Origin of the sequence: Nonomuraea basaltis (assembly GCF_005893125.1) — a bacterium.
Lineage (GTDB): Bacteria > Actinomycetota > Actinomycetes > Streptosporangiales > Streptosporangiaceae > Nonomuraea > Nonomuraea basaltis.
This window is the reverse complement of record NZ_VCJS01000074.1, coordinates 1-56,607: the sequence shown is the minus strand read 5'-3', so window position 1 is coordinate 56,607 and position 56,607 is coordinate 1. Positions and strand designations below refer to the sequence as shown.

52 protein-coding genes are annotated in these 56,607 nt (G+C 72.1%); 24 read left to right on the top strand and 28 right to left on the bottom strand.

What is annotated here, in order from left to right:
* Positions 1-697 (bottom strand): IclR family transcriptional regulator (locus EJK15_RS31185; protein ID WP_171074632.1); only part of this gene is annotated, 697 nt, incomplete at its 3' end.
* Positions 698-796: 99 nt separating this feature from the next.
* On the opposite strand from EJK15_RS31185, the gene EJK15_RS31180 reads away from it, so the two are divergent.
* The 7 genes from EJK15_RS31180 to pcaDC all read left to right on the top strand — a co-directional run bounded on the left by EJK15_RS31180 (position 797) and on the right by pcaDC (position 7,017).
* Positions 797-1,576 (top strand): CoA transferase subunit A, encoded by a 780-nt coding sequence (locus EJK15_RS31180; protein ID WP_138714056.1) that lies wholly within the window; start codon positions 797-799, stop codon positions 1,574-1,576.
* Positions 1,573-2,202, top strand: coding sequence for a CoA transferase subunit B (locus tag EJK15_RS31175; RefSeq protein WP_138714055.1), 630 nt, complete (start codon positions 1,573-1,575; stop codon positions 2,200-2,202). Before EJK15_RS31180 ends, EJK15_RS31175 begins: the two co-directional genes overlap by 4 nt.
* On the top strand, positions 2,199-3,344 hold the full coding sequence (locus EJK15_RS31170) for a thiolase family protein (RefSeq protein ID WP_138714054.1): 1,146 nt from the start codon (positions 2,199-2,201) through the stop codon (positions 3,342-3,344). The genes EJK15_RS31175 and EJK15_RS31170 overlap by 4 nt, the downstream gene beginning before the upstream one ends.
* A 5-nt stretch (positions 3,345-3,349) precedes the next feature.
* Positions 3,350-4,102, top strand: coding sequence for a protocatechuate 3,4-dioxygenase subunit beta (pcaH, locus tag EJK15_RS31165; RefSeq protein ID WP_138714053.1), 753 nt, complete (start codon positions 3,350-3,352; stop codon positions 4,100-4,102).
* Positions 4,099-4,623: a protocatechuate 3,4-dioxygenase subunit alpha gene (pcaG, locus tag EJK15_RS31160; RefSeq protein WP_138714052.1), complete on the top strand. Its 525-nt coding sequence runs from the start codon at positions 4,099-4,101 to the stop codon at positions 4,621-4,623. The genes pcaH and pcaG overlap by 4 nt, the downstream gene beginning before the upstream one ends.
* Before the next feature lie 73 nt (positions 4,624-4,696).
* The gene (locus EJK15_RS31155) at positions 4,697-5,902 is read left to right on the top strand and encodes a lyase family protein (RefSeq protein ID WP_138714066.1); all 1,206 of its coding nucleotides are present in this window, start codon (positions 4,697-4,699) and stop codon (positions 5,900-5,902) included.
* A 2-nt stretch (positions 5,903-5,904) separates the two neighbouring features.
* Positions 5,905-7,017 (top strand): bifunctional 3-oxoadipate enol-lactonase/4-carboxymuconolactone decarboxylase PcaDC, encoded by a 1,113-nt coding sequence (pcaDC, locus tag EJK15_RS31150; RefSeq protein ID WP_138714051.1) that lies wholly within the window; start codon positions 5,905-5,907, stop codon positions 7,015-7,017.
* 89 nt (positions 7,018-7,106) lie between these two features.
* On the opposite strand, the gene EJK15_RS31145 is transcribed toward pcaDC, so the two are convergent.
* Together EJK15_RS31145 and EJK15_RS31140 are read right to left on the bottom strand one after the other, a co-directional pair.
* Positions 7,107-7,955: a cytochrome c biogenesis CcdA family protein gene (locus EJK15_RS31145; protein WP_240777330.1), complete on the bottom strand. Its 849-nt coding sequence runs from the start codon at positions 7,953-7,955 to the stop codon at positions 7,107-7,109.
* 57 nt (positions 7,956-8,012) lie between these two features.
* Positions 8,013-8,615, bottom strand: coding sequence for a TlpA family protein disulfide reductase (locus tag EJK15_RS31140; RefSeq protein WP_138714050.1), 603 nt, complete (start codon positions 8,613-8,615; stop codon positions 8,013-8,015).
* Between the two features lie 292 nt (positions 8,616-8,907).
* On the opposite strand from EJK15_RS31140, the gene EJK15_RS31135 reads away from it, so the two are divergent.
* Both EJK15_RS31135 and EJK15_RS31130 read left to right on the top strand, forming a co-directional pair.
* A complete protein-coding gene (locus EJK15_RS31135; RefSeq protein ID WP_206061191.1) occupies positions 8,908-10,245 on the top strand; it encodes an alkaline phosphatase PhoX in 1,338 nt (445 codons plus the stop codon).
* 175 nt (positions 10,246-10,420) lie between these two features.
* On the top strand, positions 10,421-12,538 hold the full coding sequence (locus tag EJK15_RS31130; protein WP_138714048.1) for a SpoIIE family protein phosphatase: 2,118 nt from the start codon (positions 10,421-10,423) through the stop codon (positions 12,536-12,538).
* A 10-nt stretch (positions 12,539-12,548) separates the two neighbouring features.
* On the opposite strand, the gene EJK15_RS31125 is transcribed toward EJK15_RS31130, so the two are convergent.
* Complete coding sequence (locus tag EJK15_RS31125) at positions 12,549-12,929, bottom strand: hypothetical protein (protein WP_138714047.1); 381 nt, start codon at positions 12,927-12,929, stop codon at positions 12,549-12,551.
* A gap of 160 nt (positions 12,930-13,089) precedes the next feature.
* On the opposite strand from EJK15_RS31125, the gene EJK15_RS31120 reads away from it, so the two are divergent.
* Together EJK15_RS31120 and EJK15_RS31115 are read left to right on the top strand one after the other, a co-directional pair.
* Positions 13,090-13,542, top strand: coding sequence for a GbsR/MarR family transcriptional regulator (locus EJK15_RS31120; protein WP_138714046.1), 453 nt, complete (start codon positions 13,090-13,092; stop codon positions 13,540-13,542).
* Positions 13,539-14,759 (top strand): glycosyltransferase, encoded by a 1,221-nt coding sequence (locus EJK15_RS31115; RefSeq protein WP_138714045.1) that lies wholly within the window; start codon positions 13,539-13,541, stop codon positions 14,757-14,759. The genes EJK15_RS31120 and EJK15_RS31115 overlap by 4 nt, the downstream gene beginning before the upstream one ends.
* Before the next feature lie 41 nt (positions 14,760-14,800).
* On the opposite strand, the gene EJK15_RS31110 is transcribed toward EJK15_RS31115, so the two are convergent.
* From EJK15_RS31110 to EJK15_RS31090, 5 genes are all read right to left on the bottom strand, one after another.
* Complete coding sequence (locus EJK15_RS31110) at positions 14,801-15,997, bottom strand: MFS transporter (protein WP_240777329.1); 1,197 nt, start codon at positions 15,995-15,997, stop codon at positions 14,801-14,803.
* 13 nt (positions 15,998-16,010) lie between these two features.
* Positions 16,011-16,574, bottom strand: coding sequence for a Chromate resistance protein ChrB (locus EJK15_RS31105; RefSeq protein ID WP_138714044.1), 564 nt, complete (start codon positions 16,572-16,574; stop codon positions 16,011-16,013).
* Between the two features lie 66 nt (positions 16,575-16,640).
* Positions 16,641-18,425, bottom strand: coding sequence for a 3-oxosteroid 1-dehydrogenase (gene kstD / locus EJK15_RS31100; RefSeq protein ID WP_138714043.1), 1,785 nt, complete (start codon positions 18,423-18,425; stop codon positions 16,641-16,643).
* 266 nt (positions 18,426-18,691) lie between these two features.
* A complete protein-coding gene (locus tag EJK15_RS31095) occupies positions 18,692-19,189 on the bottom strand; it encodes an HPP family protein (protein ID WP_138714042.1) in 498 nt (165 codons plus the stop codon).
* A gap of 16 nt (positions 19,190-19,205) precedes the next feature.
* Positions 19,206-20,066, bottom strand: a complete 861-nt coding sequence (locus EJK15_RS31090; protein ID WP_138714041.1) for an alpha/beta fold hydrolase — start codon at positions 20,064-20,066, stop codon at positions 19,206-19,208.
* Between the two features lie 89 nt (positions 20,067-20,155).
* Between EJK15_RS31090 and EJK15_RS31085 the strand changes: the two genes are divergently transcribed.
* Positions 20,156-20,677 (top strand): CGNR zinc finger domain-containing protein, encoded by a 522-nt coding sequence (locus EJK15_RS31085; protein ID WP_240777328.1) that lies wholly within the window; start codon positions 20,156-20,158, stop codon positions 20,675-20,677.
* A 58-nt stretch (positions 20,678-20,735) separates the two neighbouring features.
* Here EJK15_RS31085 and EJK15_RS31080 read toward each other — a convergent pair whose 3' ends face one another.
* Entirely contained in the window at positions 20,736-21,635 is a 900-nt protein-coding gene (locus tag EJK15_RS31080; RefSeq protein ID WP_138714040.1) for a cation diffusion facilitator family transporter, read from the bottom strand.
* Positions 21,635-22,030 carry an ArsR/SmtB family transcription factor gene (locus EJK15_RS31075; RefSeq protein ID WP_138714039.1) on the bottom strand — a complete coding sequence of 132 codons (396 nt, stop codon included), beginning with the start codon at positions 22,028-22,030 and terminating at the stop codon, positions 21,635-21,637. Before EJK15_RS31075 ends, EJK15_RS31080 begins: the two co-directional genes overlap by 1 nt.
* 168 nt (positions 22,031-22,198) lie before the next feature.
* Between EJK15_RS31075 and EJK15_RS31070 the strand changes: the two genes are divergently transcribed.
* Positions 22,199-23,593 carry an MFS transporter gene (locus tag EJK15_RS31070; RefSeq protein ID WP_171074631.1) on the top strand — a complete coding sequence of 465 codons (1,395 nt, stop codon included), beginning with the start codon at positions 22,199-22,201 and terminating at the stop codon, positions 23,591-23,593.
* Between the two features lie 50 nt (positions 23,594-23,643).
* Here the strand turns inward: EJK15_RS31070 and EJK15_RS31065 are convergent, their stop codons facing one another.
* Together EJK15_RS31065 and EJK15_RS31060 are read right to left on the bottom strand one after the other, a co-directional pair.
* A complete protein-coding gene (locus EJK15_RS31065; protein WP_138714037.1) occupies positions 23,644-25,257 on the bottom strand; it encodes an FAD-binding oxidoreductase in 1,614 nt (537 codons plus the stop codon).
* Between the two features lie 268 nt (positions 25,258-25,525).
* Entirely contained in the window at positions 25,526-26,236 is a 711-nt protein-coding gene (locus tag EJK15_RS31060; protein ID WP_138714036.1) for a TetR/AcrR family transcriptional regulator, read from the bottom strand.
* Between the two features lie 158 nt (positions 26,237-26,394).
* On the opposite strand from EJK15_RS31060, the gene EJK15_RS31055 reads away from it, so the two are divergent.
* Positions 26,395-26,916, top strand: a complete 522-nt coding sequence (locus EJK15_RS31055; protein WP_138714035.1) for a nitroreductase/quinone reductase family protein — start codon at positions 26,395-26,397, stop codon at positions 26,914-26,916.
* Here EJK15_RS31055 and EJK15_RS31050 read toward each other — a convergent pair.
* The 3 genes from EJK15_RS31050 to EJK15_RS31040 all read right to left on the bottom strand — a co-directional run bounded on the left by EJK15_RS31050 (position 26,913) and on the right by EJK15_RS31040 (position 30,508).
* The gene (locus tag EJK15_RS31050; protein WP_138714034.1) at positions 26,913-27,299 is read right to left on the bottom strand and encodes a VOC family protein; all 387 of its coding nucleotides are present in this window, start codon (positions 27,297-27,299) and stop codon (positions 26,913-26,915) included. The genes EJK15_RS31055 and EJK15_RS31050 overlap by 4 nt on opposite strands.
* A gap of 61 nt (positions 27,300-27,360) precedes the next feature.
* The gene (locus tag EJK15_RS31045; protein WP_138714033.1) at positions 27,361-28,992 is read right to left on the bottom strand and encodes a (2,3-dihydroxybenzoyl)adenylate synthase; all 1,632 of its coding nucleotides are present in this window, start codon (positions 28,990-28,992) and stop codon (positions 27,361-27,363) included.
* Positions 28,973-30,508: an FAD-dependent monooxygenase gene (locus EJK15_RS31040; RefSeq protein ID WP_240777327.1), complete on the bottom strand. Its 1,536-nt coding sequence runs from the start codon at positions 30,506-30,508 to the stop codon at positions 28,973-28,975. The genes EJK15_RS31045 and EJK15_RS31040 overlap by 20 nt, the downstream gene beginning before the upstream one ends.
* Positions 30,509-30,643: 135 nt before the next feature.
* Here EJK15_RS31040 and EJK15_RS31035 point away from each other — a divergent pair, with 135 nt between their 5' ends.
* A complete protein-coding gene (locus EJK15_RS31035) occupies positions 30,644-31,468 on the top strand; it encodes a PaaX family transcriptional regulator (RefSeq protein ID WP_206061190.1) in 825 nt (274 codons plus the stop codon).
* A 37-nt stretch (positions 31,469-31,505) separates the two neighbouring features.
* Here the strand turns inward: EJK15_RS31035 and EJK15_RS74925 are convergent, their stop codons facing one another.
* Together EJK15_RS74925 and EJK15_RS31025 are read right to left on the bottom strand one after the other, a co-directional pair.
* The gene (locus EJK15_RS74925; protein ID WP_240777326.1) at positions 31,506-31,643 is read right to left on the bottom strand and encodes a hypothetical protein; all 138 of its coding nucleotides are present in this window, start codon (positions 31,641-31,643) and stop codon (positions 31,506-31,508) included.
* Positions 31,644-31,925: 282 nt separating this feature from the next.
* Positions 31,926-32,753 (bottom strand): class I SAM-dependent methyltransferase, encoded by an 828-nt coding sequence (locus EJK15_RS31025; RefSeq protein ID WP_138714030.1) that lies wholly within the window; start codon positions 32,751-32,753, stop codon positions 31,926-31,928.
* A 255-nt stretch (positions 32,754-33,008) separates the two neighbouring features.
* Here EJK15_RS31025 and EJK15_RS31020 point away from each other — a divergent pair, with 255 nt between their 5' ends.
* Together EJK15_RS31020 and EJK15_RS31015 are read left to right on the top strand one after the other, a co-directional pair.
* Positions 33,009-34,229: an alpha/beta hydrolase family protein gene (locus EJK15_RS31020; RefSeq protein WP_240777325.1), complete on the top strand. Its 1,221-nt coding sequence runs from the start codon at positions 33,009-33,011 to the stop codon at positions 34,227-34,229.
* Between the two features lie 72 nt (positions 34,230-34,301).
* Positions 34,302-34,955, top strand: a complete 654-nt coding sequence (locus EJK15_RS31015) for an HNH endonuclease family protein (RefSeq protein ID WP_138714029.1) — start codon at positions 34,302-34,304, stop codon at positions 34,953-34,955.
* Positions 34,956-34,994: 39 nt separating this feature from the next.
* Here EJK15_RS31015 and EJK15_RS76480 read toward each other — a convergent pair whose 3' ends face one another.
* From EJK15_RS76480 to EJK15_RS30985, 7 genes are all read right to left on the bottom strand, one after another.
* Positions 34,995-35,120, bottom strand: coding sequence for a hypothetical protein (locus EJK15_RS76480; RefSeq protein ID WP_276615443.1), 126 nt, complete (start codon positions 35,118-35,120; stop codon positions 34,995-34,997).
* 101 nt (positions 35,121-35,221) lie between these two features.
* Positions 35,222-39,574 carry a cation-translocating P-type ATPase gene (locus EJK15_RS31010; RefSeq protein WP_138714028.1) on the bottom strand — a complete coding sequence of 1,451 codons (4,353 nt, stop codon included), beginning with the start codon at positions 39,572-39,574 and terminating at the stop codon, positions 35,222-35,224.
* 32 nt (positions 39,575-39,606) lie between these two features.
* Complete coding sequence (locus EJK15_RS31005) at positions 39,607-40,128, bottom strand: hypothetical protein (protein ID WP_138714027.1); 522 nt, start codon at positions 40,126-40,128, stop codon at positions 39,607-39,609.
* A 197-nt stretch (positions 40,129-40,325) separates the two neighbouring features.
* Positions 40,326-40,943: a protein-L-isoaspartate(D-aspartate) O-methyltransferase gene (locus tag EJK15_RS31000; RefSeq protein ID WP_138714026.1), complete on the bottom strand. Its 618-nt coding sequence runs from the start codon at positions 40,941-40,943 to the stop codon at positions 40,326-40,328.
* A 37-nt stretch (positions 40,944-40,980) separates the two neighbouring features.
* Positions 40,981-41,958: a ribose-phosphate diphosphokinase gene (locus EJK15_RS30995; protein WP_138714025.1), complete on the bottom strand. Its 978-nt coding sequence runs from the start codon at positions 41,956-41,958 to the stop codon at positions 40,981-40,983.
* A 107-nt stretch (positions 41,959-42,065) separates the two neighbouring features.
* The gene (locus EJK15_RS30990) at positions 42,066-42,257 is read right to left on the bottom strand and encodes a hypothetical protein (protein ID WP_138714024.1); all 192 of its coding nucleotides are present in this window, start codon (positions 42,255-42,257) and stop codon (positions 42,066-42,068) included.
* Positions 42,258-42,357: 100 nt separating this feature from the next.
* On the bottom strand, positions 42,358-43,476 hold the full coding sequence (locus EJK15_RS30985) for an SRPBCC family protein (RefSeq protein ID WP_171074629.1): 1,119 nt from the start codon (positions 43,474-43,476) through the stop codon (positions 42,358-42,360).
* A gap of 922 nt (positions 43,477-44,398) precedes the next feature.
* Here EJK15_RS30985 and EJK15_RS30980 point away from each other — a divergent pair.
* Positions 44,399-44,740: a histone-like nucleoid-structuring protein Lsr2 gene (locus EJK15_RS30980; RefSeq protein WP_138714022.1), complete on the top strand. Its 342-nt coding sequence runs from the start codon at positions 44,399-44,401 to the stop codon at positions 44,738-44,740.
* A gap of 159 nt (positions 44,741-44,899) precedes the next feature.
* Here EJK15_RS30980 and EJK15_RS30975 read toward each other — a convergent pair whose 3' ends face one another.
* Positions 44,900-46,189 carry an ROK family protein gene (locus tag EJK15_RS30975; RefSeq protein WP_138714021.1) on the bottom strand — a complete coding sequence of 430 codons (1,290 nt, stop codon included), beginning with the start codon at positions 46,187-46,189 and terminating at the stop codon, positions 44,900-44,902.
* A gap of 160 nt (positions 46,190-46,349) precedes the next feature.
* Between EJK15_RS30975 and EJK15_RS30970 the strand changes: the two genes are divergently transcribed.
* The 4 genes from EJK15_RS30970 (at position 46,350) to EJK15_RS30955 (ending at position 51,016) form a co-directional block, all read left to right on the top strand.
* Entirely contained in the window at positions 46,350-47,747 is a 1,398-nt protein-coding gene (locus EJK15_RS30970) for a Gfo/Idh/MocA family protein (protein WP_240777324.1), read from the top strand.
* 76 nt (positions 47,748-47,823) lie between these two features.
* A complete protein-coding gene (locus EJK15_RS30965) occupies positions 47,824-49,185 on the top strand; it encodes an ABC transporter substrate-binding protein (RefSeq protein ID WP_138714020.1) in 1,362 nt (453 codons plus the stop codon).
* A gap of 89 nt (positions 49,186-49,274) precedes the next feature.
* Positions 49,275-50,138 (top strand): carbohydrate ABC transporter permease, encoded by an 864-nt coding sequence (locus EJK15_RS30960; protein ID WP_240777323.1) that lies wholly within the window; start codon positions 49,275-49,277, stop codon positions 50,136-50,138.
* Positions 50,135-51,016: a carbohydrate ABC transporter permease gene (locus EJK15_RS30955; RefSeq protein ID WP_240777322.1), complete on the top strand. Its 882-nt coding sequence runs from the start codon at positions 50,135-50,137 to the stop codon at positions 51,014-51,016. The genes EJK15_RS30960 and EJK15_RS30955 overlap by 4 nt, the downstream gene beginning before the upstream one ends.
* A 13-nt stretch (positions 51,017-51,029) precedes the next feature.
* On the opposite strand, the gene EJK15_RS30950 is transcribed toward EJK15_RS30955, so the two are convergent.
* Positions 51,030-53,120, bottom strand: a complete 2,091-nt coding sequence (locus EJK15_RS30950) for a beta-galactosidase (RefSeq protein ID WP_240777321.1) — start codon at positions 53,118-53,120, stop codon at positions 51,030-51,032.
* An 85-nt stretch (positions 53,121-53,205) separates the two neighbouring features.
* Entirely contained in the window at positions 53,206-54,192 is a 987-nt protein-coding gene (locus tag EJK15_RS30945; protein ID WP_138714018.1) for a LacI family DNA-binding transcriptional regulator, read from the bottom strand.
* A gap of 421 nt (positions 54,193-54,613) precedes the next feature.
* On the opposite strand from EJK15_RS30945, the gene EJK15_RS30940 reads away from it, so the two are divergent.
* Both EJK15_RS30940 and EJK15_RS30935 read left to right on the top strand, forming a co-directional pair.
* Positions 54,614-55,525 carry a carbohydrate ABC transporter permease gene (locus tag EJK15_RS30940; RefSeq protein ID WP_138714017.1) on the top strand — a complete coding sequence of 304 codons (912 nt, stop codon included), beginning with the start codon at positions 54,614-54,616 and terminating at the stop codon, positions 55,523-55,525.
* Positions 55,522-56,442, top strand: a complete 921-nt coding sequence (locus EJK15_RS30935) for a carbohydrate ABC transporter permease (RefSeq protein ID WP_240777320.1) — start codon at positions 55,522-55,524, stop codon at positions 56,440-56,442. Before EJK15_RS30940 ends, EJK15_RS30935 begins: the two co-directional genes overlap by 4 nt.
* Positions 56,443-56,607 lie beyond the last annotated feature (165 nt).

The window sequence follows — 56,607 nt, the reverse complement described above, 5'->3', positions numbered from 1 at the left end:
CTCCCCCACCTGGCCCGGGCGCCAACACCGCCACGTCCCCGCGCGGCCCGGGCGGCGTTCCCGCCAGCGCCGCCTCCATCTCCGCGACGGTCTTGATGAGCTGGGCAAGGGCGTGCTCGCGCAGACCGGCGGCGGTGTGCCGGCTGGTGTGGCTGACCACGCTGACCGCGCAGACCGGCGTGCCCTCCCGGCCCCGTACGGGCACCGCGACAGCCACCAGCCCCGGCTCCACGAGCTGATCGTCCACGGCATAGGGCGAGGACGGATCGAACAACGCCAGCCCCGCCGCGCACCGGTCGGCAGGCAGCAGGTCACCGACCCGGAAGGCGATCGACATGGTGCGCCGCCGGGTGAACTGACCGATGAAACGGACCCCGTCCCCGTCCGGCACCGCCAGCGACACCGACTCGTCCAGCGCTTCCGCCAGCCGCTCCGCGAGAGGCGCCAGCACGTCGCGCAGGCCGCCGCAGGCGAGGTACGCCTCGCCGAGCTCCATCAGACGCGGAGCCGGCACCACGTCGCGGCCCTCGGCCCGGACGTAGCCGAGATGGGCGAACGTGGCCAGCACGCGGTCCACCGTGGACCTGGCCAGCCCGGTCGCGCGGACCAGGTCCGTCGCGCCCATGCGGCGGCGCGGCTCGCCCGCCAGCACGCGCAGCACGGCCAGGCCGCGTTCCAGGGTTCCGGCAGGTTCCATCGGCTCGTCCTTTGACAGGAGCGCTGCTCATTACAGATACTCGCTAACACGATAGTGGACAAAAGTTCACTATGCGAACACTCCGGTGAATGGAGCGTTGTGCGGAGAGACAAGGTGGTCGCGACCGCCGAGGAGGCGCTGGCCGGCGTGCGTGACGGCGCGTCGTTCGCGGTCGGCGGCTTCGGCCTGAGCGGCATTCCGAACGTCCTGATCCAGGCCCTCTACAACACCGGGGTGACCGGCATCGCCGTCGTGTCGAACAACTGCGGCGTGGACGGCGGCGGCCTCGGCGTCCTGCTGGCGGCCGGGCGCATCGCCCGCGTGACCGCCTCGTACATCGGCGACAACAAGGAGTTCGCCCGGCAGTACCTCGGCGGCGAGCTGGAGGTGGAGCTGACCCCGCAGGGCAGCCTGGCCGAGCGGCTGCGCGCGGGCGGCAGCGGCATCCCCGCCTTCTACACCCCGGCCGGGGTCGGCACACCGGTGGCCGACGGCGGCCTGCCGCTGCGCCACAACCCCGACGGCTCGATCGCGCTCGCCTCGCCGCCGAAGGAGGTGCGCGAGTTCGACGGCCGGCAGTACGTGCTGGAGTACGGCATCAGGACGGACTTCGCGCTGGTCCGGGCGGCGAAGGGCGACCGGCACGGCAACCTGGTCTTCAACAAGGCCGCCAGGAACTTCAACCCCCTGGCCGCGATGGCCGGGCGGGTCACGATCGCCGAGGTGGAGGAGCTGACCGACGAGCTGGATCCGGATGAGGTGCATCTGCCCGGCGTGTTCGTCCACCGGGTCGTGGTGCTGACCCCCGAGCAGGCGGCCGACAAGAGCATCGAGCGGCGTACGGTTTCCACGCCTTCGGCAGGAGGGACCACCCGATGAGCTGGACGCGTGACGAGATGGTGGCCCGCGCGGCGGCCGAGCTGCGCGACGGCGACTACGTCAACCTCGGCATCGGGCTGCCCACCCGCATCCCCTCCTTCCTGCCCCCCGACGTGGACGTGATCCTGCACTCCGAGAACGGCCTTCTCGGCGTCGGCCCCTACCCGGCCGAGCACGAGGTCGACCCCGACCTGATCAACGCGGGCAAGGAGACGGTGACCGTGCGGGACGGGGCGTCGTTCTTCGACTCCTCGCTGTCGTTCGGCATGATCCGCGGCGGGCACATCGACGTGGCGGTGCTGGGCGCGATGCAGGTCTCGGCCCGCGGCGACCTGGCCAACTGGATGGTTCCAGGGAAGCTGGTCAAGGGCATGGGAGGGGCGATGGACCTGATCCACGGTGCCCGCAAGGTCATCGTGATCATGGACCACACCGCCAAGGACGGCTCACCGAAGATCGTCAAGGAGTGCTCGCTGCCGCTCACCGGCAAGGCGTGCGTCCACCGGATCATCACCGGACTCGGCGTGCTCGACGTCGCCGAGGACGGGCTGCGCCTGGTGGAGACGGCGCCGGGAGTGAGCGTGGAAGAGCTGCGTGATCGTACGGAAGCCGAGGTGCTTGCATGAACACCGTGTATGTCGTGGACGCCGTCCGCACACCCTTCGGCCGGTACGGCGGGGCGCTGTCCGGCATCCGCCCCGACGACCTGGCCGCGCACGTCATCGCGGCGATCGCCGAGCGCAACGGCGTGGAGGCGCCCGACGAGGTGATCTTCGGTAACGCCAACGGCGCGGGCGAGGAGAACCGCAACGTCGCCCGTATGGCCGCGCTGCTGGCCGGCCTGCCGGTCACCACGCCGGGCGCGACCGTGAACCGGCTGTGCGGCTCCGGCATGGAGGCCGTGATCCAGGCGTACCGGATGATCGCTCTCGGCGACGCGTCCACCGTGATCGCGGGCGGCGTGGAGTCGATGACCCGCGCTCCGTGGGTGCTGCCCAAGCCGGAGCGGGCCTTCCCCGCGGGCGGGCAGGAGCTGGTCTCCACCACGCTCGGCTGGCGACTGGTCAACCCGAAGATGCCGGCCGAGCACACCGTCCCGCTCGGCGAGGGCGCGGAGCTGATCGCCGGCAAGCACCGGATCTCGCGGGAAGAGCAGGACGCGTACGCGCTGGCCAGCCACCAGAAGGCGGCCAAGGCGTCCTTCGACCGCGAGATCGTCCCGATCGGCGGCCTGACGAGGGACGAGGGCATTCGCGAGGACACCTCTCTGGAGGCACTGGCCCGCCTCAAGCCGGTCTTCCGCAAGGACGGCACGGTCACCGCGGGCAACTCCTCCCCTCTCAACGACGGCGCGGCGGCGCTGCTGCTCACCGACGAGGCCGGCCTGCGCGGCCGCGAGCCCCTGGCGCGGATCACCGCCGGCGCCGCGAGCGCTCTCGAGCCCCGCTACTTCGGCCTCGGCCCCGTCGAGGCCGCGAACCGGGCCCTGGCCAAGGCGGGCAGGACGTTCGGCGACCTGGCGACCGCCGAGCTGAACGAGGCCTTCGCCGCCCAGGTCCTCGGCTGCCTGGCCGAACTGCCCGATCTCGACCCCGCCCTCGTCAACCCGAACGGCGGGGCGATCGCCCTCGGCCACCCCCTCGGCGCCTCCGGCGCCCGCGTCACCGGCACCGTGGCGCACCGCCTGGCGGCGGCCGGCTCCGGCACCGGCCTGGCTTGTCTCTGCATCGGCGTCGGCCAGGGCTTGGCCGTCGTCCTCGAAAGGTAGGCGCAATGACCCCACCCCTCACCCAAGCCGACATCGACGGCGAGATCGCCGAGCTGCACAAGGTCCACGACGGCGAGGAGGCGAACCAGCCCCTGCGCGACTTCGCCCCCTACCGCAGCAGCCTGCTGCGCCACCCGAAGCAGCCGCTGGTCGCGCTGGAGGACCCGGAGGCGGCCGAGCTGTCCGGCCCGGTCTTCGGCGTCACCGACGTCACCGCGCTGGACGCGGACCTGACCAGGCAGCACCTGGGCGAGCCCCTGGGCGAGCGGATCACCGTGCAGGGGCGGGTGCTCGACCGCACCGGGCGGCCGGTACGCGGCCAGCTCGTGGAGATCTGGCAGGCCAACGCCTCCGGCCGCTACCTGCACCAGCGCGACGACCATCCCGCGCCGCTCGACCCCAACTTCTCCGGCGTGGGCCGCTGCCTGACCGACGACGAGGGCCGCTACTCGTTCACCACGATCAAGCCCGGCGCCTACCCGTGGCGCAACCACGTCAACGCGTGGCGGCCGGCGCACATCCACTTCTCGGTGTTCGGCGTGGCCTTCACGCAGCGGCTGATCACCCAGATGTACTTCCCGAACGATCCGCTGTTCCGGTACGACCCGGTGCTGCAGTCGGTGACGGACGAGCGGGCCAGGCAGCGGCTGGTGGCCGCGTACGACCACGACCTGTCCCAGCCCGAGTGGTCCCTGGGCTACCGGTGGGACATCGTGCTCGACGGTCCGGCCGCGACCTGGATGGAGGAAGGCCGATGAACCCGACGCCCTCGCAGACCGTGGGCCCGTTCTACGGTTACGCGCTGCCGTTCCCCGGCGGCGGCGACCTCGCCGCCGGCGGGATCACCGTCCAGGGGTACGTCTACGACGGCGCCGGGGATCCGGTGCCCGACGCGCTCCTGGAGTTCTGGCAGGCCGACCCTTCCGGCGACCTTACGGGCGCACCAGGGACGCTGCGGCGCGATCCGGTGACGGGGGCCGTCATCGGGCGGCACGGGCTGGACTTCACCGGGTTCGGCCGGGTGCCGACGGACGCCGACGGCCGGTACGCGCTGCGCACGCTCGTGCCGGGAAACGGGTACATCAGCGTCTGCGTGTTCGCCCGCGGCCTGCTCCACCACCTGTACACCCGCATCTACTTCGGCCAGGACGCCTTCCTGGACGCGCTGCCGCCGCACCGGAGGGAGACGCTGCTGGCGGTGCGGGAGGGCGAAGGCGTCTACCGGTTCGACATCCACCTGCAGGGCGAGAAGGAGACGGTCTTCCTTGATTTCGGGTGACAAACCCGGCACCAGGGGCGACGCGGCCGGGACGTGGGGTGGCGCGGGCGCGGATCTCGGGCTGCTGTCGCCCATGCGGGGCGCGGCCGTGGAGACCGGTGACGTCGCCTTTCTCCAGGCCATGCTGGACGCCGAGGTCGCGCTGACCCGCGCGCAGGCGGCGCTCGGGCTGGTGCCGAGGGAGGCGGCCGAGGCTGTGGCCGCCGCCGCGCGGGTCGAGGCGTTCGACCTGCCGGGCCTGGTCAGCCGGGCCCGCTCCGGGGGCAATCCGGTCATCCCGCTGGTGGAAGACCTCCGTAGGGCCGCGCGACCGCACGGCGCGTCCGTCCATCGGGGGGCGACCAGCCAGGACATCGTCGACACCGCGCTCATGCTGGTCGCGTACCGCACCCTGGGCCCGGTCCTGGCGGACGTCGAGCGGGTCGTCGCGGGGCTCACCCGGCTGGCCGCCGAGCACCGCGACACCCCGATGGCCGCGCGGACGCTCACCCAGCAGGCGGTGCCGACCACGTTCGGACTCAAGGCGGCGGGGTGGCGCAAGCTGGCCATCGACGCCGCCGCCCGCCTGAGCGCGGCCCGCCAGGCGCTCCCCGCCCAGCTCGGCGGCGCCGCCGGCACCCTGGCGGCCTTCCACCCCGAACCCGCGAACACGCCCGAGCACCCGAAACCCAGCGGCTCGGGCACGCCCGCAGGCGACACCCCCGGCACGCCCACGGCGGACGACCCCAGCACACTGGCGGGCGGGCAAGCCGGCGGTGACGTCGGGTTGCGGCTCGCGGCTCGGTTCGCCGTTGAGACCGGGCTGGCCGAGCCCGGGTTGCCGTGGCACGTGCTGCGCACGCCCGTCGCCGATCTGGCCGGGGCGCTGGCGTTCACGGCCGGGGCGCTGGGCAAGCTGGCGGCCGACGTGCTCGTGCTGTCGCGTACCGAGATCGGCGAGGTGTCCGAGGGCGTCGGCGGCGGCTCGTCGTCCATGCCGCACAAGCACAACCCGGTCAGATCCACGATGATCGCCGCCGCCGCCCGCCAGGTGCCCGCGCTGGCCGCGATCCTGTACGGCTCGCTCTGCGCCGAGGACGAGCGCCCCGCCGGCGCCTGGCACGCCGAATGGCAGCCGCTGCGCGAAGCGCTCCGCCTGGTGGCCGGGGCCTCCCGCGACGCCGCCGAGCTGGTCGCGGACCTGCGAGTACACCCCGAGCGCATGTGCGCCAACCTGACCGTGCCCGGATCGACGGGCTCGGCAGGCGCCCTCGTCGACCGGGCGCTGGAGGAGGAGTGACGATGTTGCAGCACCGGCTGGACGGTCCGGAGAGCGGGGAGCCGCTCGTACTCGGACCGTCGCTCGGCACCTCCCTGCGAATATGGGAACCGCAGCTGGCCGCGCTCGCCCGGACCTTCCGGGTGCTCAGATTCGACCTGCCCGGCCACGGCGGCTCACCCGCGCCCGGCATCGCCTCCCCCGGCTCGGCGGCGTCGAACGCGCTCACCGTCGAGGACCTGGCGCGCATGGTGCTGGAGGTGGCCGACGCGCAGGGGTTCGACGGGTTCCACTACGCGGGCGTCTCCATCGGCGGCGCGATCGGCGCGACGCTGGCGGTCCGCCACCCCGGGCGGGTGCGGTCGCTCGCGATGATCTGCTCCTCGGCCAGGTTCGGCGAGCCGCAGGCGTGGCGGGACCGGGCGCGGCTCGTCCGGGACAAGGGCACCCTCCCGCTGCTGGAGGCCACGGCCGAGCGCTGGTTCGCCGGCCCCGTCCAGCAGGCGCTGCTGGACGACCTGGCCGCCGCCGACCCCGAGGGGTACGCCGCCTGCTGCGACGCGCTGTCGGCCTATGACGTACGCGACTCGCTGGCCGCCATCAAGGCCCCCACCCTGATCGTGGCCGGGCGGAACGACCCGGCGACGCCGCCCGCCCACGCCCGGCTGCTGGCCGACGGCATCGCCGGCGCCACGCTGGTGGAGCTCGCCGGCGCCGCCCACCTGGCCAACGTCGACCAGCCCGAGCGGGTCACGGCCGCGCTCCTGGCCCACCTGCCCGTGGTGCCGGGCATGCGGGTACGGCGGGAGGTGCTCGGCGACGCGCACGTGGACCGGGCGATCGCCCGCACGACCCCGTTCACCAGGGATTTCCAGGACTTCATCACCCGCTACGCCTGGGGCGAGATCTGGACCCGCCCGGGCCTGGACCGCCGTACCCGAAGCTGCGTCACGCTCACCGCGCTCGTCGCCCACGGCCATCTGGACGAGCTGGCCATGCACGTACGCGCCGCGCTCCGCAACGGCCTGACCCCCGACGAGATCGGCGAGGTGCTCCTCCAGACCGCCGTGTACTGCGGCGTCCCGGCGGCCAACTCCGCCTTCGCCGTCGCCCAGCGGGTCCTGAACGAGGAGTGACCCGGCGTCGTCAGGGGCGGGTGGCAGTGACAGCCCGTACCCTGGCGCCCGCAGCCGGCTCCCGCTGGCGTCACGACCCGGTGTCGAGGTCAGCCGGTGCGACGGCGGGCCCGCCGCAGTGTGAGCGCGCCCCCGGCCACAAGGAGGGCGAGCGCGACGGCGATCCAGCCCGGGCCGAGGGCCGAGAGTCGCTCGCTGAGCCAGCCCTGCACGGCCGTCGCGGCGCCCACGATCGAGTCGTCGGCCGACGACCCTGAGAAGACACGCAACTCGTACCAGCCGTAGTAGGTGACGTACAGGCCGGCCAGGATGAGCAGCGCCCCGCCGGTCCTGGACACGTACGGCAGCACGCGGCGCAGCCTGGTCACCGCGGTCGCGCGGGCGAGCGCCACGGCCAGCGACAGCACGGCGACGACCAGGCCCATGCCGAGGGCGTACGCCACGAAGGCCGCCAGGCCGCCGAACAGGCCGCCTCCCGACAGCGAGGCCGAGGTGACCGCCAGGAACGGCCCGACGGTGCAGGACAGGGAGGCCACCGCGTACGACAGGCCGTAGGCGTACAGGGACAGCGGCGAGGTGGTGGGGCGGCCGGTCGGCAGCCCGGGCAGGCGCAGGAGCAGCTCGCGGCCGGACAGCAGCCGGCCGCCGAGCCCGATCAGCGCCAGCCCGATGACGATGGTCACCCAGGGCAGGTAGCGGCCCACCGACACCGCCAGCGCGGTGACGGCGAGCCCGAACAGGCCGAAGACGGTGACGAACCCGGCCGTCATCGCGGCGGACAACACCAGCGCCCGCACGACGGGCCCGCGCCGGGACGGCCCGTCGTCGGTGATCAGCAGGGTGAGGTAGGCGGGGAGCATGGCGAAGCCGCACGGGTTGAACGCGGCCACGGTGCCGGCGGTGAGCGCCAGGGCGAGCGGCAGGTCAGCGGGGTTCACCCGGGAACCCCGCCCTTCAGCGCGGGCGCTCCCCTCTTCGGTACGGGCACCGCCGCGCTACCCGTCCATCAGCGTGCGCACGAGGTCGTCCAGTTGCTCCTTGCCGAGTGGTCCCGACGCCTTCGCGGTGGTGCCGTCCGGCTTCATGAACACGAACGTGGACTGCGCGCTGACGCCCAGCTTGGTCCACACCGCGCCCTTCTCGTCCGACAGCTGGGTGAAGCCGCTGGTGCCGGTGCGCTGGACGAACTCCTTCATCGCCGCCTCGGTGTCCAGCCCGGCCACGCCGACGAAGGCGACGTCGCCGTACTCGGCGGCCGCGGCCTTGACGTGGGGCGCCTCGGACAGGCACTTGGGGCACCACGGCGCCCAGAACCAGAAGACCACGGGCTTGCCGGCCAGCGTCTCCCCCTTGAACTCCTTGCCGTCAAGGGTCTTGGCGGAGAACTTCAGCGCCTCGGGAGCCGCCGCCTTCTCGGGGGCGGAGGTATCCGAGGCCGCCGGGGCCTCTGTCGCCGCATCGGACGAAGGGGCCGCCGAGGTCGCGGAGGGGTCGATCCGCGCGCTGTCCGCCGGGGCGGTCCCCTCCCCCGGCCCGGCACAAGCGGTAGCCAGCAGGGCGGCCGACACCAGCACGGCCACTGCTCTCACTTTCAGCATGCGCCCCAGTGTAGGAGCCGCCGCCCGCGCCAATCCTTACGAGCCGATGACAACGGCGATCACCCCGATACGCACTCTTACCTGGCCCGGCACGCGTCGCCGGTGATTGCAGTCGAGCTGGTGAGCCGGCCCGCGTACGCGGGGCCAGCGGGCCGGGCAAGGCTACCGCGGCCTCGCCACCGCCGGCGGCGCGCTGGCGAGCGGCGTCGCCATCGAGACCCTGGCCGCGCACGCTTCCTGGGCGAGCGCGGGCCGCCCCGGCTCCCATTCGCACGAGGTGGGGTACGGGCCGTTGCGCCGCACCCCCGCCACGAACACCGGCGAGGAGCTGCTCGCCCTCCCCGCCGGCTTCTCGTACGTGGTGCTGGGCAGGACCGGCACCCCCATGAGCGACGGCGTCGCGACCCCGATCGCCCACGACGGCATGGCCGCCTTCCCCGGCACCCGCCGCCACACCGCCCGCCTCATCCGCAACCACGAAGTGCGCACCACCCCCGGCTCGCCGGGCGGGCGGGTCCACGTCGAGGGCTCGGAGCGCTACGACGAGCTGGGCGTCGCCGGCACCACGACGCTCGAGGTGGACCTGCGCGACGGCACGGTGCTGCGGCACTTCGTCAGCCTCAACGGCACGATCGTCAACTGCGCGGGCGGCATGATGCTGCACCGGCGCGGCTGGCTGACCTGCGAGGAGACCACGGCAGGCCCGAACCAGGGGTGGACGCGCAAGCACGGCTACATCTTCGAGGTGCCGCTTGCCGGCCCCGAGCCGGGCCGGCCCGCGCCCTCGCGGCCCCTGACGGCGATGGGCCGCTTCTCCCACGAGGCGGTGGCCGTCGATCCGCGCACCGGATACGTCTACGAGACCGAGGACGACTCCGGCCGGCCCAACGGCTTCTACCGCTTCCGCCCCGCCGACCCGGGCAACCTGGCCGCCGGCGGCGTGCTGGAGATGCTCAAGGTCAAGGGCGCCGGGAACTACGACTGCCGCGAGGGCCAGACGATGGGCGCCCGGCTGCCGGTCGAGTGGGTCACCATCGACGACCCCGATCCCGACCTGGAGGGCGGCGCTCCGACCTGCACCCGGCAGGGCCTGGCCAAGGGCGGCGCCACGTTCAACCGGCTGGAGGGCTGCTGGTACGGCGACGGCAGCGTCTTCTTCAACTCCACCAGCGGCGGCGACGCCAAGAACGGCGACCCGGCGAACGCCGACGGCTACCTGGAGGGCTACGGCCAGGTCTGGCAGTACGTCCCCGGCCGTCGCGACGGGGGCACGCTGGTGCTGGTGTACGAGTCGCCGGGCCGCAGGGAGCTCGACTCGCCGGACAACCTGACGTTCACGCCGCGCGGCGGCATCGTGCTGTGTGAGGACGACGCGGGCTCCGCCGACGCCGACCCGCATCCGCTGGCTCCCGGGCTGATCAACGTGAACCGGCTGATCGGGCTGGACCGGCGGCGCGGGCAGCCGTTCGAGTTCGCGGTCAACGTCGCCGACGACAGCGAGTTCGCCGGGGCCTGCTTCAGCCCCGACGGCTCGGTGTTGTTCGTCAACCAGCTCGGCGACACGGTCTCGCCGGACCCGCCCGGCCGCACGTACGCCATCCGCGGCCCCTGGCAGCGCGGCCCTCTATAGAGCGGCCACGGGCCGAGTGCCTTCCCCTCGCCGCTGACGCGCACCCGCCGGACATCCAGACCGGAGCACTAGCGCAAGGTAAGCAATATGCGAGATATGTGCGTGTATCCTGCCCATATGGGGGGTTTGGAGCTACTTTCATGCTCACAGACCGTGAGCGAAGAGGGCTGAGGCGGTGGAGAAGACCGCCTCGGATACCGGCGCGGCGACCGGCTCGTCCCGCCTGGACGAGCTGCTGCTCGAAGCCATCGTCAGCACGGGAGCGCACATCGGCGCCGTCTACCTCCTGGCCGAGGACGGCCAGGTGCTGCGGATGGACGCGCAGCTGGGACTGCCCGCCCCGATCGCCAAGGCATGGTCCCGGATCAGGCGGAACGACCCCATCCCGGCCGCCGCGGCGGTGCGCGAAGGGCGGACGGTCTGGCTGTCCGGCCGGGAGGACCTGGCCCGCATGTTCCCTACGGCGGCGCTCGCGCTGCCGTACCACTTCGCGGCGGCCATCTCCCCCATCCGCACCGGCGAGACCATCCGGGGCGCGTTGCTGCTGCTGTGGCCGTCCGGCCGCACCGCCTCGCTCACCGAGCGCCAGCGCGACGTCATCGACGCCACCTGCGCCGAGCTGGGCGGAGTGCTCCAGCGGGCGGCCGACCGCGGCCGCCCGATCGTTCCCGGGCCTCAGCCACGCATCCTGGCCCCGCGGCCCGCGCGCAGGACGGACCCGAGTGCGCAGCTGATCGCGCTGGAGTCCCTCAACCGGCTGCCGGAGGGGTACTGCTCGCTGGACGTGGAGGGCCGCGTCACCCTCCTCACCGCGCCGGCCGCCAAGCTGCTCGGCAGCTGCTCCTCCGAGCTGCTGGGCGAGCGCCCGTGGGAGGCGCTGCCGTGGCTGGACGACCCGGCCTACGAGGACCGCTACCGGGACGCGGCGGTCAGCCGGCAGGTCACCTCGTTCACCGCCCGCAACCCGGCCGGGCGGACACTGACCTTCCGGCTCTATCCCGGCCTGACCGGCATCACCGTACGCATCACGCCCGACCGCGACTCCGCCGGCCCGGCCCCGGACACCGGCGGCGACCGGCACGTACGGGTGATCGCGCTGCACGAGATGCTGCACCTGGCGACCACCCTCGCCCGGGCGGTGACCGCGCAGGAGGTGATCGACCTCGTCGCCGACCATGTCATGCCCGTCTATGACGTCCAGGCCCTGGCCATCCTCACGTCGAACGGCGGCAGGATGCGGGTGGCCGCCTCACGCGGCTACAGCCGGCAGGCCATCGACGAGTTCGACGGCCGTCCCGTGATCCCGCCGGCCCGCGAGCGGCGCCCCCTCGAGGCCGGCAAGCCGGCCTTCTTCTCCACCTGGGACGAGCTCCGCCAGGCCTACCCGGACGCCATCCGGTCCGACAACATGTCCGCCTGGGCGTTCCTGCCCCTGGTCACCTCCGGCCGGCCCATCGGCCTCTGCATCCTGGCCTACGACCGCCCGCACCGCTTCAACACCGACGAGCGCGCCACGCTCACCGCGCTCGCCGGGCTGATCGCGCAGGCGTTCGAGCGCGCCCGCCTCTACGACGTCAAGCACCAGCTCGCCCAGTGCCTGCAGTCGAGCCTGCTGCCGCGCACGCTGCCCGAGATCCCCGGCCTGGACGTGGCCGCCCGGTACGTGCCCGCCACCCCCGGAATGGACATCGGCGGCGACTTCTACGACCTGATCCGCCTGAGCGACACGGTGGCCGCCGCGGTCATCGGCGACGTGCAGGGCCACGACGTCACCGCGGCCGCCCTCATGGGGCAGGTGCGCACCGCCATCCACGCCCACGCCGCCTCGGGCGCCAACCCCGGCGAGGTGCTCGCGCGCACCAACCGGCTGCTCATGGAGCTGGCCCCCGACCGGTTCACCAGCTGCCTGTACGTCAGCCTCGACCTGGAGCGGCACACCGCCTGCCTGGCCAGCGCCGGTCACCTGCCGCCGCTCCTGGGCCGGCCCGGCGCGCCCGCCAAGGTCCTCAGCACGTCCCCGGGCCTGCTGCTCGGGATCGACCCGGAGGCGGAGTACCCCACCACGGACCTGGACCTGCCGCCGGGCTCCGTGCTGACCCTCTACACCGACGGCCTCATCGAGCTGCCCGGCCTCGACCTGGACGACGCCATCAGGGACCTGGCCGACCGCTTCACCCCGTGCCCCGGCCGGTCCCTGCACGACCTGGCGGAGTTCCTCATCGAGCCGGTCGCCCTCGACCAGCGCACGGACGACATCGCCGTGCTGCTCCTGCGCGACGCGAGCCGTCCGTGACCGACGGCCCTCAGCGTTGGGGGACCAGGCGGATCACCGCCTTCTTCGACGAGAGCGACACGATGCGGATGCCGATGTCGTTGACCGATCCCGACGAGCCCTTCCCGAGGAACGCCTCCGACATCACGCCCGGCCCCGTGCCCTTCACGTGCAGGGTCCGCCCGGTGAAGGAGATGGCCAGCCTGGTGATGCCGAAGCGGGAGCTGACCCGGAACGACACGCGCTTGGTGAGGGTGAGCTTGCACCTGCCGTCGTAGCAGGCACGCAGGTTCGGCTTCGCCGCGGCCGACGCGTCGGTGGCGGCGGCCGCGGACGCGTATCCGGCCGGTGCAAGGGTGCCGGCGACGACGGACGCGGCGACGGCCAGGGCCGTGGTGATCCTGGGGGGCATGATCCTCCTCATGCGGTGCTGTGACGGTACGCGGACCCGCCCGAGACCGGTCCCGGACCGTCCGCGCCCATGATCCTGCCCACCCAGATGATCAGACGAAACGCTACGCAATTGTCCATTGTGTTCGGACCCATCCGAACAATCCGATAGCATCGGATTTGTGAGCATTGACTACTTCGTCGAGGACGCCGGGCTCTTCTACGAGCGACTCGGCCTGAGCCGCACGTCCGGGCGGGTCATGGGCTGGCTGCTGACCGCCGAGGCCGACAGTGCGGACGCGCCCGAGCTGGCCGAGGCGCTGGCGGTGGCCAAGAGCAGCATGAGCGTCGCGCTGCGGCAGCTGGAGCAGGCGGGCCTGGTCGAGCGCTTCCGGGTGCGCGGCGAGCGACGCGACCGCTACCGCCTGGCCGAGGACGTCTTCGCCCGCGCCTTCCGCGCCAAGCTGGCCGAGTTCGAGAGCTTCCGCGCACTGGCCGAGCAGGGCCTGCGGGCGGTCGGCGAGGATCCGGTGCGCCGGCGGCGGCTGGAGCTGATGCGCGACATGTACGCGTTCATGATGGAACGATTCCCGAGCCTGCTGGACGAGTGGGACCAACTGAAGGACGAACGATGAGACCGTTACTGATCACCGTGGGCAGCCGCGGGGACGTCCAGCCGTACATCGCCCTGGCCCGTGGCCTGGTGGCCGCCGGGCACCGGCCGGTCGTGGCCGCGCCACGACGGTTGGAGCCGCTCGCCGCGGAGCACGGGATCGACTTCGTCCCGCTCAACGATGAGATGTTCGACCTGCAGGACTCGGTCAAGGGACAGGGCGTGCGCGCGGCCATCACCGCCGCCCGGTCCGTCAAGCCGATGCTCCGCCGCCTCCTCGACGACCAGGCGGCGCTGGCCGATCGGCCGGCCGACGTCGTCGTCTACCACCCCAAGTCCCTCGGCGCCCCGTACGTCGCCGAGAAGCTCGGCGTCCCGGCCATCGCCGGCCTGCTGCTGCCGCTCTACCTGCCGACCGCCGAGTTCCCCTCCCCCATCCTGCCCGTACGGCTGCCGCGGGCGTTCAACCGGGCGAGCTGGCGGATCACGTCGGCGGTCGAGGCGCCCTACCGGGGCACGGTGCGCGCATGGCGGGCGGAGGCACTCGGCCTGGAGGGCGGCTTCCGCACGAGCGCCGACCTGATCAAGGAAGGCGGCGTCCTGCACGCGTGGAGCCCGCATCTGCTGCCGGCGCCCGCCGACTGGCCCGCGTCCGCCCACCCCACGGGGTTCTGGACGATGCCCGCGGGCGACGGCTGGACGCCGCCCGAGCGGCTGGCCCGGTTCCTGGACGCGGGCGATCCACCGGTGTACGTCGGCTTCGGCAGCTCGGTCAGCGGCGATCCCGAGGCCCTGACCGCGACGGTGCTGGAGGCCGTCCGGCTGGCGGGGCGGCGGGCGGTGCTGGCCACGGGCTGGGGCGCCTTGCGGCCGGAGGCGAGCACGGATGACGTCCTGGTGATCGAGGAGGCCCCGCACGACTGGCTGCTGCCCCGCGTGTCGGCGGCCGTCCACCACGGCGGCATCGGCACGGTCGCGGCGGTCCTGCGCGCGGGCATCCCGCAGGTCGTCCGCCCGTTCATCGGAGACCAGCCGTTCTGGGCCGACCGCCTGCACCGCCTCGGGGTCGCGCCACCCCCCGTCACCGGCCGCCTCACCGCTGAACGGCTGGCCGCCGCCATCACCGCCGCGGCCGACTCGGCCCCGGCGGCCCGCGCCCTCGCCGACCAGATCGCCGCTGAGAACGGCATCGCCACCGCCGTGGCCCGCATCCAGGCCCGCGTGGGCACCCGCACCTGACACGCCGGCCTGCCGCTCGTCCGGCGATGGCCTCTAGACCCTCATCGGCGGCTGCGGAGGCGGGCGACGAGCAGGGCGGCCGGGGCGATGGCCAGGAGCAGGGCGAGGGCGGCGTAGCCATGAGCGAGGGTGGCGACGGTGGCGACGCCGGCGACCAGGAGCGGGCCGCCCGCGTCCCCCAGCTCCCGGCCGAGTTCGGCCGTGCCCATGGTCTGCCCGAGCCGCTCCGGAGAAGTCGAGGCGGCCAGCGCGGCGAAGCCGAGCGGGGTGATCAGGCCCGTGCCCGCACCGATCAGCACGGCCGACGCCAGCACCCCCGCCGGCCCCGGCACCGTGGCGAAGGCGAGCCCGGCGGCGGCGATGGCGAGCCCGGCGGCGAGTCCGGCGCGGGTGGTGATCCGCCCCGCGTCCAGGGCGCGGCCGGCGGCCGGTTGGACGGCGGCGGCGCAGGCGGCCAGGACGGACACCGCGGCGCCGGTGGCGACCGGGCCCAGGCCGGCGACCGCGCCGGAGACCGGCAGGAAGCCGACGCCGACCGACAGCGCGGCGGTGGCGGCGGCCAGGGCGGCGGTCGGCTGCCAGAACGCCCGGTCGGCCAGCCGCCGCCCCAGGTCCAGCACGGTCTGCCGGACCCTCGGCAGCGGCCGCACGTGCGGCACCGCCACCGCCGCCCACACCGCGACGGCCGCCGCCAGCACCGCCATCACCCCGAACAGCAGCCGCAGCCCGCCGGCCCACACCAGGACGCCGCCGAGCAGCGGCCCCAGCGTGTAGCCGATGCTCTTGTAGAAGCCGTAGCCGCCGAACGCGCGGCCGTGCGTGGCGGCCGGGTTGAGCCTGGCGACCAGGGCGGAGGCCGACGGCGAGAACGCGGAGGCGGCGGCTCCCTGGCCGAGGCGGGCGGCCCACAAGGAGCCCGGGCTGTCGGCGAGCGCGTACACGGCCGACGCGCAGGCGAAGGCGACCAGCCCGCCGAGCAGCACCGGCCGGGCGCCGATCCGGTCGGCGAGGGTGCCGAAGACCGGCTTGAGCACCACCTCGGCGCCGTCGTACAGCGCCAGCAGCCCGCCCAGGACCAGCAGCGACGTCACCGCGTCCGGGGAGGAGCCGCCGAGGCTGGCCGCGACGCCGTGCGCGCCGAAGGCGGTGGTGAACCCGGCCGCGTACAGCGGCCACATCCGCCTCCGGGGCGGCGCCTGCGCCGGCGACGCGGTCATCGCCGTCCGTCCGGTGCCCATGCCGATGACGCGGTCATCGGGGCTCCCCCGGGGCCTGATGGAGCGCGGCGAAGACGCGTTCGGCGTAGTCCTCGCAGGCCGCCACGCACTCCGTCAGCCGCTGGGCGGCCTGCCCGGCCTCCGGCGTGCCGAACACGTCGCGCGCCGTCAGGGCGCGGTGCCAGCGCCGCAGCCGCTCCAGGGACTGCTCCTCCTCCTCCAGTTCCGCGAGCGTGAACTTGGCCTGGCGGATCTCCTTGGCCAGCTCCTCCTCGAACTTGCCGCAGTCGGCGAGGAACTCGGCCCAGTCCTCCCGGCGGGCGGCCGTGAACATGGCCTGCAGGCGCTCGGAGTCGGCGGGCGTGCGCCCGGCCGCGTCCAGCACCACCACCTCGCCCCCGGCCGTGCCGGCGAGCTCCGCGGCACGGGTCAGGCCGTCGGCGAAGACGGGCACGTCGGGAACCATCCAGGTGCCCTGCCCGAGGGACACCGCCCCGAGCCGGCGCAGTTCCCGCCACACCGCGACCCGGTGCCGGGAGGGACCGGCGGGCAGCCGCACGAGCAGCACCACCCACCGCACAGGAGATTCGGTCGTCACACTGGCAAATGTAGCAAGTGTTACACCGACCGCGCGAGGGCGACGGCGTCGTCCCCGGCCGGAGTGTTACGTGCCGGCGATGTCGTTGGCGGCCACGTATCCGAAGGTCATGGCGGGGCCGAGGGTGGAGCCGGCGCCGGCGTAGCTGTGGCCCATGACGGCGCCGCTGGCGTTGCCGGCGGCGTAGAGGCCGGGGATGACCGAGCCGTCCGCGCGCAGCACGCGCGCCCGCGCGTCCGTGCGCATGCCGCCCTTGGTCCCGAGATCCCCTGGAACGATCTTGAACGCGTAGAACGGCGGCAGCCACAGGGGCGCCAGGCACGGGTTCGGCTTGACGTACGGGTCGGCGTAGTAACGGTCGTACACGCTGTCGCCGCGGTGGAAGTCGAGGTCCTTGCCGGCCACCGCGAACTGGTTGAACCGCGTGACCGTGCCGCGCAACGCCGCCTGCGGCACGCCGATCCGCTGCGCCAGCTGCTCGATCGTCCACGCCTTGTGCACGGCGCCGCTGTCGTACCAGGAGGCGGGCAGCGGCAGCAGCGGGGCGACGTCCTTGAACAGGTAGCGGTTGCGGTACTGCTGGTCGACGATCAGCCAGGCCGGGATGTGCCGCGCGGCGGGGGTGTCGCGGTCGTACATGACGTGCACCACGTCGCTGTAGGGCGCACCCTCGTTGACGAAGCGCACGCCGTTGCCGTTGACCAGGATGCAGCCGGGCAGGGTGCGCTCGGCCAGGCAGAAGTACGGCTCGCCGGGCAGCGGGATCGCGGGCCCCCACCAGGCGTCGTCCATCAGCTCCAGCGCCGCCCCGGCGCGCTCGCCGGCCTCGATGCCGTCGCCGGTGTTCTCCTTGGCGCCGACGGTCCAGCTCGTCCCGATGGGCTGGCGCTGGAACTCGGCCCGCATGGCCGCACTGTGCTCGAACCCGCCCGAGCCCACGATGACGCCGCGGGTCGCCTTGATCAGCGTCTGCGTGCCGTTCTTCGACACCACCACTCCGGTCGCGCGGCCGCCTTCGAGGTGCAGGTCGACGAGCGGAGTGTTCAGCCACACCGGCACGCCGGCCGCGAGCAGACCGGCCCTCAGGCCGCCGGCCAGTGCCTGGCCCATGGTCAGCGGCTTCTCGCCGCGCAGCGCGGCCTCCGTGCCCCGCAGCAGGCAGAGGGCGGCCACCTCCGTTCCCTTCGGGTTGACCGCGCTGAGCGTCAGCCACTTGTAGTCGGCGCTGAAGATGACCATGCCAGCCGGGGTGGGGATGTACGAGGGGTTCAGCCGGGCCAGCTCCGCGCCGAGGACGCGGCCGTCGAGCTGGTCCGGCTCGACGGAGCGCCCGTTCGGCATCCCGCCGGGGAACTCCGGATAGTAGTCGGAGTAGCCCTCCATGAACCGGAACCGCAGCGGGCTGTTGCGCATCACGAACGAGAGCATGGCCGGGCCGGCGGCGAGGAACGCCTGCTGCCGCTCGACGGGCACCGTGCCGCCGACGACGCGGGCGAGGTAGGCGGCGGCCTTGGCGGGGGTGTCGGGCACTCCGGCGGCGAGGATGACCTCGTTGTTCGGGATCCAGATCCCGGCGCCGGACCGGGCGGCCGACCCGCCGAACGTCGGCGCCTTCTCCACCACGACGGCACGCAGCCCCCGCTTGGCCGCCGTCAGCGCCGCGGTCATCCCGGCGGCGCCGGCGCCGACCACGACGACGTCGTACTCGACCTCGGCACGGGCGGGGCCGCCGCCCAGCGCCGCGCCCGTCACGAGCGCGCCGCCGGCGACGGCGGCCCCGCGCAGGAGCGTGCGCCGGCTGGGGCCCGCAGGGGTGGAGTTCGCACGGTGGTTCTGCGTCGCATCGGCCATGGCGAGGGGATCCCTTCGGTCGTGGGGCGTTCACGTGGCGTACGGGCGCGACGAAGCGGTCCATGAGGCGCTCGGCGTTGGCGGTGATCGCTACACGCAGGATCACACCACACCATGATCGAAACAAGCGCTTGGGCAAAGAATGTCACAACGGGCCATGGGCCGCCGCCAGCCGGGCCACGGACCGGCTGACGCGGCGAGGGCTCCCCGCTCGACCGGCAGGAAGGTCGAGCGGGGAGCCCCTCATGTCGACGGCGGCGCCTCCTTCAGCGCCAGTAGAGCGGATAGCGGCGGCTGGGCAGGAGCCTGCCGAGCAGCACGCCGCCCGCGATCACGACGACGCTCGCGACGAGCACCGGGGTGACGAGGTACAGGGGCGGCGGGGCGGTGAGCCCGATCACGGCGGCCGTGGCGGCCGCGGGCGGATGCGGGGCGCGCAGCAGCAGCATCGGCGCCGTGGACAGGGCGGCCGCGACCGCCGCCGCCCACACGGACGGGCCCGTCATCGAGGTCAGCGCCAGTGCCACCGCGGTGGCACTGATGTGGCCGAGCAGGATGCTGCGCGGCTGCGCGAAGGGCGCGCCCGGGGCCAGGGCCACCAGCCCCGCCGAGGCGACGAACGGCAGCGCGAACAGCGCCAGCCCGGTGAGGCCGGCGACGGCGGCCAGCGACAGCAGCCCCGCGAGCGCCGCCACCGTGGCCAGTAACACCTCCTTGAGAGGAGTACGGGGAGCCGCCGCGCGGCGGCGCACGTGAGTGGTCATGAGAGCTCCAGAAGGGTCAGTCCGACAGGCGGCGGAGGAAGTCGCGGACCAGGGCCGCGAGCTGGGCGCCCCGGGTCTCCAGGGCGAAGTGGCCGGCGTCCAGGAGCTGGATGCGGGCGTCCTTCAGGTCACGGGCGAACGCCAGGGCCCCGTCCGGCCCGAAGATCTCGTCGTGACGGCCCCAGACGGCCAGCAGCGGGGGCTGCCGGGTGCGCAGGTACTCCTGCCACCTCGGGTACTGCGGCGGGTTGGTGGCGTAGTCGAGGAAGAGGGCGAGCTGGATGGCGTGACTGCCGGGCCGGTCGAGCACCGCCTGGTCCAGGGCCGCCTTGTCCGGGTTGACGAGCGAGGCGTCGCGCACGCCGTGCGTGTACTGCCAGCGCGTGACCTCCTTGGTGTAGTAGCCGAGCAGGGCCGCGGTGTTCTGCTCGGACGGGTCGGCCCAGGCCTTCTTGAACGGCTCCCAGAACCCGGTCAGTCCCTCTTCGTAGGCGTTGCCGTTCTGGGTGACGATGCCGGTGATCCGCTCGGGGTGTCGCAGGGCGAGGCGGAAGCCGACGGGGGCGCCGTAGTCGTGCACGTAGATCGCGTACTTGCTGACGCCGAGGGTGTCCAGCAGCCGGTCCACCACGTCGGCGAGGTGGTCGAAGGTGTAGTCCCATTCCTCCGCGGCCGGAGCCGAGCTGTGGCCGAAGCCCGGATAGTCGGGCGCGATCAGGTGGAACTCGTCGGACAGCTCGGCCATCAGCTCCTGGTACGCCACGGATGAGGTGGGAAAGCCGTGCAGGAGGACCAGCGTGGGCGCGGACGGGTCACCGGCCTCCCGGTAGAAGACGTCCAGCCCGTCGATCTCCGTGGTGCGGTAGCGCATGCTCATGACTCACTCCTTAACCGGTCAAACTTGTTTTGATGGTTAAGTGATAGCATGACGATCGATAACCCGTCAAACCATCTTTGGGGGTTAATGTGAGGGTGCGGCCGCTGAAGGGCGAACCTGTCGCGCTGGACCTGATGGACACCGTCTGGGTGGAGCACGGGTCACTGGTCGACCAGTTCGACGACCTCGAAGGGGTGCGCGCCTGGCTCGCCGATCACGATCTGGGCGAGGACGACGGGCTCCAGCGGGTGCGCGACCGGCTGGTGGAGACGCGTGACGCGCTGCGCGACGCGCTCGAAGGCCGGGGTCCCGACCGGCTCAACGCCGTGCTCGATCGGGGCGCCCGGCGGCCGAGGATGCGGGACGGGGAGCCGTACGAGCTGGTGGTCGTGGACGACCCGGCCTGGCGAGCCGGCTGGGTGGCGGCGGCGGACTTCGTGCGGATGATGGGCGAGCGGCCCGAGCGGGTGCGCAAGTGTGCCAACCCGCAATGCGTGCTGTGGTTCCTCGACGTGAGCAAGAACGGCAGCCGCCGCTGGTGCTCGATGGAGGGATGCGGCAACCGGGCCAAGGTCGGCCGCTTCAACCAGCGCCACAAAAGCACCGGCTGACCCGTCCGGCCGGGGTGCCGTCGGCGTGCTCCCCGGCCGGCCGGTGGCGATCGGGCGGCTACCAGCCCAGTTCGTCGCACCCGCGGTGGTCGGCCGGCTCGACCTGGAGCGTGGCGTGGGCGATGTCGTGGCGGCGGCGCAGCACGTCGCGGGCCCGGTCCAGGACGGCGTGGGCGTCGCCGTGGTCGCCGGCGACCAGGTGGGCGGTGGCGACGTTCATGCCGGAGGTGAGCGTCCACAGGTGCAGGTCGTGCACGTCACGTACACCGTCGACGGCCGCCAGGTCTGCCGCGACGGCGGCCGGATCCACCCCGGCGGGCACGTGCTGGCCCAGCACGGTGAAGACCTGCCGCCCGAGCGAGACGGCGCGCACGGCCACGAAGACGCCGATCGCCAGGGCGCCCAGCGTGTCCCACAAGGGTTGTCCGGTCGCGGCCACCAGCCAGCCCGCCACGATCACCCCCACGGATCCTGCGGTGTCGGCGACGACCTCGAGATAGGCGCCCTTGACGTTCAGGCTGTCGGCCGCCCCCTTGCGCAGGAGCAGCAAGGCGACGACGTTGACGACCAGGCCGATGGCGCCCACGACCAGCATCGGCCCCGCGGAGACCTCCGCGGGGCCGCCGATCCGGCCGACGGCCTCGGCCACCACGTAGCAGGCGACGCCCAGCATGAGCACCACGGCCAGCAGCGACGCGAACACCTCGGCCCGGTAGGAGCCGTAGCTGCGGCGGCCGGTGGTGTCGGGCCGGGTGGCGATCCGGGTGGCGACCAGCGCCGCGCCGAGCGTGACCACGTCGGCGGCCATGTGCCCGGCGTCAGAGAGCAGCGACAGCGAACCGGACAGCAGGCCGAAGACCAGCTCGACCACGAAGTAGGAGCCGACCAGCGCGAACGAGACCGCGAGGCGCCAGCGGTGCCGTCCGGCGGCGTGGCCGTGCCCGTGACCTGCGCCCATTACCGCTCCTCCCCGCGTTCGGGGTGGATGGGCTGGGTGTGCTCGGCGTGGGCGAGCGCCAGGTCGAGCAGCATCCGCACGTGCGGATCCGCCAGCCGGTAGTACGCCATCCGCCCGGCCCGGCGGGCCGCCACGACCCGGTGCGCGCGCAGCAGCCGCAGCGCGTGGGACGCGGCCGACTCGCTCTGCCCGGTCGCCGCCGCGAGATCGCACACGCACAGCTCGCCGTCCAGCAGCGCGACCAGCAGCCGCAGCCGGTTCGGATCGGACAGCAAGCCGAAGACCTCCGCCGTGTCGGCCACGTCCTGGGCGGCGGGCATCCGCTCGCGGACCGCCTCGACCCGGTCGGCGTCGACCACCTTGACCGCACAGCCGTCCACGCTCGCCAACCTCATATCTGAAGAGCTGTTCATATGTGCACCGTAACAGAGGCGAACGGCGTCCTTCCAAAAATCTTCGCAATCCCGGGAATACCCCATGGGGGTATATCGCTTGAGGGGGGCGTCATGCCTGCTAGGGCGGGACGTCCCGGCGGGACCTCCTCTGCCACAAGGGAGACTGCGATGAGAAAGCTGCCATTGGCGATCTGGGCGATGGTCGTCGGAGCGTTCGCGATGGGCGCCGACGAGTTCATCGTCGCCGGTGTCGTCCGCGAGATCGCCGAAGCACTGAACGTCACGATCGGCGCCGTCGGCGCCTTGGAAAGTGTGTACGCCCTCGGCGTCGCGATCGGCGCACCGGTGTTCACCGCGCTGGGCACCAGGTTCGGCAGGCGGTCGATGCTGCTGACGACCGCCGGCGTGTTCCTGTTGGGCAACCTGCTGTCCGCCCTGGGGCCGGCGTACGGGACCATCATGGCGGGCCGGATCGTGTCGGCCATGGCCCACGGGGCGTTCCTGGGGATCGCCGCCGTGTTCGCCGCCGAGCTGGTGGAGCCGTCGCGCAAGGGGCGTGCGGTCGCCATCGTGTTCTCTGGCCTCACGGCGTCCACGATTCTCGGCGCGCCGATCGGGGCCGCGGTCGGGCAGGCGCTCGGCTGGCGGTTCACGTTCTGGACCCTGGTGGTGTTCGGCGGGGTGGCGCTGCTGGGCCTGCTGGCCTCACTCGGCCGCACCACCGCCCCGGCCGCCCACCACGACCACGCCCCCGCACCAGCCGCACACGAACACGCTCCCGTACAAGCCGCCGGACACCACGAGCACGCTCCCGCCCAAACCCACGCCGCCCAGCACGATGGGAGCCACGGTCCGCAGCACGGCGCCGGGCACGGCACGCAGCCCGGCACCGAGTTCGAGGGGCTGGACGCGCACGCGCTCGCTCACCTGGGCGGCGGCGGCCAGGGCCCGTCCATGCGGGAGCAGCTGGCCGCGCTGCGCCGGCCCGCCGTATGGGGTGCGCTCCTGACCACGATGCTGGGCTACGGAGGCGTCTTCACCAGCTACGTCTACCTGGCCCCGCAGATCACCGAGGTGACCGGGTTCGAGGCGGGCTGGGTCACGCCGCTCCTCCTGCTGTTCGGGATCGGCCTCTTCGCCGGCAACCACCTGGGCGGCAGGCTCGCCGACCGGGCCGTCATGCCCACGGTGATCGGCTCCCTGGCCGCCCTGGCGGTCGCATTGTTCGCGATGACGTTCGCCATCCACAGCAAGCCCGCGACCGTCGCCATGATGCTGCTCTTCGGCACCGCGGCCTTCGCCGTGGTCGCCCCGCTGCAGCTGCGCGTGATGAATGCCGCGGGACACGCACCGGACGTGGCCTCGGCCGCCAACATCTCCGCCTTCACCCTGGGCAGCGCCATCGGCATCTTCCTCGGCGGCGCGGCCATCGACGGCGGCCTCGGCCTGACGTCGGTCAACTGGGTGGGCGGCCTGCTCACCACCGCGGGCCTGCTGACCGCCCTGGCCACCTGGGCGTTCCTGGACAGGCGCCAGGTGCCTGCCCCGGCCCACCACCACTGATCGCACAACACGAAGGGCCTCCCCGGCGCGCCGGGGAGGCCCTTTCGGCGTTACGCGGGCGGGCGGACCGACAGGGCGTGGCGGAACACGTTCCGCGGGTCCCAGCGGGCCTTCACCCGCTGCAGGCGGGCATAGTTGGCGCCGTAGTAGATCGTGGACCAGGGCACGCCGGAGGTGTTCCACTTCGGGTCGGCGTGGTCGATGTCCGGGTAGTTGATGTAGGCGCCGCCGCAGTTGCCGCCGGGCACGGGCACGCCTCCGGTGGCGGCGAACGTGCGCTGGTGGAGCCGGCGTACCCACTCCAGGTGTGCCTCGCCGTCCTGCCCCTCGTCCCAGGTGACCAGGTGGAGCACCTTCAGGATGGACTCGCGCTCCACGGTGGCGGTCGCCGCGGGCCGCACGGTGTTGACCTGGCCGCCGTACGACAGGAGCCAGAGCAGGCCCCTCGACGAGACGTCCCCAGCGACGCTGAGGTGGTCGAAGGCCACGTCCGCCTGCTCGTCGGAGAACGGCCTGCGCAGGTAGGCGGACTTGCCCTTGTAGCGGCCCGTCTCCGACTCCGCGCCGAGCGAGAGCGCACGCACCGCCTGGAACCACGGTTCGCGCTGGAGCGGCGGGACGTAAACCTGCGGGGTGACGCCCTCGGCCACGGCGGCGAAGTGCTCGCGCAGGAGCTGCTCGGCGCCGGGCACGCCGGCGTCGACCTGGGCTGGGAGGATCATGCCTCCGGGGTCGTCGCCCCTCTGGCGGCCGGGGATCAGCAGCGAGCCCCACAGGGAGACCTGCGGGCTGCCCGGGGCGCTGTTGCGCACGTGCCACTCGGCGTAGTTGCGCAGCAGCTTGCGGAACGACTCCTTGGTCATGCCCTCCCACGACCAGATGGCCGCGCCGGACAGCACGTTGGCGGGCGGTTTGGGCAGCAGCCCGGCGGGGTCGTTCCCGCCGGCGGCCGGGTCGCGCATCCAGTAGCGGGTGACGATGCCGAAGTTGCCGCCGCCTCCGCCCGTGTGCGCCCACCACAGGTCGTGGTTCGGGTCGGCCGGGTTCCTGGTCGCGACCACCGCGCGGGCGCGCCCGGAGCGGTCGGCCACCACGACCTCGACGGCGTGCAGGTGGTCCACGGTGAGGCCGTGGCGGCGCGAGAGGGGACCGTACCCGCCGCCCGCGATGTGGCCCCCGGCGGCCACGCCCCCGCATTGGCCGCCGGGAACGGTGACGCCCCACCCCAGGTAGAGCTTGCGGTACGCCTGCATCAGGGTGGCGCCGGCCTCGATGGCGAACGCGCCGCGCTCGCGGTCGAAGTACACCTCGTTCATCTCGCAGATGTCGATCACGACCTGCGCGCCGTCGCCGACGAAGTTCTCGTAGCAGTGGCCGCCGCTGCGGACGGTGACGCGGCGGTTCGCGCGGACGGCCTCGGTGACCGCCGCGACGACCTGCTCGGTGGAGCCGGCCACGTGGAAGTAGTCGGGCTCCGCGCGGAAGCGCTGGTTCGTCCTGCGTACCGCCAGGTCGCCGTAGCGGGGGTCGGCCGGGCGTACGACGACGGGGCCGAAGGGCGGGCCGGTGGAAGCCTCCGCCGGCGCCGTGAGCGCTGCCGTCATCGCCGCGCCGCCGAACGCCGCCGTACCTCCGAGGAATCCACGGCGCGTGACCTCGCTCATGGTCCACCCCCTGCCGCCTGTCGGGAATCATGTGCCTTCGACGCTAGAAGCGCGGCCGTGGACGGAGAATGCACCCAGGCGTACGCGGGGGTGGAGCTAGGTACACCGGTCAGGGCTTCAAGCGGCGCCGGCGGGCGGGCGCGCCCGACGTGGAGCAACGTGATGGCCGGGCCCGGCGAGCCGGCGGTGGGCGAGCCACCCGCCCCACCGTGGCAACGCCTCGTCGAGTGGAGTGGTGTCGTCAGCGGAGGATCGAGGTCTTCGACGGCTACTTCGCCTGCGGCGGCGTTATCCGCCGTCCCGCCCGGTCACCGGAAGGTCCTCCTCCGTTCGGGGCCGTGGTCTCCACCGCGGACAGCAGGAGGTCGATGCCGAAGGAGTAGTAGGCGTCGAGGTCAGGAGGGTTGGAGAGGGTGGTGGCGAAGGCGGCCAAGTGAGGGTAACGACCGGGAGGCAGGCGTTCCAGATCGAGGCGATGTTGCCGCCTGAGTTCCGCGGTCTCCTCCTCGCCGCCTCCCACGCCACCGGGCTGGCAGGACACCATCGTCGCGGCCCCCAGGAGCAGGTAGGTGGCCACCTGGTCGGCTTGCTGAAGCGTGAACCCGGCCTCGGCGAGCAGCCCGATCGCGGTGTCGGTGGCCCGGAGGTATCCCTCGGCCGCGCTCTTGTCGATCATCGGCAGGAGGGTGGACAGGTACGGGTGCGCGCGAGTCTGCTCCACCAGCGCGGTGACCATCGCGCAGAGACGCTGGTTCCAGGGCCCATTCGGGTCCAAATCGGCGACGAGCGCTGTGAGCACGTGGTCGGCAAGCGCGGAAAGCAGCTCGTCCTTGTTCTTGACATGCCAGTACAGCGCCGTCGGCGCGACGCCGAGTTCGGCGGCGAGCCGGCGGATGGTGACCGCTTGGAGCCCGTCGGTGTCGGCGATCTTCAACGCCCGCCCAATGACGGCTTGGCGAGTCAGTTTTTCCGGAGCCACTTGACAACTGTACGCAGTACAAGGTCTCCTGTGCAAAGTTCATGTACGATGTCCATGTACAGCGTTCATGAACATCGTACAGGGAAGCAGGCGACCGTTCCCCTCGGGAGGCGCTTCGCGGTCAGCCCGACAGGCAAGATCCCCAAGGAGGCGCCAGCATGAGACACGACGACAGGGCCGGATCCACGCGCCTGCACCGCTTGGACCGCTGGCTGTACCGCGGCGGTCGTCCCAACCGGCTGGCACGGGCGATCAACCGGGTCTGGGCCACCGTGTTCGCGACCGGGGTGATGCAGCCGGACCGGATGGTGACCCTGCAGGTGCCAGGCCGGCGTACCGGCCGCGCCATCTCCTTCCCGCTGGTCGTCGCGGACTACCAGGGCGAGCGCTACCTGGTGGCGATGCTCGGCCAGGACACCAACTGGGTGCACAACGTCCGCGCGGCCGGAGGGCAGGCGGTTCTGCGGCACGGCCGACACGAGGCCGTGCGCCTGAACGAAGTCGATTCCGGAGCCCGTGCGCCCATCCTGCGCCGCTACCTGGCCATCTCGCCGGGAGGCCGCACCCACATCCCGGTGAACCCGCAGGCACCGCTGGAGGAGTTCGAGCAGATCGCCGGGCAGTACCCGGTCTTCCGCATCACCCCCGACCGGTCGCCGGCCCCGCCCGGCGCCGGCTAGCGCGGGTCGCGGCGCAAGGGGTGGTCGGGCGGGACCTGCACCAGGACGATGCGGTGGCCGTCTGGATCCGCGATCCACAACTCGACGAGACCCCACGGCTCCAGGCGGGCCTCGCGCAGCACGGTGACGCCCGCCTGCCGCAGCCGCTCCTCCTCGCGCGCCACATCGCGCACCTGCAGCCAGAGCGACACTCCCGGGCTCGCCCTGTCCTCGGAGTGCCCGGAGAGCTCCAGGAATCCCTGGCCCAGGAAGAGGACCACGCCCGGGTGCTCGGGCGGGCCGAACTCGCGGTACACGGCCAGGCCGAGCGTCTCGGCATAGAAGCGGCGGCTGCGCGCGAGATCCTTCGGACGCAGCAGTACGCGGCTGCTCAGCACCTCCATGCCGAACCTCTTCCCCGGCGGGCCGGCCAGGACGCGGGATTCGCGGACGCGGTGAAGTCGTTCAGCGGGCGGGCTCTTGCATGCGGCGGGCGATGTCCTCGCGCAGCGCCTTCTTGTCGATCTTTCCGATCTTGGTCGTGGGCAGCTCCGCGCAGTGCACGACCCGGTCGGGCAGCTTGTATGCGGCCACCCCGGCCTCGGTCAGGGCGGCCCGCAACTCCTCGAGGCTCACCTGTTCCCCGACGATGTAGGCGCAGATCCGCTCGCCGAGCACGAGGTCGGGCATGGCGACGACGGCGACCTGGGCGACGGCGTCCAGGCGGTAGAGGAGGTTCTCGACCTCCTCGGCGGAGATCTTCTCCCCGCCTCGGTTGATCATGTCCTTGTCGCGCCCCTCGACGATCAGGTTGCCGTGCGGGTCGCGGCGGCAGATGTCGCCGCTGCGATACCACCCGTCGGGGGTGAAGGCCCGCGCGTTCTGCTCGGGCGCGCGGTAGTAGCCGCGCGGCGTGTACGGCCCCCGCGTGAGGAGCGAGCCCGGCTCCCCGTCGGGAACGGGCCGGTCCAGCTCGTCGACCAGCAGCACCTCGTCCTCCGGGCACATCGGGCGGCCCTGAGTGGTGCAGATGATCTCCTCGGGATCATCCAGCCGGGTGTAGTTGAGCAGCCCCTCGGCCATGCCGAACACCTGCTGCAACGTGCAGCCCAGCACCGGCCGCACCCGGAAGGCCAGCTCGTCGGCCAGCCGCGCGCCGCCCACCTGCAGCACGCGCAAGGAGGCGAGCCGATCGCCCGGATGAGCGGCGGCGTGGTCGAGCCAGCGCGCGGCGACCGCCGGCACGACCGAGGTGTGGGTGACGCCCTCGGCGGCGATGACGGGGAAGGCCTTGGCCGGGTCCGGCGACGGCGCGATCACCACGCGCCCGCCGGCCAACAGCGTGCCGAGGATGCCCGGGCAGGCCAGCGGGAAGTTGTGGCCCAACGGCAGCGTCGCGAGATAGACGCTGTCCGCGCCGATGCCGCTGACCTCCGCGCTGCGGGTGGCGTTGTAGGTGTAGTCGTCGTGGGTGCGGGTGATGAGCTTGGGCAGCCCGGTGGTGCCCCCGGACAGCAGGAAGACCGCCACGTCCGAGCCGCCGGGCGCCCGCGCGTCCCAGCGGGACCGCTCGGCGGCCGGGTCCGCGGCGGGCGCGCACAGCTCGGCCAGGTCGACGCCGCCCGCCCCGAGCACGAGCAGGTGCTCCAGCGACTCGACCTCGTTCACGAGCTCCTTGGCGAGCCGGAGGTGGTCGAAGCCGCGGTGCTGGTCGGGGATCGCGATGGCGACGGCCTCGGCGTGCCCGGCCAGGTGCAGCAGCTCGTGGCGGCGGTGCGCGGGCAGCGCCATGACCGGCACGATCCCGCTGCGCAGGCAGGCCAGCGTGAGCACGACGAACGGCCAGCCGTTCGGCAACTGCACGACGACGCGGTCGCCGGGGCGCAGGCCCAGCGCGGCCAGCCGGCCGGCCGCGCCGTCGGCGCGGGAGCGCAGCTCGGCGTACGTGAGCCGGGTCTCGCCGTCCACCAGCGCGATCTCTTCGGTGTCCGGGAGGTAGGAGGCGAGCGGGCGGCCGCGCCAGATGCCTTTGGCCCGGTACGCGGCCGCCAGCTCCTCGGGCCAGCCGACGACGCCGTCAGCGAGCGGTTGGGGCATCGTTCATCTCCGAAGTCGCCGTGGCCGAGGCCACGAGGTCGGCGCGGCCGGACAGGATCACGGTGAGTGCGGCGTCCGTGTCCAGGTCGTCGTCCACGAGGATCGCGGGCAGCCCGCGGCCGAAGCGTACCCGCTCCGAGACGAGCGTGCGGGTCAGCGGCGTGCCGCCGTGCACCGCCACGGCGCCGCCGTCGGGGACGGCGGCCACGATCGCGGCGACGTCGCGCTCGTCCTGCGGCGCTGCCACCGGCGTCGCCCACTCGGGCGGGCCGGCCAGGACGCGCCCCGGCAGCAGGTGATCTCCCACCCGCAGCGGAGTGTGCAGGGGTGGCGCGCCGTGCCTGCGCTGCCACTCGCGCAGCGTCGCGTCGACGAACTCCGGCGCCCGGCGCCGCAGCCGGCCGGCCGTGATGCTGCGCGACATGAAGTGGAAGGCGAACTGCCACGGCTCGAACGCGTCGTGGTAGGCGCCGAAGTGCTCCCACCACGACAGGCTGGGGCGGGCGGCGTCCTGGATGCGGTCCACGGCGGGCCTGGCGGTGGCCTCGTACGCGGCCAGCGCCGCGTCCAGGTCGCCGGGGTGGGTCTCCAGCGCGGCCGACAGCGCGATCGCGTCCTCCATCGCCATCTTGGTGCCCGACCCGACGGAGAAGTGCGCGGTGTGCGCGGCGTCGCCGAGCAGGACGACGTTCGCGTGCCGCCAGCGGCGGGCCCGGCGGGTGTGGAAGGAGGCCCAGCGTGAGTTGTTGACCAGCAGCTGATGGCCGTCGATCCGCTCGCCGAACAGCTCCTGCAGGTAGTCGCGGCTCTTGAGGTCGCTGACCCCGGGCGGCTGGGCGGGGTCGAACCCGTCGAGACCGGCGGCCCGCCACGACGCCTCGTCGGTCTCCACGATGAACGTGCCGACCTTGTCGCTGATCGGATAGCCGTGCACCGCGAACACGCCGTGGGGGCCGCGCTCGTGAATGAAGGTGAGGCCGTCGAACTGGTAGTCGGTGCCGAGCCAGATGAACTTGGCGGTCGCCGTCTCGGCCGACGGCTCGAAGATCTCCGCGTACCGCTGCCTGATCCGCGAGTTGGCGCCGTCGCACGCCACGATGAGATCGAAGCCGTCCAGGTCGTCGAGCTGCGCCTCGGTGCCGAAGCGCAGCTCGGCGCCCGCCTCCCGCGCCCGCTCCTGCAGCAGCGCCAGCAGCGTGCGGCGGGAGAGGGCGGCCATGCCGTTGCCGCCGCACCGGAGGCGCTCGCCCTTGATCCTGACCTCGATCTCGTCCCAGTGCCTGCCGTGCTCGGCGAGGGCGTGGCGCAGCACCGGGTCGGCGTCGTGGATGCCGTCCAGGGTGCGGTCGGAGAAGACCACGCCGAAGCCGAAAGTGTCGTCGGCCCCGTTGCGCTCGAAGACCACGACCTCGTGCTCGGGTCGCGCCCGCTTGATCAGCGTGGCGAGGAACAGCCCGCCGGGGCCGCCGCCGACGCAGGCGATCCGCACGCTCATCCCGCCCCGCGCCCGGGGCATGACATGTTCCATTCCACGGCTCGGAACCTACAACTAATAAGCGACGATCGTCAATGAAATGACACCTACATGTCAGGCAACCGTTGTTTTCCAGGGAAAACAGACGTTTCATCGCCGCGTGCTACGCTGCTGGTCGTGCACCCGAAGCCGCGATCGATCGTGTTCGACCTCTTCGGCGACTGCCTGCGCTACACCGGTGGCGCCGCGCGCCTTCAGACGCTGACCGAACTTCTGGTGGCCTTCGACGTGCCGGAGGCCACGACGCGGGTGGTGATGTCCAGGCTACGCAAGGAAGGCTGGTTCGCGACAGAGAAGGACGGCCGGTCGACCGTCTACCGGCTGACCGATCGGAGCTGGCGGCTGCTCGACGACGGGCGCCAGCGGATCTTCGAGCGGCATCGCGATCCCTGGGACCGCCACTGGCGCATGGTGATCTACGACGTGCCGGAGAGCGATCGGTCGGCCCGCGACCGGGTGCGCAAGAAGCTGCGCTGGTGGGGCTTCGGCCCGCTCGCGCCGTCCACGTGGATCTCGCCGCACGATCGGCTGAACGAGGTGGCCGCCGCCCTGTCCGAGGAGCCCACCGCCCGGCTCGACCTGCTCACCTGCCACTCCGCGGGACCGGCCGCCGACCTGGACATGGCCGCGCGGTGCTGGGATCTCGACGGGCTCCACGCGGCGCTGCTGCGCAAGCGGGACGCCTACCGCGCCCGGCTGGCCCGATATCGCTCCTCGCCGCCCAAGGGCCGGGAGGCGCTGGTGGAGCGGCTGGAGCTGGTCCACGACTATCGCATGCTGCCTTTCGAGGACCCGGATCTGCCGGTCGAGCTGGTCCCGGCCGGGTGGGTCGGCCGCGAGGTGCACGAGATGTTCCTCGACGCGCACGAACGGCTGCGCGCCGAGGCCGAGGCCTACTGCACCCTGGCGGCGCGCGAGCAGTCCCTGGAACGGCCGAGATAACGGAGGTGCCCGCCCTGCTGGTGCGCGGCGGTTTCGTCTACACCGCCGCCCCCGTCGGATTCTGTGCCCGAGGCGTCACCACGCAGGCCGCCACCCCGCGTTCGAGCGCCTCTGACAACGGCTGGGGCCGCATGCCGTACTCGTCGACGCCGACGGGCACCAGCGCGAACCCCATCGCCCAGAACCGTGGGAGCCCCGTACAGCGGCTGATCCGGATCGAGCCCCTGGACCGCCGACCGCAGGGACGGCGGCAGCTCAGGATCCGGATTCCCCGAGGCCAGGTCGCGCAGGCCGGTCCGCGCATGCGCGGCGGCGGGCGTGACCAGGGGCGGCCGCCACACGACGCGCGTGCCCCGGCCCGCCTCCGTGGCCACCACACCTCTCAGGCGCAGCTCCCGGTACGCGGTGCTCACGGTCGTCGGGCTCACGCCGAGCCGCGCGGCCACGGCGGCGCCCCTCAACGGCGAATGCCGACGGCCTCCAGGTACTCTCCCGCCCCCAGCACGGTGCCGTCGTCGGCCCGGTTGAACTTCTTGGGCACCTCGGCCAGGTCCGCGGCGAAACTCGCCCGGGTGGCCTCGTCGAGCGTGCCCGCCAGCCGGGTGATCGGCCCGTAGTGCGCCAGGAACCAGTCCGCGAAGTGCTCGGGCGAGCGGTAGCAGAACTCGTACGTCCGCGTCTTGAGCGCGACCCACTCCACCTCGTCGCCTAACAGCTCCCGCAGCCGCTCCGGCGTGCCCCACAACATCGGGGACCTGACCTGCGGAGGGGGCGGGGCGTACGTGCCGATCGTCCGGAACAGCACGCCCACCAGCCCGTCAGGCGTCCAGCTGGCCAGCCCGATCGTCCCGCCCGGCCGCGTCACCCGCGCCAGCTCGGCCGCGGCGCGTTCCTGGTCGGGCGCGAACATCACGCCGACCGTGCTGAGCGTGGCGTCGAAGGACGCGTCGGGGAACGGCAGCTGTTCGGCGTCCCCTTCCGTGAACGTCACGTCCAGGTACTCGGCCGCGGCCCGCTGGCGGCCCTGAGCGAGCAGGCCGGGCACGTAGTCGACGCCCGTCGACTCGGCGAAGCGCCGCGCGCCGGCCATCGCCACGTTGCCCTGGCCGCAGGCCACATCGAGGACGCTCTGCCCGGCCCGCACGCCGGCGGCCTCCACCAGCCGTTCCGCCATGATCTGCAAGGTGACGCCGACGCGTGCGTAGTCGCCGGACTCCCACCCGAGCCGCTGGCGTTCCTTGATCGCGGCGAAGCCGGCGGTCCCGGGCGCTTGCGGTTGCTGCATGATGCCTCCCCTGGTCGAGGCGCCGTCTCGAGCGCGGCGCCTCACCGTAGAGGGCGTGACACGACGGGACACGACATGGAACGGCCGTGGAACGGGGGCCGCTGGTCGCTCGGATTTATACACCGCATATATACATCGGGTATATAGTTCCGACCCATGATCGCTTCTCTGCGAGGGATCGCCGGTTCCTCGACCCCGCCGGCAGGCCGCCCGCCTGCCGCGGCGCCCGCACCCACCGAAAGGACGGACATCTTCATGAGTCATGCCACGAGCGGAATGCCGGCGCAGCGCAAGCCGATCCTGCGCGGCGGCCTGGCCGCCGCCGGGCTTCTCGCTTTGGTGGCGTCCGCCTGCTTCGCCTCCGTGCCTTCCGCGTCCGCGTCCGCGTCCACCGCCCTGCCGGGCGCGCTCGCGCTGCCCGAACCGACCGGTTCCGAGCCGGTCGGCACCACGTCCCTGCACCTGAAGGACGCCTCCCGGCCCGACCCCTGGGTGCCCGCCGTGAAGTTCAGGGAGCTCATGGTCTCCCTGTGGTATCCGGCCAACGCGCCCGGCCGTCAGCGGGCGCAGTACATGACGCCGATGGAATCGGAGCTCCTCCTGAGGAGCGGGAAGATCACCGGCGTGCCGTTCGACGCGTTGAGCAAGACGCGCACGAACGCCTTCACCGACACCAAACCCGCAGGTCGCAAGCGCGGCCTGCCCCTCGTCGTGCTCTCCCCCGGCCACAGCAAGCCCAGGAGCGAGCTCACGTCCCTGGCCGAGGAACTGGCGAGCAGGGGCTACATGGTGGCCGCGATCGACCACACCTACGAGAGCGTCGGCACCTCCTTCCCCGACGGGCGGGTCGCCACCTGCGTCACATGCGAGATCGACAAGGACCCGGCGTGGTGGGGGAAGCTGTCGAAGAGCCGGGCGGCCGACGTCTCCTTCGTGCTCGACGAGCTGACCGGGTCCCGCCCGAAGTGGAAGGGCGCTCGCCTGATCGACTCGTCCCGCATCGCGATGGCGGGCCACTCCGCGGGAGGAGCGAGCGCCATCACGGCCATGCTGGAGGACTCCCGGGTGCGCGCCGGCGTCGACATGGACGGCACCACGGATGCCCCGATCCCGGACAGCGGCCTGTCGCGGCCGTTCCTGTTCCTGGGCAGGCAGAACACCTACAGTCCGGGAGCCGGAGATCCGGCCGCCACGTGGGAGCGTGACTGGAAGAACCTGACCGGGTGGAAGCGCTGGCTCGTCGTGACGGGGGCGGAGCACGTCTCCTTCAACGACCTCGGCCTGCTCACCGATCAGCTCGGCATCGACAACGGCGCCGACGTGCCCGGGACCCGCTCCATGGAGATCACCCGCGCGTACGTGCGGGCCTTCTTCGACCTGCACCTGCGCAAGAAGGCGCAACCTCTGCTGGACAAGCCGTCGGCACGCTACCCCGAGGTCAAGTTCTGCGCTCCGGAGACGAAGACCTGCGAGTAGAGCAGCCGCGTCACCCTGTGGTGTCGTGAATATCGCTGCCGCCGGCGGGGAGGGACTGGTATGGGTGGAACTATGATCTTCATGAGGCGGGCGGGGCGAGTCGCCGTACTCGCTCTATTGGCCATCCCGATCACCGCCGTCACCGCTACCCAGCAGGCGGCAGCCGAGACGCGCAGGCAGCCGCAGGCAGAGTCCGCGGCGCTGGCCCGCCGTATGCTGGCCCAGCTGAACGTCGCCAGGCCCTTATCGATCCGTGGTTACAGCCACCGGCGGTTCCAGCCCCGATGGGCACACCACAAGGGCACGTGCGACGCGCGAGAGATGGTCCTGGCTCGCGACGGGCGGCGCGTGCGCAGAAACGCGGCCTGCCAACCCGTCAAGGGCGTCTGGCACAGCCCGTACGACGGCAAGCGGCTGAAGAGCGAGAAGCTGGTCGACGTCGACCATGTCGTTCCGCTGGCGTACGCGTGGCGCTCCGGCGCCCGCAAATGGAGCCAGGCCCGGCGGCGCGCCTTCGCCAACGACCTCACCCGCCCCGAGCTGATAGCGGTCAGCCACTCCGCCAACATCGCCAAGGGCGGCCAGGGCCCGCAGAGCTGGCGTCCGCCGCGCCGCGGCCATTGGTGTCGCTACGCGACGTCGTGGATCACCGTGAAGCATCACTACCGGCTCTTCGTGACCCGGAAGGAGAAGGTGGCGCTGCTCAACATGCTGCGCACCTGTTGAGGGTGATTCGACTTGAGGGTGATTCGACCCCGGCCCGGTTCAGGCGAGCCGGAGACCTGCCGGCGTCATGATCGACTGGGCGAGGCTCTGGACGAAACGCATGATCAGCGCCTCGAGGAGCATGAGGGCGGCCTTGGCGAGGAGCGAGGCCAGAAACTCGGACAATTCTCCACCTCGTTGGTCAGAAGGGTATTTAAGACCATATTTTGGCATAAAGGTGTCTAAAGGGGCATGGTCAATGTGTCGGTTTGGTGAACAGCCAATGGCTAGTCCGTGTCCGACCGCTCGATCTTCGCGGCCAGCAGCGCCGCGGCGGCCGCGCAACCCAGGCCGATCCCCCAGCCGAGCGGGCCGACCGGGCGGCAGCCGAAGAGCTGGCTGAGGCCGGGCACCGAGACGATGATACCCAGCGTGGCCAGGGACGACAGCGCGGCCAACAGCACCATCCGGTCCCGCCGGCCCAGCAGCAGGGTCTGCAGCAACTGGGCCGACACGAGGCCGATCAGCCCGACCGTGTCGGCCCGGCCACGCGTTCCGGTCATCCGCGCGAGCAGCCACGCCGCGCCGGCCGCAGCGCCCGTGGTGACCGCCCGCAGGTAGATGTCCCTGGTCAGGGCGGCGCCGAGGGAGACCTCCGGCCCCTCGGCGAGCAGCCGCTCGGGGCTGGCGGCGCTGGGCGGCCTGATGGCCACCGCCATCGCCGGCAGCATGTCGGTGAGCAGGTTGACCAGCAGAAGCTGGCGGGCGTTGAGCGCGCTGCGGCCGGTGAGCAGGCTGGATCCGATCGTGAAGGCGATCTCGCCGATGTTGCCGCCGAGCAGGATGCCCAGCGCGTCGCGTACGGAGGCCCACATTCCCCGGCCTTCGACGATCGCCTCGATGATCGTCTCGATGCGGTCGTCGAGCATGACGATGTCGGCGGCGGCCTTGGTGGCGGGGGCGGCGTGCGAGCCGAGAGACACGCCCACGTCGGCGAGCCGGATCGCGGGAACGTCGTTGGCTCCGTCGCCGGTGACGGCCACCACCCGCCCCGCCTTCCGCAGGCTGGTGACGATCCGTGCCTTGTGCTCGGGCGTGACCCGGGCGAAGATCGCCACCTCCGGCAGCACCGTGGTCAGGGCGTCGTCGTCCAGCTCTTCCAGCTCGGGGCCGGTCATCACGCGCAGGCCGTTCAGCGCGCCGATCTCCGCCGCGATGGCCTCCGCCGTGCTGGGGTGATCGCCGGTGATCATGACGACCCGTACGCCGGCCCGCATGAGCCGCTCCACGCTGCGCTTGGCCGTCGGGCGCACCGGATCGGCCAGGCCGAGGAAGCCGAGGAAGCGCAGGCCCTCGATGCGGGACTCGTCGAGGTCGGCACGGCTGGAGGCGGGCCGCTCCGCGACGGCGAGCACGCGGTAGCCGCGCAGGGCCAGCCGGTCCACCTCCTGCTCCAGCCGACGCCTGATCTCGTCGTCCAGCGGCACGGTCTTCCCGTCCACGACGATGCTCGTGGACCGGGTGAGGACGATCTCGGGAGCGCCCTTGACGCTCAGCAGCTGCCCGGACTCGGAGCGGCCGAGGACGGCGTGGTAGCCGCGGGCCGGCTCGAAGGGCAGCTCGGCCACGCGATGCCAGGTGCGCAGCCCGTCCTTGGGTGTGATGCCGAGACTCTGGGCGCCGTCCACGATCGCGCGGTCCGTGGGGTGCGGGATGGCCCGCCCGCCCTCGAACCGCGGCCCCGCGCGCAGCGCCGCGCCCACGATCGCCCGCAGCTCGGGTTCGGCCTTCTCCACCTCCTGCTCGACCTGGCCGTCCGACACCAGGCGCAGGCTGATGTGGCCTTCCGTGAGAGTGCCCGTCTTGTCGAAGCAGAGCACGTCCACCCGGCCCAGCGCCTCGATCGTGGACGGGTTGCGGACCAGCGTGTTGCGGGTCGAGAGCCGCTTCGCCGAGGCGAGCTCGGCCACGGTGGCGACGAACGGCAGGCCTTCCGGGACCGCCGCCACCATCATGCTCACCGCCGGGGCGAGGGCCTGGGACAGCGGCGAGCCGCGGACGAGCTCGACGACCATGAGGAGCGCGCCGGAGCCGACCGCGGCCGGGAGTATCCGCCGGCTCAGCGCGCGCAGCCGAAGCTCCACCCCGCTGGGCGGCGGCTCCTGCCGGGCCAGCCGGGCGGTCCTGCCCGCCTCGGTGGCCGCGCCGGTGGCCACGATGACGGCGAGGCCGTGCCCTGCCGCGACGGTCGTCCCCTCGTACACCATCGAGCCGCGGTCCGCGATGGCGGGCGCCGCGGTGGGCGCGGCGGTCTTGGCTACGAGCTGGGACTCGCCGGTGAGCGTGGACTCGTCGACCTCGAGCCCGGCCGCCTGGATCAGCCTCCCGTCGGCCGGTACGGCGTCGCCGGCCCTGAGCTCGATCACGTCGCCCGGCACCAGTTCATCGGCGTCGCCGGCCACTCCGCCGGTGGGGCGGCGCAGGCGTACCCGGACGGCGGTGGTCTCCGTGAGGCGGTGCAGCGCCCGGCCGGTGCCGCGCCGCTGGGCGCCGCCGAGCAGGGCGTCCACCACGATCACGCCACCGATCAGCACGCTGTCGAGCACCGAGCCGACCACGGCCGACACGCCCGCCCCCGCGGCCAGCACCGGGGTCAGCGGGTTGGCGAGCTCGTGCACGGACGCCCTGGCCAGGGACTCGGGGCCGGTCTCCGCCGGGCGGGCCGGGGCCGTCCTGCGGCGCTTCGCCTCCGCCTCGGTCAGCCCGTCGGGCGAGGTCCGGAGCCGGGCCAGGACGTCGCGGGCGGCCATGGCATGCCAGGGCGTGTGGTCGGCGGGGACCGGCGGCTCCGCCCGCCCGATGCTCCGGCCGGTCCACTCCCCGGTCGCCAGGGCGGCCAGAGCGGTCAGGTCGCGCGCCAGGTGGGCGCGCCGGATCGCGGTGGAGGCCGGGCCGAGCAGCGTCACCCCGGTTCCGGCGATCGAGCCGGCGGCCGCCGTCCACACCCCGCGCAGACTCGCCTTCCTGGCCGCCGGCAGGCATTGGAGCAGCAGGTGCACGCCGTCGAGCTCGCCCATCACGTCGGCGTCCCACGGGACCCGCCGTACCCCGTCGAGCACGCCGATGCCCAGGTCGGCCTGGCGCAACGCGCGCCGCCCGCGCCGCGACACCACGGCCACGCCGTGCCCCTCGGACTGCAGCGCCCGCACCGACGCGACCAGCCGCACCCCGCCGGGCACGACCTCCTCCACCCGCAGCCGCCGGGCCAGGCCGGGCTCCGCACCGGCGAGGACCACCCGGCACGTATCCCTGGGCGCCGCGACCATGGCCTCGGCAAGGGGGTCCAGCTCGCGGGCCAGGCTGACCAGAGCGATCGGGATGCCGTCCCTGGCCACCGTGACCGGCCGGATCTCCTCCTCGCGCCACTGGCCGGGCACGTCCGCCGGCGGGGTGGGCGCCGCGCTCCACCCGTCGCGCTGCCGCCGGGCCGCGGGGTCGGTGAGGTCGAGCAGCGTATAGAGCCGGGCGTGCAGGTCGTCGAGATCCACGTCGGGGGCCAGCGGGACGACGCCGTCGATGGTCCACGTCCCTTTGGTGAGCACGGCGGCGTCCAGGACGACGGTGTCGATGCGGTCCATGCGGCGCAGGGCATCGCGGTCGAGCACGATCGCGCCGCGCCCGGCGAGGCAGCGCGCGACGGCGCTGACGAAGGCGTCCCTGCCGAGGCTCGCCGCCTTGGGGATGCCCGAGACCAGCATGGACAGGCCCCGCTGGTGGCTGCGGCTGATGATCGTGGTCAGGCCGTGGGCGGCCAGCGCCGCGGCACTGGCGGCGTCGGCGTACCGCTCCACGGGGCCGCGCGGCAGCGGGGCCGGGCGCGGGGTGGTGGCGGTCCTGGTGTGCCGGTACGCCCCCTTCTCGGCGGCGAACTCCTCCTCGCGCCGCTCCCACGCCTCGCGGCCGGCCCGCGCGTCGATGTACCGGCCGGCCGCGGCCACGGAGTCGATCAGCAGCGAGATGGGCCGCATGGCCAGCGTGCCCGTGACGATCCGGCCCGTCGCCAGCACCGTGTCCACGGCCGGCTTGCCGATGCGCTGCTCCAGCTCGCCGCGGATCCGCGGGGTGTGCTCGATCAGTGCGAGAAAGATGGGCGCCGCCACGGGCAGGCGCGGCAGGCGGGCCAGCGCGCCGGCCATGGCCATCCCGGTGCCGGCGAGGTGCAGGCCGAGCCCGACCGCGGCGCGGGCCTGCTGCTCCACGCCGTCGAGCACGCGACAGGCGCCGGGCGACTCGCCGTCCTCTGTCTCGCCGTCCTCTGTCTCGCCGTCCTGCGCCTCGTGGCCATCGTCGATGTCCTCCACGACGGCCACGAGCTTGTCCAGGTCGGCTGTCTCGTCGCAGGCCACGAACACGCAGCCGAGCGCCCCGTTCACCTCGGCGCGCGGCGCCCCGGCCGCGCGCAGCCGCTCTTCGAGGGCGCGGGCCGGTCGCTCGGTACGCGGCCCGCCGATGTTCCACAGTTCGATCCGGACCCCGCCCGGACATGGCCGAACCCGGCGAGAGCGCGGCAGTGCGCTTCGCACGGGTTCGGGGAGCATGTTCAGGAGCGTGTCAGCGGAGAGCAGACCGAACAACGCCATGTGGCTTGGCCTCCTGTCTACGGCGTCGCGGTCTACTCGCTCTTGCGCCTCGTCGTCGTGGTCCTGCGCCCGGTGGTGGCCGCCTTGCGCCTGGTCGTGGTCTCCTTGCCCGGCGCGGGCTCCTTGCCCGGCGCGGGCTCCTTGGCCTCCGTCGCGCGAGCCGGTGTCTGACGAGCCTGCGTCTCGCGCGGCTTGGCCGGCATGGGCCGCTCCCGCCGGCGCTGTCGCTGCGCGATGACCGTACCGGCGCCGATGGCGGCCGCGACGGGCCAGTCGACGACCCCGAAGACCGCCAGCGCGCCGAGCGCCCCGTAGTAGGCCATGCGCTCGGGCGGCGGGAGGAACGTCCGGGCCACGTCGACGTAGTGGCCGAGCTCCCTCCTGCCGATGTGCGGCATCGGGACGCTCGGCATTCCGATGTGGGGCATACCGATGTGGGGCATCCGGATCTCGGGCTGGCGGACCTCGATGCTGACCATCGGCAGGTCCAGCGTGAGTCGCTTCCCCTTCCCGTCCGATGCGGCGGCACGCCCTCGCGGCTGGGTAACGGCCATGATCCCTCCTCCGACAAAAGCCATTGAGGTTCCCCTATCCAGCGGCCTGTCCTCTAATTCCAGACGGGAGATATTTGAGGGTTTTTGTACGTCTTACGCATTATCCATACCGATGCCAGACCATCTGAGGAGTTGCCGGGTGAACCAGTCGTGGGCGGGCGCACCACAAAGATCTCGGCGAGTGTGACCACGTCACCTCACACGTGCTTGCCGACGAGGGGGACGAACGAGGCGGGCGTCAGCGACCGCCGCCGCTCCAGGCGGCCGTGCCGCTTGCCGTACAGCGTGACGACGTCGGCCACGCTCGACATGATGGGCATGACCAGGCGGCCGCCCTCGGCGAGCTGCTCGGCCAGCGGGGCGGGCACCGCCGCGGCCGCGGCGGACACGATGACCGCGTCGAAGGGCGCGTGCTCGGACAGGCCGGCGGTGCCGTCGCCGACCACCACCTGGGCGTTGGTCACGCCCGCCGCCGCGAGGTTGTCCCGCGCGTGCTCGGCCAGGTCGGCGTGGCGCTCCACCGAGAACACGTGCTCTGCCAGGTACGCCAGCAGGGCGGTCTGGTAACCGTAACCGGTGCCGATCTCCAGGACGGTCTCCGCGCCCGTCAGCCGCAGCGCGTCGATCATCTGGGCGATCAGGGACGGCTGGGAAGTGGGCTGCCCGTGGCCGATCGGGATCGGCTCGTCCTGCCCGGCGCGCGCCGCATACCGCGGCGGCACGAACCGGTCGCGCGGTACGGCGGCGACGGCGCCCAGCAGGCGGGGGTCGGTCATCCCCATCCGCCGGATCGTCTCCACCAGCATCCCGTCCATGACTGTCCGCTCCCCCGGCGTACGGGAACCACACCTTTCAGCTCTCGCCCTCGAACAGGCTGGTCACGGAGCCTTCGAGGAACACTTCGCAGATGGCGCGGGCCAGCAGTGGCGCGATCGACAGCACGACCAGCTTGCCGGAGGGAAAGCCCTCCGGGAGGGGCAGCGTGTTGGTGATGACCAGCTGCGCCAGGTCGGCCTTCTCCAGCCGCTCGATGGCGTCGCCGGAGAACACCCCATGAGTGGCGGCCGCGATGACCTCGGTGGCGCCCCGGCTGGTGAGGGCCTCGGCCGCCCGCACGATGGTGCCGCCGGTGTCGATCATGTCATCGATGATCACGCAGGTGCGGCCGGCCACCTCACCCACCACCTCGTGCACGCTCACCTCGTTGGGGCGCGCGGTGTCCCGGCGCTTGTGGATAATCGCCAGCGGGCAGCCGAGCCGGTCGGTCCATCGCTCTGCCACGCGGACCCGGCCGGCGTCCGGCGCCACCACGGTCAGCCGCCTGGTGCCCGCATGCCGGGTGACGTGCTCGGCGAGCAACGGCAGGGCGTGCAGGTGGTCGACGGGGCCGTCGAAGAACCCCTGGATCTGCGCCGTGTGCAGGTCGACGACCATGAGCCGGTCGGCGCCGGCGGCGGCGAACAGATCGGCCATCAGCCGGGCCGAGATCGGTTCGCGGCCGCGGTGCTTCTTGTCCTGGCGGGCGTAGCCGAAGAACGGCGCCACGACGGTGATGCGCCGCGCCGACGCGCGCTTGAGCGCGTCCACCATGACCAGCTGCTCCATGATCCAGGTGTTGATGGGGCTGGTGTGGCACTGGAGCACGAACGCGTCCGAGCCGCGTACGGACTCGTCGAAGCGGACGTAGATCTCGCCGTTGGCGAAATCGCGCAGCTCGGTCGGCGTGATCTCGATACCCAGCTCCCGGGCCACCTCATGGGCGAGATCGGGATGTGCGCGGCCGGAGAAGAGCATCAGCTTCTTCTCGCCGGCTTGCTTGATACCCGTCACGACCTCCCTCTTTCCGGGTGACGTGCGCGGGAAACGCACACGTGTCCCCCCGCACCGCGCCGGGCGGTCTGCCCGCGCCCCCTCCGGCGATCCGTCCGTGCCGGACCCTAGGGTCCGGGACGTCCGGATCGCCGGAGGGCGAAGGCGATGTCCACCAGGATGACGATCATCACCGCGCCGATGGCCACGGAGAGGAGGAGGATCCCGGCCGACAGACTCAAGATCCCCACCCCGGCCGCGATGATCAGCGCGATCGAGCCCAGCATGATGTGCACCGCCTCGGCCGGGGTCTCGTCCACCGTCGGCTTCGCGTAGTACGGACGCCGTCCAGGCCACCTGTGCCCGGCGCGTCCACGAGGAGACATCTCAACCTCTCTACCTCGATCAGCAGTCGGCCGGCTACCGGCTCGTCACGGGCTGTCGCCGGCCCTCGACGTACGACTTCAGCCGCATCAGGTCCTCCTTGAGCTTGGTCACCGGGTCCGCGCCCAGCAGCCGCGCGACGGCGTGGCCCGCGGCGCCCACCACCGGGTTGTAGGTCAGCTCCACCTGCACCCGCGTCCTGCCGCCGTCTTCGGGCGCCAGCCGCACCGCTCCGGTATGGGCGATCAGCTGGCCCTCGATCGACTTCCACGCGATGTGCTTGCCCTCCTCGCGGCTGGTCTCCACGGCGTCGAACCTGATGAGCCGGCCGGCGGGACCGCTGATCTCCCAGTGGGACCGCAGGCCGTCGGCGGATCGCCGGACCTCGCGGACATCGGGCATGAACCTGGCGAAGACGGAGTAGTCGCTCACCAGCGGCCAGATCTCCTCAGGACGCGCCGCGATGGAAATGGCGCGGTTGACGTCGATGGCACGGCGGCCGGCGTTGATGCCCGTCAGCCGGCGCAGCGGGAGGTTCGTGGCGGCGCGAGCGCCCAGCGCGGCCCCCGCGCCGCGCAGGGTCCAGGAGATCACCGGCGGGAACCGGCGGGCGAGCACCCACAGGGCGGCGGCGGCCGTACCGGCGAGGAATCTGGCGGACGGCGCCCAGTGCTGGTGGAGCAGCTGCGGAACCGGCTGCCGGGAGCGGCCCACGCCCTGGAGCTGAGGCACGCCCGACGGGTCGCGGTGCACGTGCCACCTCGCGTCCACGCCCTTCACGCCGGGAATGCGGCGGACCGCGCGCGCCGCCCGCCGCGCCTCGCGGCTGAGCACGTCGCCTTCCAGCCGCGCCACGCGGTCCTCGACGCTCACGTGTACGGCATGCGGATGGGTCAGGTGGCGGCCGAGCTCCGCTCGCACGCGTTCGTGCAGGACCCGGTCGTCCACGGAGCGGCCGGTCAGGCGGAAGCGGGTCCCCGCCGCGACCCCGCGTGACCGGTTGTTCAGGTCGCGGCTCAGACGGCCGAGACCGTAGGTCAGTTCGTGAGCGGCGTGCGAGGCCTGGTCACGTACCTTGGCCCGGCGGCTTCGGCCGCAGACGGGATCGAACAGATACTCGATGGTGGCGCCGGCGGCGGCACTGGCGCCGAGCATGGCCGCGGTCCTGGTCCTCGGACGTCCTGCCTCTATAATCACTCTCGATTCGAGATCACGAGTGCGCATGGTCTTTCCCCTCCCCTATCAGCGCGGCTACCCCAACCCGTGACCCGCTAACAGCCGCTCGCGGTGTTCGGGTGCGGCCCCGCCCCTGGTAGCCGCCGGCCGAGCACCGTCACTTCAGCTCTCCGAAGAAGGAACGCACATCCGGAAGCCGCGCCTGCGACACTCGCGCCGCCGTAGCCAGGCCGCGCATCAGCTCCGCCCAGGCCCGGAAACTGCCGGCGCCGGCTTACGGGCAACATTCACGGTGCCTCCGCCAAGGGCGTTGACATTCCGTCCCATAGCTACGTGCGAGTGCCGGCCGCGGTCACCGCACTCCGCCAATACTGATACTGCGGAGCAAGCCTTGAATTCGACTTCAACATGGTGGATCTCATCGTCATTAACTCCGGGACGATACCCGTGCACACGGCAATCCCGGAGAGCGGGAGTTGGACCGGAAGACCGGCGTGGACGCGGGGGCCCGCGACAAGCGCCTTCCGCGCCGGCCACGGCACGCCACGGAGCCGGAGACGCGATGACCTCGGAAATCGAGGCACACGCGTCTCCCCGTGGCGATATCGTCGACTATCCATGGTCCACAACTGGTGAAGAGGGAAGTGCGGACCTCTTCGGTCTTGGCGGCGCACCCGTGCGAGCGGAGAGCTCGAGATGCCGCCGCTCGGCCACGTGACGAGAGGCGCACGATGAATCCCAAGCTCGTGAACGGCGAGAACTGCGGCACATGGGTGTCCGGACTTCGTAGTCCAGGGTCAGTTGGCGGAGCTCGGTTTAAGGGCACCGAAGCCCCGGGCGATGCATAATGTACTGAAGAGCGCTACAGTACCCGCAACCATAACGTAATTGGAGCAGCATCATGGCCAAGCGCATCGTTGAATCCTTTATCGATGACATCGACGGCAGTGAAGCCGACGGAACCACATCGTTCGCTCTCGACGGCACGAACTACGAGATCGACCTCTCAGGTGAGAACAGGGAGAAGTTGGAGAAGGCCCTCGCCCCCTTCATCACCAAGGCTCGTGCGGTCCGCGCCGAGAGGGGCGTTCGTGGCCGGCGCGGAGCAGCCGGTCCGGCTCGGGGCATCAGCCGTGAGAAGTCCACTGAGATCAGGCAGTGGGCCAGGACCCACGGCCTGCCGGTGAGCGAGCGAGGCCGCATCGCCGCATCCGTGCTGAAGCAGTACGAAGCCGCGCACTGAACGAGCGACCGCCCAAGCCCGGCACCGCGCTCGCCCGGCCAAGCTCTTCGCGTCACAGCCGGCGACGCCCACGTACGTACGCCTGAACAGGTCCGCACCACGCAGGCACGGCGACAGGCCGGAGGTGCGGCGCTCCCCCACAGCGATCCTCGTCTCCGGCTACGCCCCGAAGAGGCTCGTCGGCCTGGTGAGCAGGACGCGTTCGACCGCGGAGAGCGCGAAGCGAACGGCTCCGGTGAGGATCGCCTGGTCCCCGAGAGCCGACAGCCGCCACTCGGGAGGCTCGACGAGCAGGCCGGCCGCCCGCCGCTCGGCCGCGCGGCGGAGCAGGTCCGCCGCGGGGACCAGACCGGGTTCGGGGAAGAGGCTGGTTCCCAGGACGACGACGGCGGGGTCGAGCGCGAGCAGGACCGGAGCGATGCCCTCGGCCAGCCGCTGCCCGACCGATTCCAGCACGGCGACGGCGTCGGCGTCCCCGGCTGCGGCGGCCGCGATGACCGCGGCGCTGGTGGTGGGCCGGTGGGTACGGCCCGGTGCGGCCGCGCCCGGGTGGTCGCCGGCCAGTGATCCGAGCCCGGGGCCCTCAGCCGTGCTGCGTCCCGGAAATCCGATCTCGCCGGCCGCGCCGTGATGCCCGCGCAGCAGCCGCCCGCCGGTGATGATCCCGGCGCCGAGTCGCCGGCCGAGCAGGATGAACAGCATCTCGGAGGTCGCCGTGCCGGCGCCGCGCCAGTGCTCGCCGAGCGCGGCGAGGTTCGCGTCGTTCTCCACCGCGACCGGGCAACCGAGTGCCTCGGCCATCACGGTCACTATGTCGACCTCGGCCCAGGTCTTCATGTGATCGACGTACCTGATGCGGGCATTGCCCCGTTCCACCAGGCCGGGTGTGCCGACGGTGGCCGCGCAGATCTGGCCGGCCCCGACGCCGGCCTGCTCCATGGCGGCGCGGATCGTCGCGGTCACCGCGCCGGCGCGCGTGCGTCCGGTGAGATCGGCCCGCACCGTCCGGCGTTTGACGGTCAGGAAGGTGCCGTCGAGGTCCGCCAGGCAGGCGCTGATCGAATGGGCGCGTACGTCCACCCCGACCACGAAGCCCGCACGAGGCTGGAACCGGAACCGCCGGGCGGGCCTGCCCGGCGAGCGCAGCCCCTGCCCCGGAGCCGCCGGAACCTCTTCGATCAGGCCGCAGCCGACGAGATCGTCGACCAGCACCTCGACGGTCGGGCGGGACAGCTTGGTGGATTGCGCCAAGGTCGCCAGGCGGGGCGGCCGGTCGGCGGACCTGACCGCGGCGAGTACGGCCGCCGCGTTGGTGGCACGCAGATCCCCGACCCCGACGACCGCCGGGGATGAGACCTGCCCGCCCAGGTCGGCGACCGGGTCGTCACCGAGCGGCCAGACCACCGCACGGCCGGCGTCGGCGAGCGGGGGTTCGCTGGTGGTTGCCACTGACTTGTCTCCTCGTGAGCCGCAACGGAGCGTAACCGCAGGGGCGGCGATAACAGTTGCGTCACGCATCCTTGCCCCGGCGCTGCCGCACAGCCTATCGTCGCTCGCAATTAGATAAAGCAATTTCATTATCAAATATGCCACCCTCCGGAGGATGCCCATGCGGGCGGGTCAGACAAGGCAGGAAGAGCGGCGCGCGGCGGAGGGACCGGCGACCCCGGCGTCCGGGTCCGTGCCGCGGCGGCCGGCGGGCCCCGCCATGGCGGCCGGGCCGCAGGACCTGCCGGACACCGCCGCGGCAGGCCGGGAGCCGGTGCGGGTGGTCCTGGTGGGCGCCGGGATCCGGGGCGAGATCTACGGGCACTGGATCGCCGAGCACCCCGAGCGGGCCGACGTGGTCGCCGTGGCCGAGCCACACCCGGACCGGCGCAGGATCGCCGCCTCGCGGCACGGCCTGCCCGCCTCCGCGCTCTTCGAGGACTGGCGTGAGCTCGTCGGCCGGCCCCGGTTCGCCGACGCCGTCATCATCACCACCCAGGACGCCCAGCACGTCGAGCCGGCCGTCGCCTTCGCCGAGGCGGGGTACGCCGTCCTGCTGGAGAAGCCGATCGCCCCGACCGAAGAGGAGTGCCGCCGGGTCGTGGACGCGGTGGCGCGCAACAAGGTTCCCTTCGGGGTCTGCCATGTCCTGCGGTACACGCCGTACACGCGGGTGCTCCGGAACCTGCTGGCCGAGGGCAGGATCGGTGAGATCGTCAACGTCGACCACATCGAGCCGGTGGGCTTCGCCCACTACGCGCACTCGTACGTGCGCGGCAACTGGCGTCGCGAGCAGACCAGCGCGCCGATGCTGCTGGCCAAGTCCTGTCACGATCTGGACTGGCTCGGCCACATCGTCGGACGTCCGGTACGCGCGGTCTCCTCCTTCGGGAGCCTGAGTTACTTCGTCCCCGGCAACCGCCCGGTGGTGGCCGCCGACCGGTGCCCGGACTGCGTGCTGCAGGATTCGTGCGCGTACTCCGCGGTGCGGATCTACGGCGAGCACCTGGCGGCCGGTGACCTCGCCTGGCCTCTCAGCGTGCTCACCCCGGATCCGACCGAGCAGTCGGTGGCCGCGGCGTTGCGCACCGGGCCCTACGGCCGCTGCGTCTGGGCCTGCGACAACGACGTCGTCGACCGTCAGGTGGTCGCGCTCGAGTTCGACGGCGGGGTCACCGCGACGTTCACCATGACGGCGTTTTCGACCAGCCGGCCGCGGATGACCCACATCTTCGGGACGATGGGCGAGATCTTCTGCGATGGCTCGATCATCCGGGTCACCGACTTCCGCACCCGCGAAACGCAGACCATCGATGTCACGGCGCCGGCCGCGGACGACCCGCTGCTGTCGGGTCACAGTGGTGGCGACGCGGGGCTCATGAACGACTTCATCACGGCCGTGGCGACCTGGGACGACCACTGGATCACGGGCACGGCCGCCGAGGCGCTGGCGGCGCACGAGCTCGTCTTCGCCGCCGAACGGGCCCGGCGCGAGCGTCGCGTCGTCCACCTCGGCTGATCCGGCCCCAGAGATCGCAATCCCCTACCCGGCGCCACCCCCACACGGATCCGCACCCCCCACCGAGGAGAACCTTGTGAGCCAGCATCCGTCCTTCCCTCATCCCTCGACAGGCCATGAGCTCTCGCGGCGCGCCCTCCTGTCCGGCTTCGCCGTCACGGGCGTCGCGGCACTCGCCGGCTGCGCCGCGCTGACCCCGGGAGCGGCGTCCACCCCGGCCGCGTCCGCCGGTCCCATCTCGACGGCGGTGCCGGCCGGCAAGATCACGCTGAAGGTCGCCGACGCCGACGACACGACCATGACCCCCGGCCTGCTGGCCGCGTTCCAGCAGAAGTACCCGAACGTCACGTTCGACCGCCAGTACACCGGCTGGGACGACTACCTCAAGAGCATCAACCTCACCATGTCGGCGAGCACCGCCCCCGACATCGCCCAGTTCACCCCCGGAATGCAGAACCTCATCCCCGGCGGCCTGCTGCTCGACGTCTCCGCGTACGGCACGGCCTACGGCTGGCCGGACAAGTTCCCCGGCCTCGACCAGATCACGTTCGAGGCCGACGGCAAGACCGTCGGCACGGGGACGCTGTACGGGGTGCCGGGCGGGTTGTCCTTCGAGGGCGTCTACTACAACAAGGCGACGGCGGCCAAGCTTGGCCTGACCGTCCCCGTCAAGACCGTGGAGGAGCTGGAGGCCCTGTTCGCCAAGGCGAAGGCCGGCGGCGAACTGCCGCTGGTGGTCGGCAACCTCGACGGCGGCCTGAACCATCCGTTCAACCAGCTGCTCTCGGTGTACCTGAAGCCCGAGGACCGTGAGGCCTGGGCCTTCGGGCACAAGGGCGCGACCATCGTGCTGCCGGAGGCGAAGACGGCGGCCACGACGCTCAAGCGCTGGGTGGACGAGGGATACATCTCCCGCGACGTCAACGGAATCAGCGACAACGACGCCACCGCCGGCTTCGCCAAGGGGAAGGGGGTGTTCCGGATCAGCGGAAACTGGGCCGCCGCGGCCGTCTCCAAGGGCTTGGGCGACGACGCCGGATATTTCTCCATGCCCCAGGCCACGGCCGACTCGAAGATCCACACCACCGGCGCCGGCGTGTACTACTGCGTCTCCAGCAAGTCGGCGAACGCCGCCGCGGCTGCGGCCTTCCTCGATTTCGTCGGCAGCGCCGAGGCCGCGAAGATCACCGCCGACGCGGGGTTCATGGCGCCCAAGGCCGACGCGATGCCCGCCAAGACCGGCCTGATAGGAGCGCTGCAGGAAGGCTGGCAGGCGACCGTGCGGGACAAGGGCCTGCAGCCGTTCATCCAGAACGCCTCCACCCCGACCATGGGAGACACCCTCACCACGCAGCTGCAGCTGCTGGCCGGCGGCAAGGCCACCGTCGACGCCTTCCTCGCCAACATCCAGGCCGATTTCGACAACTACCACAAGTGATGTCAGCGAACAGGCTGAGCGGGCCCGCCGCGGCGCGCCGGCAGGAACCGCTCCCGACCCGAGGGCCGCTCCCGCCCCCGCGACGGCGCATGAAGCGCGGGCGCGCCACCGCGCTGCTCTACCTGGCACCGGCGGTGCTCCTGTACACCGTCTTCACCGTCCTGCCGACGCTGCACACCGGCTACCTGTCGCTGTTCGACTGGAACGGGGTGACCCTGCCGTCCTTCGTCGGCCTCGGCAACTACCGGCTGGTGGCCGAAGACCCGCAGCTGCGCGCCGCGGCGGTGCACGCCGGCATTCTGATCGTCTTCTTCTCCGGCCTTCCCATCCTGTTCGGCCTGGTGTCCGCCGCCATCGTGGCCCGCCACCGGCGCCGCGGAATGGGCTTCGTACGGATGGTGCTGTTCCTGCCACAGGTCATTCCCCTGGTCGCGGTCGGCATCATCTGGCGGTGGGTGTACGCCGAAGAGGGCGTGGTCAACCAGGCGCTGCGGTGGTCGGGCCTGGGCGAGCAGGCGCGAGCCTGGCTGGGCAGCTTCGACTGGGCCCTGCTCGCCGTAGGGGTGATCGGCACCTGGGTGGTCTCCGGGCTGTGCCTGGTGCTGTTCCTGTCCGGAACCCAGCGCATCGATCGGGAGATCTACGAGGCGTCGCGGATGGACGGCGCCGGCCCCGTCCGCGAGTTCCTCTCCATCACCGTGCCGCTGCTGCGGCCGGAGATCGCGGTCGCGTTGTCCATCACGGTCATCGCCGCACTGTCGAGCTTCGACCTCATCTACATCACCACCGGCGGCGGCCCGGGCAACAGCACCGTCGTGCCCGGCATCCTCATCTACCGCCTGGCCTTCGGCGGCGGAGCCGTCGGCCTGGCCAGCGCGCTCGCGGTGGTCCTGACGGCCGTCATCTTCGCGATCGTGCTGACGCTGAACCGCCTGATCAGGGAGGCGCCGTGAGCCGCACCGAGAAACCGGGTCCTGGCCAGCACCGAGGCCACGGCCGGCGGCCCGGTCCCGGCGAGGTGGCGGGCCGGGCCGGGGCGCCCGTGGTGCTCATGTTGTTCATGGCGGCGGTGATCGTCCCGTTCGTGCCGCTGCTGTCCGCCGCCGTGCAACCGGCCGGCAGCCCGCTGACCGGCTTCGACGTGCCACGCGGCCTGCATCTGGAGAACTTCGCCCACGCCTGGGTCACCGCCGGGTTCGGCCCCCTCCTGTGGTCGAGCACGGTGATCGCGCTGGCCGTGGTGCCCGCTTCGGCGCTCCTCGCCACCCTCGCCGGCTACGCGCTGGCGACCATGGACTTCCGCGGACGGGGGAAGATCTTCGCCTATCTCCTGCTGGGGCTGGCGATTCCCACCGAGGTCACGATCATCCCCCTCTACTACGACCTGCGGGCCGTCGGCCTGACGAACACCCGGTGGGGCCTGGTACTGGTGGAGATCGCCGCCTTCATGCCGTTCGGGGCCTTCTGGATGCGCGCCCACTTCTCCACCATGCCCCGTGCTCTCATCGAGGCGGCCAAGCTGGACGGCGCGTCCTCCTGGACGATCCTGTGGCGGGTGCTGCTGCCCAACTCCCGGCCGGCCGTCACAACGCTCGGCGTGCTGTATTTCGTGTGGAGCTGGAACCAGTTCATGCTGCCGCTCATCCTCATCCAGGACCCGGCCCAGCGCACGGCCCCGGCCGGGCTCGGGTTCTTTACCGGGCAGTACAACGTCGACGTGCCGCTGCTCGCGGCGGCCACCGTCATCGTGATCGCGCCGGTCGTCCTCGTGTACCTGTTCTTCCAGCGGCATTTCATCCGCGGCGTCCTCGACGGCGCGCTCAAGGGCTGAGCGCCGCCCCGCGTCACCGGTCGGTGGCGCGGAGCACGGCGACGCCCGAAGGCGGCAGGGTGACGGTGCCGACGCTCTCGCCCGACGGGTCGAGGGCGTCGGTCCACTCGCCGCCGAGGGTGATGTCGTGCTTGTCGCCGGTGTGGTTCAGCAGGATCAGGAAGCGGCGGCCGGCTCCGGCGCGGACGCTCGCCTGGACCCCTGAAGGCAGCCCCTCGACGACGGGAGTCACCCCCGCCTCGGCGAGCGCCCGGCCGAGCACCGCCCGCATGGTGGCCGCGTCGAGGCGGGTGGAGAGGTAGCGGGCCGTCCCCTCGCCGAACTCGTGCCTGGTCACGGCGGGGCGGCCGGCCCAGTCGGGAGAGTCGAAGGCGAGCTCGGGCTCGGCGCCGGTGAGCCGCAGATCCTCTCGCCACAGGTCGGCGACCCCTTCGAGGTGCGAGAGCGCCCCGCAGCCCCGGACGGGGAACGTCTCGTGCTCGCCCGCCGGGCAGAACTCCTCGACCCGCACCCCGAGGACGTCGCGGAGCGGCGCGGGATAGCCGCCCAGGTGGACCCGGTCGTGCTCGTCCACGATGCCGCTGAAGAAGGAGACGACCAGCGCGCCGCCGCCGGAGACGTACGCCGAGATGCGCCGCGCGTCCTCGCTCGACAGCAGGTACAGGCTCGGCACGACGACGAGCGCGTAGCCGGTCAGATCGGCCGAGGGCGGCACCACGTCCACGCCGACGCCGAGGTCGAACAGGGGGCCGTAGTGATCCAGCAGGCGGTCCTGCTGGCACACGCCGTCCGAGGGGTGGGAGTCGAGCTCCAGCGCCCACCAGCTGTTCCAGTCGAGCAGGATCGCCACGTGGTTGCGGACCCGCGTGCCGGGCAGGTCGGGCACCGAGGCCAGCTCCCGGCCGAGCGCCGCGATCTCGCGGTAGACCCTGCTGTCGGCTCCCGCGTGCGGCACCATGCCCGAGTGGAACTTCTCGGCGCCACCGCGTGACTGCCGCCACTGGAAGTACAGGATCGCGTCGGCGCCCTGCGCGACCGCCTGCCAGCTCCACAGCCGCATCTGGCCCGGCTGCTTGATCGCGTTCCTGGCCCGCCAGTTCACCGCGCTCGGCGCCTGCTCCATCAGGATCCACGGGTCCCCGCCCCTGGAGCCGCGCATCGTGTCGTACACCAGGCCGGGGACGAGATGCGGCCGCTCGTCGTGGGGGTCGGGGTAGGAGTCGACCGACACGACGTCGACCCTCGGCGCCCAGTCGAAGACGTCCACGGCCTTCAGGCCGGCCAGGAAGTTCGTGGTGATCGGCACCTCGGGAGTGACGCGCCGCAGGATGCCGGCCTCCAGGTCGAAGCAGGCGCGCAGCGCCTCGTTGCCGAAGCGCAGGTAGTCGAGCTGCTGGGCCGGATTGGGGTACGTCGGAGCCGCGCGGGGCGGCAGGATGTGGTCGAACGACGCGTAGCGCTGCGACCAGAAGTCCGTCGACCAGGCGTCGTTCAGCGCCTCGACGTCGTCGCCGTACCGCTCCCGCAGCCAGCGGCGGAAATCGGCCGCCGAGACCTCGCAGTAGCAGGCGGGGATGTGGCACCCGTACTCGTTGCCGACGTGCCACAGCCCGAGGGCCGGATGGCCGCGGTAATGCGTGGCCAGCCGCTCCACCAGCAGCGCGGCCCGTTCCCTGTAGACCGGGCTGGACGGGCAGAAGTGCTGCCGCCCGCCGGGGCCCAGCACGGTCCCGTCCGCGGTGACCGGCAGGATCTCGGGATGCTCGTGGACGAGCCACGGCGGCGGCGACGCCGTCATGGTGGCGAGGTCGGCGGTGATCCCGTTCGCGTGCAGGTCATCGAGGACCTGGTCGAAGAAGGAGAAGTCGTACGCTCCGCGCGCGGGCTCCACCCGGGCCCAGGCGAACACCCCGACGGTGACGAGATTCACCCGGGCCTCGGCCATGAGGCGGAGGTCCTCCGCCCTGATCTCGGCCGGCCACTGCTCGGGGTTGTAGTCGCCGCCGAAGGCCACGCCGCCGAGCCGGCGCCAGAACCGGTCGCCCGGGGACGGGGCGCCGGCAGTCCCGGAGACCGGCATGACATCGCGAGGTACGGCGTTCATTGTCGGCGCGGCGGCCTCGGCAGGCGAGGGCCGCCGCTCCTCCCTTCTTCATGGGGGCAGGCTTGATGGGGTGGAACCGGCCGGATCAGCCGGGGGGCGGAGCGCCGGTGCTCTCCCTGACGATCAGCCTGGGGGCGACGAAGGCGGTGGCGGACGGGGCCGTGCCGGTCTCGATCTGGCCGATCATGAGCGACACGATCCGCTCCGCCACCACGTCGAAGTCCTGGCGGACGGTGGTGAGCGGCGGGGAGAGGTAGGCCGACTCGTCGAGGTCGTCGAAGCCGGCGATGCTGACGTCCTCGGGGATGCGGCGGCCCGTCTGGACCATCGCGCGCATCACGCCGAGGGCCATCTGGTCGTTGGCGGCGAAGACGGCCGTCACGCCGGACCGCCGGGCCAGGACACGGCCGGTCTCGTAGCCGCTGGCCGCGCTCCAGTCGCCGTACAGCACCTGGGGAACCGCGGCTCCCGCCTCCTTGAGCGTGGCGTGCCAGGACTCCGCCCTGCGCCGCGCGGCATAGGAGTCCTCGGGCCCGGCGACGTGCCAGACCGTTTCGTGGCCGAGGTCGAGCAGGTGACGGGTGATGAGCCGGGCACCGAGAGCCTGGTCGGTGTCGACCATGGGATGGCGGTGGCTGACGTCGCCGTCGGCCATCACGACCGGCACGCCCGGCGGCAGGCGGAGCGCCGGGGTGTCGAGGATCTGCGCCTCGATGAGCACGATGCCGTCGACGGCCTGCATCGTGAGCCGGTCGAACGCCTCGTGCACGGCCTGCTCGGTCTGCGACTCGATGGCGATCATGTTCACGGTGTAGCCGGCTCGCTGCGCCGCCCTCGTGATGGCGTCGACGGTGCGGGCGTTGCCGAAGCTGCCGAGCCCGAAGCTGATCAGGCCCAGGGTGCGGAACTGGCCGGTGACCAGGGCGCGCGCGGCGGTGTTGGGCCGGTATCCGAGGACCCGCATGGCCGACAGGACGCGCGCGCGGGTCTCCTCCTCCACGTTGCTGCGGTTGTTGGCCACCCGGGAGACCGTCTGGCTGGAGACCCCGGCCATCGCGGCGACATCGGCCATGGACGGTCGCCGGCGCGAGCGCCGTCCTGCCGCCGTTTCCTGGGTCGCCCCGTCCACTGTCACCCCTGGTCGTCCGATGGGCCTGCTGTGCGTGCCAACTCTCGCACGATGTTTACGTGAACACAGCCCATCCGTCAATGGCACCGGATACCAGCAGCTGTGACGTAACAAACAGTGTTAAATCGGGCATTTGCGTTAACTTTCGGTTACCTATTGACATGATCTGGCGGCAAGTCGAGACTACGAGACGTCTTCATCATGTTTACGTAAACACGTGATCATCGCGACTGCCGAACAAGTGCGACACGGTGGCGCAGGTAGTAGTGCGGTTCATCGGCCGCCGAGGCCCCGACAAGGAGAGTTCAGTGCCAGTCTTCGTGGCAGCGCGAACATCGCCGAGCTCCGGCACCAGGAGCCCGGGATGACCGCGCAGACCGCGCGCGTGGGCCTCGCCCGGCCGTTCCTGCGCCTGCGCGTCGCCGGCTACGCCTTCTTCCTGCCGTTCTTCGTGGTCTTCCTGGTCACGGTCGTCGCGCCGCTGACGTACGCGATCTACCTCAGCTTCTTCCAGGAGCGCATGATCGGCGGCACGGTCTTCTCCGGCCTGGCCAACTACACCCGCGCCATCGGCGACGCGCTGTTCGGAGCCGGCCTGCTCCGCGTCGCGCTGTTCCTGGTCGTGCAGGTGCCCGTCATGCTGCTCATCGCCCTGGGATGCGCGCTCGCCATCGACAGCGGCAGGCTGCGCTGGCCGTCGCTGTTCCGCATCACGATCTTCATGCCGTACGCGGTGCCGGCCGTGGTGGCGGCCCTCATGTGGGGCTACATGTACGGTGACCAGTTCGGCCTGGTCGGGCAGCTCGGCGACGCCTTCGGCGTCGCGGTCCCCGACCTGCTGTCGCGCTCCTGGATGCTGGGCTCCATCGGCAACATGGTGACCTGGGAGTTCGTCGGCTACAACATGATCATCTTGTACGCCGCGCTGCGCGCCATACCGGATGAGCTCTACGAGGCCGCCGAGATGGACGGAGCGGGCGCCGTCCGCATCGCCTGGAGCATCAAGCTGCCCGCCCTGCGCCCCGCGCTGCTCGTGGCGACGACCTTTTCGATCATCGGCAGCTTCCAGCTCTTCAACGAGCCGAACATCCTCCAGAAACTGGCACCCGCGGTGATCACGACGAGCTACACGCCCAACATGTACGCCTACAGCCTGGCGTTCAACGGCCAGCAGATCAACTACTCGGCCGCCGTGGCCGTGGTGCTCGGCCTCGTCACCATCGTCGTGGCGTACGCGGTGCAACTCATCACGGCGAGAAGGGAGAAGACGCTGTGACTGCCGTCGCCGAGGCGAACCCCATCGCGGACCGGCGGGGCGCGCACCGATACTCGCAACACAAGCGCCGGGGCAAGAGCCCCACCCTCACCGTGATCATGCTGGTGATGTTCGCGTACGCGGTTCTGCCGCTGTTCTGGCTGCTGGCCAACGCCAGCAAGAGCGGCGCTGACCTGTTCTCGACCTTCGGGCTCTGGTTCGGCGGGGACTTCCACCTGTTCGCCAACATCGGCGAGACCCTGAGCTACAACAACGGCATCTTCGTGCGCTGGTTCGGCAACACCGTGCTCTACTCCGTGGTGGGCGCGGGCGGGGCCGCCCTGCTGGCCACCATCGGCGGGTACGCCCTGGCGAAATACGACTTCCCTGGCCGCAAGCTGCTGTTCGCGGTGGTGCTCGGCGGGATCTCCATCCCGGGCACGGCCCTCGCGGTGCCGACGTATCTGCTGTTCAGCCAGGTCGGGATCGTCGACACCCCGTGGGCAGTGCTCATCCCGTCGCTGTGCAGCCCGTTCGGTCTCTACCTGATGCGGGTCTACGCGGCGGACGCGGTGCCCGACTCGATCCTGGAGTCGGCCCGCATCGACGGCGCGGGCGAGTTCAGGATCTTCCGCACCATCGCGCTGCGGCTGCTCGCCCCGGGCTTCGTCACGGTCCTGCTCTTCGCGCTGGTCGCGACGTGGAACAACTACTTCCTGCCGCTGATCGTGCTGAACACGCCGGACTGGTTCCCGCTCACCGTCGGGCTCAACCAGTGGAACGCCCAGGCCAACAGCGGCACCTCCGGCGCCGGTGACGCCACGTACTCACTCATCCTGACCGGCAGCCTGCTGTCGATCGTGCCGTTGATCATCGCTTTCCTGCTGCTCCAGCGGTTCTGGCAGTCGGGCCTCGCCACCGGAAGCGTCAAGCAGTGACTCCTGGACAAGCCCCGTTGAATACCCCCGTGAATCCCCCCGTGAATGAGGAAACGCCATGAAAACACTTCCATCGCGGCGCGGTGCCGTGACCGCCGGGGTCGCCGCGGCCCTGTCTCTGGCACTCGCCGCGTGCGGCGGCGGCTCCGGTGGGGGCGCCACCAC

Coding starts and splice junctions, on each gene's coding strand:
- EJK15_RS31005 (WP_138714027.1), bottom strand. CDS start 40,128: ATGGCCGTTACCCAGCCGCGAGGGCGTGCCGCCGCATCGGACGGGAAG.
- EJK15_RS30970 (WP_240777324.1), top strand. CDS start 46,350: ATGCGGGCGGGTCAGACAAGGCAGGAAGAGCGGCGCGCGGCGGAGGGA.
- EJK15_RS30980 (WP_138714022.1), top strand. CDS start 44,399: ATGGCCAAGCGCATCGTTGAATCCTTTATCGATGACATCGACGGCAGT.
- EJK15_RS74925 (WP_240777326.1), bottom strand. CDS start 31,643: ATGGGGTTCGCGCTGGTGCCCGTCGGCGTCGACGAGTACGGCATGCGG.
- pcaDC (WP_138714051.1), top strand. CDS start 5,905: ATGTTGCAGCACCGGCTGGACGGTCCGGAGAGCGGGGAGCCGCTCGTA.
- EJK15_RS31065 (WP_138714037.1), bottom strand. CDS start 25,257: ATGAGCGAGGTCACGCGCCGTGGATTCCTCGGAGGTACGGCGGCGTTC.
- EJK15_RS31080 (WP_138714040.1), bottom strand. CDS start 21,635: ATGGGCGCAGGTCACGGGCACGGCCACGCCGCCGGACGGCACCGCTGG.
- pcaG (WP_138714052.1), top strand. CDS start 4,099: ATGAACCCGACGCCCTCGCAGACCGTGGGCCCGTTCTACGGTTACGCG.
- EJK15_RS30940 (WP_138714017.1), top strand. CDS start 54,614: ATGACCGCGCAGACCGCGCGCGTGGGCCTCGCCCGGCCGTTCCTGCGC.
- EJK15_RS31110 (WP_240777329.1), bottom strand. CDS start 15,997: ATGGGCACCGGACGGACGGCGATGACCGCGTCGCCGGCGCAGGCGCCG.
- EJK15_RS31155 (WP_138714066.1), top strand. CDS start 4,697: ATGCGGGGCGCGGCCGTGGAGACCGGTGACGTCGCCTTTCTCCAGGCC.
- EJK15_RS31020 (WP_240777325.1), top strand. CDS start 33,009: ATGAGTCATGCCACGAGCGGAATGCCGGCGCAGCGCAAGCCGATCCTG.
- EJK15_RS30945 (WP_138714018.1), bottom strand. CDS start 54,192: ATGGCCGATGTCGCCGCGATGGCCGGGGTCTCCAGCCAGACGGTCTCC.
- EJK15_RS31025 (WP_138714030.1), bottom strand. CDS start 32,753: ATGCAGCAACCGCAAGCGCCCGGGACCGCCGGCTTCGCCGCGATCAAG.
- EJK15_RS31115 (WP_138714045.1), top strand. CDS start 13,539: ATGAGACCGTTACTGATCACCGTGGGCAGCCGCGGGGACGTCCAGCCG.
- EJK15_RS31075 (WP_138714039.1), bottom strand. CDS start 22,030: ATGAGGTTGGCGAGCGTGGACGGCTGTGCGGTCAAGGTGGTCGACGCC.
- EJK15_RS31170 (WP_138714054.1), top strand. CDS start 2,199: ATGAACACCGTGTATGTCGTGGACGCCGTCCGCACACCCTTCGGCCGG.
- EJK15_RS31175 (WP_138714055.1), top strand. CDS start 1,573: ATGAGCTGGACGCGTGACGAGATGGTGGCCCGCGCGGCGGCCGAGCTG.
- EJK15_RS31015 (WP_138714029.1), top strand. CDS start 34,302: ATGATCTTCATGAGGCGGGCGGGGCGAGTCGCCGTACTCGCTCTATTG.
- EJK15_RS31045 (WP_138714033.1), bottom strand. CDS start 28,992: ATGCCCCAACCGCTCGCTGACGGCGTCGTCGGCTGGCCCGAGGAGCTG.
- EJK15_RS30960 (WP_240777323.1), top strand. CDS start 49,275: ATGAAGCGCGGGCGCGCCACCGCGCTGCTCTACCTGGCACCGGCGGTG.
- EJK15_RS31140 (WP_138714050.1), bottom strand. CDS start 8,615: ATGCTGAAAGTGAGAGCAGTGGCCGTGCTGGTGTCGGCCGCCCTGCTG.
- pcaH (WP_138714053.1), top strand. CDS start 3,350: ATGACCCCACCCCTCACCCAAGCCGACATCGACGGCGAGATCGCCGAG.
- EJK15_RS31090 (WP_138714041.1), bottom strand. CDS start 20,066: ATGAGCATGCGCTACCGCACCACGGAGATCGACGGGCTGGACGTCTTC.
- EJK15_RS31050 (WP_138714034.1), bottom strand. CDS start 27,299: ATGGAGGTGCTGAGCAGCCGCGTACTGCTGCGTCCGAAGGATCTCGCG.
- kstD (WP_138714043.1), bottom strand. CDS start 18,425: ATGGCCGATGCGACGCAGAACCACCGTGCGAACTCCACCCCTGCGGGC.
- EJK15_RS31095 (WP_138714042.1), bottom strand. CDS start 19,189: ATGACCACTCACGTGCGCCGCCGCGCGGCGGCTCCCCGTACTCCTCTC.
- EJK15_RS30985 (WP_171074629.1), bottom strand. CDS start 43,476: ATGCTCGGCGCCAGTGCCGCCGCCGGCGCCACCATCGAGTATCTGTTC.
- EJK15_RS31055 (WP_138714035.1), top strand. CDS start 26,395: ATGAGACACGACGACAGGGCCGGATCCACGCGCCTGCACCGCTTGGAC.
- EJK15_RS31125 (WP_138714047.1), bottom strand. CDS start 12,929: ATGCCCCCCAGGATCACCACGGCCCTGGCCGTCGCCGCGTCCGTCGTC.
- EJK15_RS30950 (WP_240777321.1), bottom strand. CDS start 53,120: ATGAACGCCGTACCTCGCGATGTCATGCCGGTCTCCGGGACTGCCGGC.
- EJK15_RS31000 (WP_138714026.1), bottom strand. CDS start 40,943: ATGGACGGGATGCTGGTGGAGACGATCCGGCGGATGGGGATGACCGAC.
- EJK15_RS31070 (WP_171074631.1), top strand. CDS start 22,199: ATGAGAAAGCTGCCATTGGCGATCTGGGCGATGGTCGTCGGAGCGTTC.
- EJK15_RS31040 (WP_240777327.1), bottom strand. CDS start 30,508: ATGCCCCGGGCGCGGGGCGGGATGAGCGTGCGGATCGCCTGCGTCGGC.
- EJK15_RS31010 (WP_138714028.1), bottom strand. CDS start 39,574: ATGGCGTTGTTCGGTCTGCTCTCCGCTGACACGCTCCTGAACATGCTC.